This is a genomic window from Lentzea sokolovensis (genome assembly GCF_033949975.1).
In the GTDB taxonomy this organism is placed as follows: domain Bacteria; phylum Actinomycetota; class Actinomycetes; order Mycobacteriales; family Pseudonocardiaceae; genus Lentzea; species Lentzea sokolovensis.
In genome coordinates this window covers 113303-170973 of sequence record NZ_JAXAVU010000001.1, presented here as the reverse complement: position 1 = coordinate 170973, position 57671 = coordinate 113303, and the positions used below count along the sequence as shown (strand labels likewise).

Sequence of the window (57671 nt, the reverse complement as noted above, 5' to 3'; positions counted from 1 at the left end):
TACGTCACCGTGCGGGACCGGCGCGCCCGGCGCCGCACCAGAGTCGAGCAAGGAGCGCTCGCATGACTTCACCGCAGGCCCGGCACAGCTGGGCGGTCACCTCGGACACGCTGCCCCCGGCGCCCGCGCCGCACGTCGAGGCGATGTGCCACCGCCGGTCGCGGGGGCCGTACACCGGGGCGGGGGCGCTGCTGCGGCAGATCGTGCCAGAGCTGTTGGCGCACAACGCTGATCTGGTGCTCCCACGCACCACGAACATCGTGGCGATCGCACCGGAACTCGCCGCCGTGCTGCCGTTGCCGGAGAAGACGCTCACCGAGGCGGCCGAACCGCGGGAACGCACCCGGTTCTACTCCGCCGGCCGCACCGAACGCCTGGTGCACGGCGTCGCGGAACTGCTGATGGACTGGGCGAGAGTGCTGCACCCGGACGGCGTGGTCGTCTCGTTCACCGACGTCGCGCACGCCGACGACACCGACCGCGAACTGCTGCGAGTCCTGTTGCGCCGCTGCGATCCCCGGCATCTGACCGTCGTCGTCGAGCTCGACGATCCCGGTGACGACACGGCGCTCGCCGACGCGTTGGCCGAGTACGCCCGAACCGGCGCCCGCCGCGCCCGCACACCCGTGCAGGGAGACGACCTGGCGCAGCTGTACATCGACTCGGAGGGCGTCCTCGACGACGAGGCCGTCCTCCGGGCGTACGACGAACTTGCGCCGGACGAGCGCGCCCGCCGGCACACCGAACGGGCGGAAGCGCTTGCGGCGTGGGGAGAACCGAGCTTCGAGCTGGGCGCACTCCCGTTCCACCTGGAGCGCGGGACGGACCCGGCCGTCGCGGGCGGCGAGGCACTGCTGAAGGCCACGACCCGCTGTCTGGAACTGGGGTACTACCACGCCTCGATGGACCTGGCGCTGCGCGGACGGGAGCTGGTCTCGGCCGAGAAGCAGCCCAACCTGTACTGGAACCTCACCACCAAGGTCGCGGCGTGCCTGTCCTACCTCGGACCGGGGGAGGAGGCCGCGCGGTATCTCGGGGAACTGCGGCACACCACCGACGCCGAGATGCACATGCGGTCCAGCTACATGACCGCGATGCTGCACACCCGCTACCTGCCGAAGGACACCCTGGACCACGACCTCGCGCTGGAGTGGTCCAACATCTCGATCGTCCTCGCCGACAACTACCCGAAGCCCGAACGGCGCACCTTCAACGGCGCGTTCATGCGCAACGGCAAGGCGTTGGTCGAACTGCACCGGGGCGACCTCCAGGCCGCGCTGAACCTGGTGAACGAGGCGATCGGGATGACCGACTCCCACCTCGGGCACGAGGAGCAACTGCTGCACCGCTCGGTGCTCACGCACAACCGGGCCCAGGTGCTCGCGGCGATGGGCGAGCACGCCGCGGCGCTGCTCGACTACGACGACGTGATCGGGCGGGATCCGAACTACGGCGAGTACTACTTCGACCGGGCCACCGTCCGGCGCGCGGCGGGCCGTGCCGCGGAGGCGCTGGAGGACTACGCCGCAGCGATCCGGCTGAGCCCGCCGTTCCACGAGGCGCACTACAACCGCGCTGACCTGCTGCGCGAACTCGGTGACGACGAGGGCGCGTTGCGGGACCTGGACTACGCGCTGGAACTCGAACCGGACCACGTCGACTCGCTCGTCAACCGGGCAGACCTGTTGCTGTCGAACGGGGACATGGCACGGGCGTCCGCCGACGTCGACCACGGCCTGGCGTTGGATCCGCACAACGCGCGGCTGCTCTCGGCACGCGGCAGCGTGCTCGCCGACGTCGGCGAGCACGAGGCGGCCTGGGCGGACTACAGCGCCGCGCTGGCCGCGGACCCGGCGCTGGTGGCGGCGTGGGCGAACCGCGCCGTCCTGGCGTTCACGACGGGGCGGCCGCGCCAGGCGGTCGAGGACCTCACCGAGGCGATCCGCCTCGCCGACGACGGCATGCTTCGCGTGAACCGCGCGATCGCCCTGCAGGAACTGGGAAACCACCGCCAGGCCGTCCGGGACCTCGACGCCGCGCTGGCCGCCGGGGCCGACGATCCGGACGTGCTGTACTTCCGGGGCGTGAGCCGGTTGGCCGTCGGCGACGACGCTGGAGCCCGTGCGGACTGGGAGGCGCACCTCGCGGCGTACGGCGAGGAGACCTCGCCTCACGCGGTGCAGATCGCGGAGCGTGTGGCGTGACGACCACGGTCCCGGAAGGGCTTTCCGTGGCGCTGCACCAGCACGCCAAAGGCGTCGCCGTCGTCACCGCCGGGCTGGTCGCGCCGGTGGGGTTCTGCGCCACGTCGCTCGCGCCCGTGTCCATCGACCCGCCCGTGCTGTCGTTCGCCATCAGCACGCGGTCGGCGTCGTGGGCGGTCATCGAGACCGCCGAGCACGTCTCGGTGAACCTGCTGGCGGACGACCAGGAGGACGTCGCCCGCGCGTTCAGCAGGCCGGGTGCGGAGAAGTTCGGCCCGGGGACGCGCTGGTACCGCGACAGCGTCGGGTTGCCCGCGCTGCACGGGGTTCTCTCGCGCTGGCGGATCGCGCCGGTGGAACGGGTCCGGGTGGGCGGCAGCGCTCTCGTCGTCGGCCTGGTGGTGGACGTCGAACGCGGATCGCCAGGCCGGCTGCCGCTGGTGCATTACGACGGCGGATATGGTCGTTTGGCCAGCGCGTGACGGTATCCCGGCAGGTGCGACCAACTCCTTGTCTTGAGTGGGAGCGGACTCCGTCGCACTGCAGCCGCAGTTCCAGGTGCTGGGGCCGTTCGAGGTGCGCGTGCACGACGAGGTGCTCGACCTGGGTGGTCCGCGGATCCGGACGCTGCTCGCGTTGCTGACGGCGAACGCGGGCAGGGTGACGACCGTCGGCACGATGGTGGAAGCGTTGTGGGGACCGGAATCCCCGCCGGACGCACACCGCACCGTGCGCAGCTACGTCTCGCGGTTGCGCCGCGCGCTCGCCGTCGACCGGCTGATCGTCACGCATCCGGCGGGGTACGTGCTGCGGCTCGAACCGCACGTCGTCGACGCCCGCCGGTTCGAACGGCTCGTCGAGACGGGACGGGACGCTCTGGCCGCAGGTAGGCCCGCGGATGCCGCCGAACAGCTCTCGCTCGCGTTGAGGCTCTGGCGGGGTGAGGCGTACGGCGAGTTCACCGTGACGCCGGTGCTGCGCGCCGAGGCCGCACGGCTGGAAGGCCTGCGCCTCGGCGCCGTCGAGGACCGCGTCGACGCCGACCTCGCGACCGGCGCGGGGGTGACGCTGGTCGAGGAGCTCACGGCGCTGACCGGCCAGCACCCCGGCCGGGAACGCCTGTGGGGGCAGCTGATGACCGCGTTGTACCGGGCGGGCAGGCAGGCCGAGGCCCTCGACGCGTACCTGCGGGCCCGCACCGCGCTCATCGAGAGGTTCGGTCTCGACCCCTCACCACGACTCTCCGAGATCCACCAGCAGGTGCTGGACAACGACGCGCGGCTGTTCGGCGTGCCCGCCGTCGCGCCGAGCGAACCAGCCAGGGACGACCTTCCCGGCGACATCGCGGACTTCGCGGGCCGTGACGCCGAACTCGCCGTGCTGGCGACCGCTCGCGCCGCCGGCCGCCAGGCCGTGGTGATCCAGGCGATCGACGGCATGGCCGGTGTCGGCAAGACGACGCTGGTCGTCCACGCGGCACACCGGTTCGCGGAGCACTACCGCGACCGTCTGTTCATCGACCTGCACGGCCACGCGTCCAGTCATCGCCCCGTAACCGCGATGACGGCGCTGGACGCGTTGCTGCGTGCACTGGGCGTGCCACCCGACCGGATTCCGCAGGACCCGGACGCGCGGGCGGCGTTGTGGCGTGCCGAACTGGCCACCCGTTCGGTGCTCGTCGTGCTGGACAACGCCGCCGACGCCGCACAGGTGCGCCCGCTGCTGCCCGGCACGTCCCGCAGCCTGACGCTGATCACGAGCCGTCGCCGCCTGGTCGACCTCGACGCCACCCAGGTCGTGTCGCTGGACGTGCTGCCGGAACCCGACGCCGTCGCCCTGTTCGTCAGCGTCGCGGGTGGCCGCACCGAAGGCTCGGTGCACGAGGTCGTCGCGTTGTGCGGTCACCTGCCGCTGGCGATCCGCATCGCCGCCGCACGGCTGCGCGCCCGTCCCGCGTGGACGGTGGCCTATCTGGCGAACCGGTTGCGCCAAGCGCACTCCCCGCTCACCGAGTTCGAGGCGGGGGACCGCAGCGTCGCCGCCGCGTTCGCCCTGTCCTACGAGCACCTCCACGCACCGCAGCAGCGCCTGTTCCGGCTGCTCGGCATCCACCCCGGCCCGGACTTCGACGCCTACGCCGCCGCGGCGCTCGCGGCCGTCGACCTTCCCGAAGCCGAGCGACTCCTGGAGAGCCTCGTCGACGACCACCTGTTGCAGGAACCCGCGCCCGGCCGGTACCGCTTCCACGACCTGGTTCGCCAGCACGCCCGCGCCGTCGTGGTGACGGATGAGCCGGAACCGTTGCGGGACAGGGCATTACGTCGAGTCGTCGACTACTACCTGCACACCGCGCACAACGGCAGCAGGGTGCTGGACCGGCAACACCCGCCGATCGCCGTCGAGAAGGCCGACTGCGTCCCGCACCCGATGCCCGGCAGCGCGGCCGCGATGGCGTGGTTCGACGCCAACCACCTCTGCGTCCTGGCCGCGCGGACCGCGGCCGAGGACGCGGGCTGGGACACGGTGGTGTGGCAGCTCGCCTGGTCGCTGGACAACTTCCACTACCGCCGCGGGCACCTGCACGACAACATCGCCTCCTGGCAGGTGGGACTCGTCGCCGCGGAACGGCTGGGAGACCTCGCCGTGCAGGCCCGCGCCCACCGGCGGCTCGGCCTGGTCTACGCGCCGCTGGGCAGGGACGAGGAGGCGTCGCTCCACTTGAGACGGTCGCTGGCGCTGTCCGGTCAGGTCGGCGACACGGTCGGCCAAGCGGGCGCGCACGTCGTGCTCGCGCTGGCGCTGACGTGGAAGAAGGACGACCACGGCGTGCTGGCACACCTCACCGAGGCGAGAAACCTGTACCGGCGCAGCGGCAACACCCAGTGGGAGATCCGCGTCCTGAGCATGATGGGCGCCGCGTACACCCGGCTGGGCCATCACGTCCGGGCGCGCGCCTTCTGCGAGTCCGCGCTGGCGTTGTGCGTGCGGCACAACGACTCGTACGGCCAGGCGGACACCCTGGACAGCCTCGGCGCGATCACGGGTAACACTGGCGACCACCGCCAGGCCCTGCACCACCACGAGCGCGCGCTGGTGCTGTGGCGAGACCTCGACAACACGTACCGGCAGGCGGGAACCCTTGCCGCGCTGGGCGACACGCACCGCGAACTCGGTGAGGGCGATCAGGCGAAGCGGTGCTGGCAGGAGGCCATCGACCTCTACCGCGGGCAGAACCTGCACCACGCGGCCGACCGCATCGCCCAGCGTTCGGGGTGACGGTGGCCGCTCTCGCGGCCACCGCCGGTGGTCAGCGGGCCCAGAAGCGGGTGGAGTTGGGGCCGTTGAGCACGAGGTTGCCGTCGTTCTGCACGATCAGCCGGTCGGCCGCGGTGGCCCAGGTGCCAGTGCTCCACTTGGGCACGTTGTTGGCGGCGTAGACGACGAAGTTGCCGTCGTGCTGCAGGGTCGCGCGGATGGCGCCGGAGTTGTAGGTGTTGCTGGCCCACAACGCCTGGTTGGTCGCCACGACGTAGAGCACCAGGTTGCCGTCGCCCTGCATGAGCAGCTTGTGCCTGCCGTCCGGCGAGATCCTGGACTGGCCGGCGGTGAGGGTCTCCCCGCGCACCACCCGGTCGGGACCGGGCTCGCCCCCGGTGGTGGCGTCGAAGACCGTGACGTAGTAACCCTGGAGCGCCCAGGCCTCCAGGCCGTTCGGCGTGACGGCCACCGAGTTCGGGTACCGGCCGATCGGCCTGGTCTGGACGATCACGTTGTTCTCCACGTTCACCGTCACGAGAGTGTGTCCCTCATAGCCGGTGACGAAGATCCGGCTGCCGTTCGGTGCGGCGGCCACACCCACAGGACGGCCGGGCACGTCCAGGGTGGCGTGGACCGCGTTGGCGGCCGTGGAGATCATGTAGACCTTGTTCGCCTGGGCGCTGGTGACGTACACGCGCAGGCCGTCCGGCGTGATGGCGAGTCTGGTCGGCGCGGTGGGCAGCTGCACCGCGGCGATCGTCTGTTCGGTCGCGGTGCTGACCACCCAGATCTTCGAGGTGTAGAAGTCCGCGATGTAGACGCGGGAGCCGTCCGGGGAGATCGTGATGTCCGCCCCGTAGCTGTTGCCGACGCTGATCGCGCGGGAGACGCCGGTCGCCGTGTCGATCACCGCCATGTAGTTGTACCCGGAGACGTACGCCTTCTTGCCGTCCGGTGATACGACGACCGCCTCCGCCGGTCCCATCGGGGCGACCGAAATGGTCCTGACCACGGTGCGGGTCGCGGTGTCGATCACCGAGACCTTGCCGGTGGTGGCGGTGAGGTCGCCGTGCGCCACGTAGGCGGTGCGGCTGTCCGGGCTGAAGCCGATGCCCTCCGGCTGCGGGTCGACGCCGATCGTGCCGGTGACCGTCCTGGTGGCGGTGTCGATGGCGGACACCGTGCGGTCGGCCGCGTTGCTGACGTATGCGAGAGCCCCGTTGGGGCTGATCTCGACCGAGATCGCGTTGGACCCGACGCTGATGTTGGTCGGCAGCTCGGCGGCCGCGGTGGCCGTCGGCGCGATCAGGCCCGCGGCGAGCAGGACGCCGAGCGCGGCGGTTCCGGTTCTTCGTGTTCGACTGTGCATGGCGCAATTCCCCCTGGAGGTTCCGCGTGGTGCGGCGGATTTTGCCAGACGGGTGCGTTGGTCAGCGGTGTGTTCGCGGATGTTCTGCCGCGGCCCTGCCGTCACCGGACGAGGTCGTCACCCGGCCGGCGCGCTGAGATTCGCCGTCCGGAACCTCGTCAGTGCGTCCAGTGACATCCGTGGGCTCATCGCGATGGTCTGCCGTGCGTTCGCGAGGTCGGCCAACGACTGCGGGCTGTTCTCGTCCTTGAGACGTTGCGCGATCTCGGCGGGATCGAAGTAGTCCAGCACGGTGTTGACGAACAGCATGAACGCGGCAAGCTCCAAGGCGAGCCGCCTGACGCCCTTGGCGTCAGAATCGGTGATCTTCTCCGCCCACTCGCGAAGCTCTTTCTGCCAGGCCTGGAACGTCTCGACGGTTGCCCTGTCGGTCGAGTACCCGGCGATGTGGTTGAGCAACACCGCACCCAGCGGCGCCTCGGCGTCCTTCATCAGCTCGTGCCGCACGGCCCTGATCCTCGCCGCGGCCTCACGCCGGCACATGCCCAGCGCCGCCCCGGCCAACTCGACGTGATCGTCGTTGTCGCGGTGCCCGACGAGTTCCCAGGTGCTTCGCACGAGGTCACGTGCCAGGCCGCCGGACAGGACGTAGCAGAGCGCGACGAACGGCTGGGTCCATCCGATGATCAACCCGTAGAGCACTTCGCGTGCGGTTGTGAAGTCCAGGTAGGGCACGGAGATCACGTCGTCGAACGTGCTGTCGAACACGTCGCGGAACGGCACACCTCTGCGTTCGAAACCCGCTGCCGCGTCCTCGGACACGGAGACCAGGAAGAAACAACCCTTGACGTTGAAGATCCCTTTGATGTCGTTGAGGAAGTCCTCGACCTTCTCGGCCTTGGCCATCTTGTCGAGTTCGTCGATGGCGACGATCAGCTCGTAGTGGTCCCGCACCGTGGTCATGAACGTCCGCAGTTCGCCGACCAGTTCCGGAAAGCCCTTGGGGCGGTGCTGCCAAGTCGTGCCGCTCTTGCTTCCAGCGTCGAGGCTGAGCGGCAGTGGCGCGCCACTGACCTTCACCATGGCCGATCGCTCGGTGGTGTTGCTCTGCTGGATTCGAATGTCCCGCAGGCGTTCCAGGGCGGTCTCCACTGCTGGATCCCTGTCCGGTGCTCTCAGTGCCACCACGCGGCTCCAGCCGCTGGCGCGGTAAAGGGGCGTATAGGCGCCTAGAAGGGCCACACCTCCCAGCAGGTACGGCGACGCGGTTCCCCACGCGCCGTTGCTGAGGAAGAGGACCAGTCCGACGGCGGGAAGGGCTGCGGAGAGGGCGATGGCCACCATCGGGACACCCGTTCCACGGCCGGCATAGGTGACGGCCATCGTCAGAGCGAACACACCTACCACCAGCCCGCCGGCCCCGATGTCCGCCAGGACCTTCACGTCGGCCGACCAACGCTGGCTCACGGCCAAGAAGAGCAGCCCGTAGGCGAAGACCAGGTCGGCGACGCACACCGCCCACAGCCAGAGCGCGCGTGTCCGAGAGGGGAGTCGACGCAATGCCTGGTCGGCCTCCACAGCTCGGTCACCCGCGACTTTCCGGCAGATCTCCGCGTACAGGTGGAGCACGAACTCGCGGGCGTCGTACACGACCGGCGCGGACACCAGAACACCCAACCGCGGTCGTTCAGCAGGACGTCGTTCGTCCCGCGGAACCCGTGGCGAAGCGAAAAACTCGATCATCGTGGTCTTGCCGACGCCGCGTGGGCCGGCGATGCCGAAGTTGCCTCCTGGCCGGTCCTCGATCATCTTCTCCAGGCGTTCGAAGGTCTTCGTGACCACACGCTGCTCGCTGGAGAGGGATGTGCGCAGGTGCTCGATCGAGGGGACCGACATGGTGGGCTCGTGGTCGGCCTCGCGCGCGTTGTTGATCTCCCGATAGGCCGCCTCCACGAGCAGTGCTTCGAACTGCGAGACGAGGTCTCGCCGCGAAGATGCGAGTTCTTCTTCCTTGACGCGAAACGCCCTGTCTCTCCGAGCTTGCTCCTGGGCGGGTGTGAGCAGTTCCGTCTGCCGCCGCTTGAGTGCGGACAGTTGTTGATCGGCGCGGTGAACGGCGCCCTCAGGTGAGCCCGGGGGCGTCTCCAGCGCCAGGGGAGGCTTCGTACTCGGCTTCTTCAGCCACGTCTCCACCAGACTCACGTACCCGGCGAGCTCCGGGAGCAGGTCGGGTTCGGTTCGCGCCCTGCGCAGCTTCTCCAGGAGAACATCGGTGACCTTGACCGCGTTGTCCAGGTGTTTGAGCTGACGTCGCTTGAGCGCGAGTACCGCGACCAGGTCGTCGTGCAGTTCATCGACGAGACCGTCGATCTGCTCGATTTGTGTCGCCTCCGCGGCAACGGAGATGGCTTTGCGCTCCAGTTCGACACGTATCTTGTCCAGCGGAACTTGCACGTCATGCGGGTTCTGCACGTCCGGCAGGGCGAGCACCTGCTGCAACGCAAGGGAATACCGCACCGTCCAGGATTCGGTGTAGGGGCCGAACTGGGGTCTGGGCAGGGCTTCCTCGGCAACTGAACTCAGCGATGACTGTTCCATCTCGCCTCCCGGCCTGATGCAGGTGACGTCGGAGCGTGTCGGCCGAACGTTTCAGTCGGTAACCCGATTGGACCAGGGAGCGGGCAGGTGTGCCTGCGCGGTGGTCGCCAGATCGAGCCGCGTCAGCGTGAGCGGCTTCGTGGGTTGCGTCGAGGGCGGCGATCAAGCTTGACCATCGCGATGGCGAACACCTTGGTGCGCAAGGCCTCCGCATCAACATCACGTCCCGACGTCATCGGCGACGTCGAGGAACCTGACGCGTCCGTCCGGCGCGGCCAAATGATCTATGTTCCACTCTGCCGCGTGGACGGACGAACGCGGCTGGGCGCGGTGCTGTGGGTGTTGGTCGCGCAGTACTTCGTGCTGCTGTTCGTGGTGGAGTCGCGCTGGGAGGTCCCGTACAGCTGGGCGCGCAACGCGATCAGCGACCTGGGCGCGGCCACCTGCTTCCAGTCGGACCAGGTCGACCGCTGGGTGTGTTCGCCGTGGCACGTCGTCTCCGGCGTGTCCTGGACGCTCGCGGGTCTGTGCCTGGCTGCGGGAGCCCTGCTGGTCCGGCCGCTGTTCCCGGACGCGCGGACGGCCCGCGCAGGCCTTCTGCTCCTCGTCGTCACCGGTCTGGCCCTGGCCGTCGTCGGCCTGAACCCCGAGGACACCAGCCGGACGCTGCACATCGCCGGTGCGGTCGTCGCCATTCCGGTGGGCGAGGTCGCGATGCTGCTGACCGGCCTCGCCCTGGCACGCACCGCCCGGTGGCGCCTCCTGGGCCGCATCGGCGCCGGTGGTGCGATCGTGGCGGCGGTGGCCCTTGTGCTGATGGCGGCGCAGGTCGGCGGTCCGGCGCTGTTCGGTCTGTGGGAACGCATCGCGGCGTTCCCGGTGCTGCTGTGGGCGGTCGTCTGCGGTGTGGCGTTGCCGGCCAAGGCCTAGGACCAGTCCCAGCCCATGCCGAGCACGCCCGGCCGCACGTCCTTCGCCGTCAGGTGCAGCACCCGCCCCGGCGTGAGCGCGAGTTCGTCGCCGTGCACCTGCGTCGCGTCCACGCCGGGCTGTGCGAGGGCGTAGCAGCGGACAGGGAGGCACGGTTCGGTGAACTGCACGCTCGCCACGTACGTGCCCACGGGGTAACGGAAGGCGCGCCGGTAGTCGTGTGACCGCGCGCCGTTCTCCGCGATGGTGAAGCGGTACTCCAGCAGGTGCGTCTGACCCGCGCGCAGGCTTTGGTCGAACAGCAGCTCCACGGCGATCACCGGCGCTCCGGGGTGCCGCCGCACGCGTCCCAGCCGGCAGTCGCGCACGGCCTCCACACCCAACGCGTCCGGTGGCGTGCCGACGTCCGCGCAGTACACGGCCAGGTAGCGGTCAGGGTTGCCGGCGACCGCGCGCAGCACCTGTCTGGTGTGGATCGTGCGGAGCGCGCCGTGCTCGTCCACTGTGGCCGCGTCGTCCTGCGACCACAGACGCAGGTCGCCGTCGGACGGACCGACCAGCGCCCGCACGATCTCCGCGAGCGACTGCGCTGGTTCCAGCATCCGTCCGTAGTCGCGGGTCTGCTGCTGCTTCGACACCCATCGGCCACGAGGGCGCGGCGGCCCGAGCAGGGCTTCGAGGGAATGCCTGGGCAGGCCCAGGATGGTCTCGATGGCCTGCACCGCGCGCAGCGAGTCGGCGCGTTCAGGACGGCTGCGACCCAGTCGCCAGTAGCTCAGCGTGGACAGGCTGACGTGGATGCCCCGGCGGTCGAGACGGTCGCGCAGGCGTTCCAGGGTGAGGCCGCTGCGCTCGACGGCGGCCCGCAACGCGGCGTGGAACGGACCGGCGCGCAGCAACACGTCGACCTCGTCGCCGACGTCGGGAGGAACGGCCACCGCACACCCCCTCGACTGTGGAGAAAACAGTTTAGAAGGCCGATCACGCCCGATATGACCGACAAAGGTAGGTATCCCTCCACAGTTTTGGAGGGCGTTCCACAGTGGTGGGTCATCTGCCGGAGGTGGCCTTGACCGCGTTGGACCACCGGTATGTCATCGGCGCTGCGGCCCCTGCAAGAGCCGCCGAATCCCTGCCCTGTGCCGATTTCCCCCTGGAGGGCACATGTCCCGTCCGTTGTCCGCGCGGCGATTCGCCGCGCTGCTGTCCGCACTCGTCGCCGGTGCCGCGGTGCTGGCCGCGCCGTCCGCGACGGCCGCCGCACCCGACCTCGCCACGACTGTTCGCGCCACCATGCTCCAGCAGCACGGCGACGCGGTGAAACGTCAGTGGGACACGCAGACGTTGCGTGAACCGCTGTTCGAGCCGACCCGCACGTCTGGTGCGTGGGTGTTCGGCAGCACCACCATCCCGATGGCTCACGGTCAGGAGCACGGGGCGCCGCACATGGCGTTGTTCCTGGCACGCAAGGAACGGTCCGCGTGGCGGGTCGAGCTCGACGGCACCGCCGGGTTCGCCGCTCTGGCCGCGCAGGCGCCGTCCGGCGTGCTCAGCGACGGTGAGAAGCGGACCTTCGCGGCCAACCAGAGCAACCGCGCGCAAGCGCTCGCGCCCACCGGACTCGGCCTGCCGTGGCCGGTGAACGTGGCGTGGTGGATGGGCGGCGGTCCGCACGGCAACAGCGGCAACAGCAGGCCGTTCAGCTCCATCGACTTCAACGGCGGTGACGGCCGCGTCCTGTCCGCGGGCAACGGCCGTGTCTACAAGAGCTGCGTCGTGGGCCGCAGCGCACTGGTGAAGGTCGTGCACGACAACGGTTACAGCACCACCTACTACCACATGTACAACCTGACGACGCTCGCCGACGGCAGCGCCGTGCGCACCGGCACGTACCTCGGCAACATCGGCAACGAGCTGCCGTGCGGCGGTTCGAGCACAGGGGCGCACGTGCACTTCTCGTTGCTGCGCGGCAACACCCACGTGAGCGTCAACGGGATGACGATCGGCGGCTGGACCTTCTACGAGGGCTCGCGGGCGTACGACGGCTACGCGCAGCGCGGCAGCACGCGCGTGTCCGTCGGCGGCAAGGTCACGAACTACGGCGGTGGCGGTACGACCCTGCCCACCGGCACGGTCGACGCGGGTCCGAACACCACGGTGAACCTGCGGTCCGGCCCCGGCCTGAGCTACTCGGTCGCGGGCACGGTCGCGGACGGCGCGGTGGTGTCCATCGCGTGCACCAGCCGCGGCGAGGCCGTCGAGGGTGTCTGGGGTCGCACGGATCTGTGGGACCGGCTCGAGGACGGCAAGTGGATCAGCGACGGTTTCGTCGACACCGGCTCGAACGAACCGGTGGCCTCGGCCTGCTGACCTGACGGGTGCCGGTCCTGCCCTGGGCGGGATCGGCACTCATCGCAGCGCTGCCACCAGTTTCGTCGCCGTGACGCGTACCGCGGGTGTGTCGTAGCGGTCGCACTCGGTCCTCGAACCCGCAGCTTTACGTGCAGCGCCTGAGTCAGGGCCCCATGTGTACGTACGGGGCCCACAACCAGGGACTGCGTGGGTAACACGCTCTCAGATCACGCGTCACCCGGTGGATTGCCTCGTGCGGCGGCATGCCCATCGCCAGCAGGCCGTACAGGGTCGCGGTGAACTGGGTCGCGTCGCCGTCGGCGATCTCCCAGAGCGTGGCGATCACGTGGGTGAAACCGGCCAGCTGGAACGAGGACGCGACGTGGTGAGCCTCGTCCGCGAGGTAGAAGGCGCCTGCGGCCGATCCGCACGAGGCCAGGAACACCAACTCGGCGTCGAGCGACAATGCCGAGATGTCCGGCAGCGACAACGTCCCGTCCTGGAGCACGAGTTCGCTGGCCGTCCTTCCGAACGGATCGGATCTCGTGTGGCATGCGAAGTGCGCCCAATCGTGTGCGGCGAGTTCCCTGAGCACGCCTGCCTTGGTGGCTGCCTCACCGGCCAGGACCTTGGTGCGGGGAAACAGGTCGGTCAGCGCCCTCGCGTCTGCCGTCGAATGCCGCAGCGGCAAGGTTCCCGGTGCCTGCGGAGTGGCGACGACGAGCAGACGCGGATCAGGACTGGCTCGGTGAGAACTGGGAGCAGGGATGTCCGTCGCGCTGAGGGTGTTCAGCGTGGTGGTGTACGACGACATCACGTGGTCTCCCACTCCCTGCGCGGGAACCGCGGTGTAGTCCCCAGCCGCGTGCAGCGGCAGGAAACTCAGCAGACCCGTTGGGCACCACCACAGCCGGGGCGGGGTGTCGCCGCCGAGTTCGGCACCCAGCGATGCCAAGACGGGTTGTGCAATGGCGGTCCAGAGCCATCCGAGCGTGTCGAGGATGACGGTGCCCGCCTCCCATCGCGTCTCCGCGGACCCGTACGGATCGTGCAACCTGCCGACAGCGGAGGTGAAGTCCTTGAACCGCCTCGCCACGGACAGGTAGTCGGCCTCTGGCAAAGGCAGACAGGTGGTCCTGCCATCGGCCAGGATGACCGCGTCGCTCTGTCTCGTCGCGACGTTCACGACGACCACCAGCCGGTTCTCGGTCAACCGGTCGAGGTCTGGCACTCGTGGCCGCAGGAAGCTCTCAAAGCCCGGCATCGCCCGGACCTCGTCACGCACGCGCTCCCATTCCCGGACGATCCGCCGATGCTCGTCCCCGGCGCTACCGCGGGCCTCGGCCGAGACCGGGCCCACGCTTGCCCCGAGCACCGTCATCTTCTCGCCCAACTGGGCGAACTCCTCTCCCAGGTCCGGCCGCTGCGACAGCAGGTCCGACAGGTCGCGGCGAGTCTCGGTGAGCTGTCCCAACAGGATTCCCCGTCCGCGTTCGAGCAGTTCCAGCGCCTTGTGGGGATCGCCGAGCCGCAGCGCGCAGGCTGCGGCCTCCGACGCGAACGGGATCTGCTCGGCGAGCAGGAACTCCTTGTCCGACCGGCCGAGACGATGGCCCACGAGCTGGGGCAGCAGGTCCACCGCTGCCTCGTAGTGCTCGAGCGCGCCGGTCCAATCATCCTCGGAGGCGGCCAGTTCCCCTGCCGCGGTGGCCGCCCGAATGCGTTGCGCGAGATCCACGTGGGAGGCCCGGTAGATCTGTTGCTGGAGTTCGAGTGCCTCCGCGAACCCGAGTCCGTCCTCACGTCCTCGCACAACCAGGATGTGGGACAGCACGCTCATCGCCTGCATGTGCAGCGCGTCATCGGAGCTCGTCATGGCCATGGCTTTGCGTCCTGCGGCTTCCCCGTCGTCCAACGCCAACGGAGCTTTCCCGTGCTTGTGCAGATCCAGCAGCGTTGCCGCCAGGTTGATGTGCCACACCGGCCAGTCGGGGTGATCCGGCCGGCCGATGCGGATCGCTTCCCGCATCAGCTCGACGGCTTCGCCCGCATCGTCTTCCGACGAGTGGTGTTGCCCGCGGCCCTGCAACGCCATGGCGAGATAGGACATGGCGGCCGGGTGCTCCCTGCTTCCAGGAGCACAAAGTGCCAGAGATCTCCGGCCCAGGTCCACGATCTTGTCGAGTTCGCGGGCGAAGTCGGCGTAGAGACCGGAGAACTCGTCACCGTTGGCGGGAACGCTGTTCTCCAGAGTCTTGCGGGAACCGCCCAGGAGCGGCTTGAGTTGTCGGACGTGGTGCGTCCTCGCCTGCGCGAGCCTGAACATCGCTTCTGGTGTCGTGCGCCAGGTCTCCGGGTTCGACGCAGCCTCACCGAGCACGTCGATGGCCTCCAGCAGCGCCGTGCTGTCTCGCGAGACCTCGTAAAGCCAGAGCAGACAGGTGCCCATGCCCAGCTGGGTGACGGCGCGGGTGAACGATCCTGCCGCGGTGCTCTGCGCAGCCATTCGATAGACGGGCAGCACTTCGTCCAGCAGTTTTCTGTTCTGTGTTGTGGTGTAGGCGGTGACGAGAGTGTTTCCGCAAACGGTCAGAAGCCAGCCACGTGCATCTTCGTCCATCGATGCGTCGTCCATGTAGGCCCTGGCCAGCCGAAGTGCCTCGTCCAACGCTTCGTGGTGCTGGGTGAGCACGAACTCCACCCGGTAGGAGTCGATGAGGCCGGCTTTCGCCCGCCACGTGTCCTCGTGGCCGGGCGGTCCGACGGCCGCTGACTCGAGCAACTTCCTGCCCTCCGCCAGGACTTCCGTGCCTTCGCCGAGTTCGCCGCGCAACGTGAGCGAGCGGCCCAGCTCCACTTGGATCGCCGCGTGGTCCGGATGGTTCGCGCCCGCGTGTTCGGACGCGGTCCGCAGCAGGACGATCGCGTGATCGCAGTCGGCGAGGCTGGCGGTGGCTTCGGCCAATTCCTGGTAGGACAGTGCGGCGTTCATCAACGACATCACCACGACAGGAGAGGAAGAACTCATCATCCGTGCGGCCGTGTGGTTCCAGCGCGCCGATTCCCGTAGAGCCTCAACGTCGTTCTGCGCCAACGCCTTCTCTCTCAGCACGTTGCCGAGGCAGGACACGGCCGTGGCGTCGTCCGGTTTCTGCTGATGTGCGAGACGTGCCCATTGTTCGGCTTCCGAGAGGTCATCGCCCCGCGCGATGTCGATGCGGGTGTGCGCCCGTGTCTTGAGAGCGTTCGCAAGACTGACCATCCAGCTCAGGTCGTGCGGGGGCACACCGCTCAGTGCGGACCTCAGTGCCTCGACTGCCTCGTCCAACGCCGCGGAATCGTTCTCGGTCATGTGCTTGATCCGTAGACAGAGACCGAGCTCCGCCTGGCAGGCAAGGCGTTCTTCAACGCTCACCGCGGCGTGCGCGCTCAGCGCGCGCAACACGGAAGCCCGTGCCCGCAACAACGCCGGCTCTCGCCGGGCGACCTCCAGCGGCACGAGGATCTGGGAAAGCGAGTCGAGCAGATCACGGTCGCGGCTGTTGTCCGGGTTGCAGTCATCGACCAGCAAGCCGATGTACCGCGCGGCCTGTTCAGCCCGCCCGACCGCCGATGTGACCAGGCTGGACGAGATGAGAGCCCCGGCGAGTTGGAGCCGGACCTGCAACCGGATGTCAGGGGTTGGAGTTCTCTCCTGCACTCGGTCCCACGCCGCGACGGCCAGGGTCAGCAGTGGTTCCCCGTGCTCGCTCAGATGGTCTCCACTGGCGCGATAGGTCTTGACGAGGTTGCTGCCGAGCGCGGTCAGCAACGGAACAGCTTGCTCGTCGGTCGCCGAGGTCAGGGAGTCGATCGTGTGTGAGGCCCACGTGACGGCCTCACCGAGGGAGTCTGGATTTCGATCCCGTGCGCACTGCAGCAGTAGCGCGTGCACCAGGTTGACCTGGAGCATTTCGGGCATGGCCCCGATATCTCGCAGGATGGCGATACCGAGCCGGAGACGGGCGATCGCCTCGCTCAGCCGCGTGTCATCGCCGGCCTGGTAAGCGGCGACGAGCTCTCCTGCCTCACGGCCCAGGCCGATGGCTTTCTCGAACAGCTCCGGCCCCGTGAGCTTCCTGGACAGCACGGCACTGATCTTGTCCGGAACTGCGTCTGGGCGCTGCTCCCACAGAGGCCGGAAATATTCTGCAGCGAGGTGGAAATCATCTCCGTCGAAGGACAGCAGAGCGACGCAGCGAAACCAGTGGAACCATCCGAGTGCCGTGGCGGTCTCATCACTCCCGCCCGTTTGATGGGCTTCGACGAGTCGCCCCGCGGTCATCTCTGCTTCGTGGCCAAGCACGTGGCGTGGATCGGAAGTGTTCACGAACTGGCTGAGCCTGGCCAGCAGCTCGGTGAGTGGAGAGCTCGTCATCGTCCCGTTTTTCGAAGTGGCCCTTCAGACTGCGGCATCCGTAATATCATGCCGCAGAACCGGAGCTTCAGAGGTGGACAGGCGACATGCAAAATCGGGATGACCTCGGCGCATGGTGTGAGGCACTTCCCCTCCTGCGCCGCCTCGCCGCTGCGCAGGGGCGTGCGGCCGAAGTGGCGGAACTCGTGTGCGACGCGCGAACAGATGCCAGCATAGTGACGCGGCTGGACGAACTGGGCCGCCAGCTGGGTATTCCCTCGGCCGGTCCGCGATCGACGGTCGGCGTTCCCGGTGTTTCCCCCGGCACACCGATCGACGGGTTGTTCGTGTGCCCGATGGCGCGCTGCGGTCGGGACTGGGTGCGGGCTCCCGGAGTGGCCACACCTGAATGCCACCTCTTCGGTGAGACTCTGACCCAAGCGACTCCGCAGCGGCATCCCCGATGAATTCATTTCTGGGTGAGCTCGCCAAACAGCTCGCCGGCAAATGGTTGTCGCTGCTCGTGGTGCCAGGAGCGTTGTTCGTCGCCTCCGTCGTCGTCGGTTGGCGGATTCGCTTCGGAATGTGGCCCGCCGTTGACAGGTTCTTCACGGACCTGCGTGACGGCCGGGTCACAGGCTTGGTGCTCGTCGCCGTCGCGGTCGGCGTTCTGCTCGTGTCGGCGTGGGCGGGAATTCTCGCTCGGACGTTGGGGAGAGCGACGCACTGGTTGTGGCTCGGGCAGTGGCCGTTGCGCACTGGGGTCCCACTTGCCCGCATTCGTGGCTGGCGATGGAAGCGAGCGCACCGACGCTACGAAGAGGCGTTCCGGCAGGACAAGCCCGACCAGGTGCTGGCGCGCCTTGCGCATCGGCGCAATCGCGTCTCACTGGCACCTCCGGCCAGACCGACCTGGATGGGCGATCAGATCGCCGCGCTGAGCACACGCGTCCAGGTCGAGTACCACCTCGACCTGGAATTCGGCTGGCCTCGACTGTGGCTGGTCCTGCCTGAGGAAGTGCGCACCGTGTTGGAGGAAGCCAGAGAGTCGTTCAACGGAGCGGCGGCGCTGGCCGGCTGGGGCGTCCTCTACACCATCGCGGGAGTCCTCTGGTGGCCGCTTGGTCTGGTCGGGCTCGTCACGTTGGTGAGCGCAGTGGTGCGCGGCCGGTCGGCTGCCTCCAACCTGGCGCAACTGATGGAGTCCGCTGTCGATCTGCACGGCGGGAGCCTCGCCTCGACACTCGGCATCACCGTCCAGGACAACCGTCTCACGCCCGAGGTGGGCAGCCAGATCACCCGTGCGGTCCGCAAAGGAGCCTGACGACCCTGCTCGCTCTGCTCAGGAGCTCGTGCTCTTGATCGCTTTTCAACGAACGCAAACCTTGATCTTCTCGCCTTGACCTGCGTAATTGCGCGAGCACAGAGGGGATTTCGGCTGGGACCGGCAGATCGCAGCCGGGCAGAGCGGAGCTGATCATCGCAGCGCTGCCACCAGTTTCGTCGCCGTGACACGGACCGCCGGGGTGTCGTAGCGGTCGCACTCGGCCAGTGCCCGCACCCGGTACTCGCGGGCCTGCGCCGACTCTCCCGCGGCGTCAGCGAGTTCGGCGAGTCTGGCCAGGATCTCGACCCGGTGGTCGGAGAGCCGCGCCTCGCCCAGCGCCGCCAGCAGTTGTTCCCGCGCCTCGCCGTGTCGTCCCGCGTCCATCAGCACCAGGCCGCGGTTGTGTTGCACGCGAGCCGTTCCCGCGGTGTTGGAGTGCCCGCGGAACACCGACTCCGCCTCGTCGAGGAGGTCCATCGCGGCGATCACCTGGCCCGCGTCCGCCAGGGTGGTCGCCAGGCGGATCAGCAGCATCGACAGCAGTTCGTCGTCGCCGTCTGCCTTGCGGTGCTGGTCCACGCTGCGTTGCTGCACCTCGGCCGCTTCGGTGAGGTCGCCGGAGGCGTGCAGCATCAGGCCCAGCAGGGAGAGCGCGAGGTTCTCGCCGATCAAGTAGCCGGCTCGCTGGAACAGGGCGACAGATCGGCGGCCCAGCGACACCGCTTTCCCCAGTTCGCCGAGCCGCCGCCGGATCGCCGAGCCGTAGTAGCAGTTCCACGCTTCGGTGTGGGTGTCGTCGATCGGTTCCGCCGCGGCTTCCTCGTGCACGGCCAGGGCTTCGTGTGGTTGTCCGCACAACGCGTACAGCGCCCATGACAGGTAGTTCAACTGTTCGGCGGCGTTCTTGGCGTTGCCCAGTTGCCGGGCCGCGTGAGCGCCTGCGGAGAAGACCTCGCGCCACAGTTCGCCGACGCCGTGCATGTCCGAGTACCAGTGCATTGCTTGGGCCAGAGCGAGAACGCGGTCGTGCTCGCCTTCCGCCACCGCCGACCGCAGTGCCCCGCGCCAGTTCTCCAGCTCCCGTTCGAGCCACCGGGCCGCGGACTCCTTGTCGTGCACCGGTCCCGCGCGCCCGGCGGGCAGGTCGTGGTCGAAGAAGAGGGCCGCTCCGGTGGCGGTGTCGAGGAGCCAGTGCCGCAAACGTGTGCGCGCCTTCAGCACGGTGGCCGGGTCGTCGTCGAGTTCGAGCCGTTCGGCGGCGAAGACGTGCAGCAGGTCGTGGCGCGTGTAGCGGCCGGGCGTCTCGCTGATGCCCAGCAGGCTCGCGTCGGCCAGTTCCTCCAACGACTCCTCGGCGTCGTCGACCAGAACGGCGGCCAGGGCCACGCTCACCTCGGGGCTCGTGACCAGAGCCAGCCTGCGGAACAGTGTGGCGGCGGCGGGACTGAGCTGGTGGTAGGAGATCTCGAACGCCGCCCGCACCTGCAGGTCGCCCGCCCGCAGCACGGACAGCCGGCGCCGTTCGTCCTCCAGCTGCTCGGCGAGGTGGCCGATCGTCCACTGTGGTCTGCTGGTCAGCCGGTTCCCTGCGATGAGCAACGCCAGCGGCAGGCCTCCGCACAGCTCGGCGACCCGTTCGGCCGCCTCCGGTTCGGCGTCGAGCCGTTCCGGTCCGGTGACGGCGCGCAGCAGTTCGACGGAGCGGTTCAGCGGCAACAACTCCAGCGGGAGCCGGTGCCGGGCGTCCAGACCGGTCATGGTTCGGCGGCTGGTCAGCAGCACCAGCGTGCCGGGGCTGGAGGCGAGCAGCGGCCGCACCTGCGCCTCGTTCTCCGCGTTGTCGAGCACCAGCAGCACGGCCCGGTCGCGCAGCTGCGACCGGTACAGCGACAGCTTGTCGTCCGGGTCTGCGGGAATCTGGCGTTCGTCCACTCCGAACGAGCGCAGCAGCCGGTGCGCCGCTTTGTCCGGGGTCAGCGGCTCGTCGGTGCCGCGCAGGTCGAGGAACACGCAGCCGTCGGCGAACCGCGCGCCCAGGCGGTGCCCGGCGTCGACGGCGAGCGCGGTCTTGCCGGCACCGGGCGCGCCGTGGACCACGGCGATCTGCAGCCGTGACGACGACGCGGCGTCCGCGGCGAACCCGTCCAGGAGCTCCTTCTCGCTCTCCCTGCCGGTGAGCTCGATCAGCACCGGCGGCAGCGAACAGGACGTCACAGGGAACGGCGCGTCCGGGCGTTCTTCGGCTCCGGCCACCCGGCTGGCGCGGGCGAGCGCGGTGAACTCCGCTGCCTCTTCACCGACCAGCCCGAGCCCGTTCACCAGCAGTTGCACGGTGCGGAACTGCGGACTGAGCGTGCGGCCGCGTTCCATGTCGCTGATCGCGCGCGTGCTCAGGCCGGTGCGTTCTGCCAGCTCTTCCTGCGTCAACGGAACACGCGATCGATAAAAACGGAGAAAATCCCCGAACGCGGTCGTGCTCACTGCGCTACCCCCCGACGTCCTCAGCGCATGGTGCTGACTGGTAGACGCCTGACACCGGGGTAACGCTGCTTCCGAACCACATTTCTGCCGGAAGTTCTGCTGGTTGTTCAGCAAGGTGAACCTTCCCGGCCGAAATTAGCTTCGAGGTGTGTCCCTCGCGTACCCAGTGCGGCTCTGTGCTGCGCTCTGGCTGGCCGCCCTGGCGTGGCTGCTGTTCACCTGGTCCGATCACTACCCGATCGACCTCGACGTGTACCGGCTCGGCGGCCTCGCGTGGCTGGAGGGCCGCCCGCTCTACGTCGGCTTCACCGGCCCGCCGCTCGACCCCCAGCTGCCCTTCACCTATCCGCCGATCGCGGCGGTGCTGTTCAGCGGCCTGAGCCTCGTGCCGGGCGGATGGCACAACCTGCTGGTGGTCGCGGCCGGTTTCCTCGCGCTCACCGCGGTGTGCGTGGCGGTGGCGGGCAAGGTCCGTCCTGATCTCAAGTGGACGGTCGGTCCGCTGGCCGCGATCGGCGCGCTGGCGCTGGACCCGGTGTGGACGACCTACGGCTACGGGCAGATCAACCTGTTCCTGCTGGCGCTGGTCGTGATCGACGTCCTGCTGGTGACCGACAAGCGCCGCCGTGGCGTGCTGATCGGCATCGCCGCGGCGATCAAGCTGACGCCCGCGATCTTCGTGCTGTACTTCGTCGTCAAGCGCGACTGGCGGGCCGCCATCACGTCGACGGCCACGTTCGCGGGACTGGTCGTCGCGGGATTCCTGATCGCACCAAGGGATTCGCTGCGGTACTGGATGCACTCGCTGCTGGACCCCGACCGCATCGGCGACATGTCGTTGTCCACGAACCAGTCCATCCGCGGTCTGCTGCGCGGATTCGGGCTCGCGCCCGGCGTGGAGACGCTGCTGTGGGTGGTGCTCGCCGCCGCCGTGGTGGCCACCGCGGTCTTCGTGGCCCGGCGGACCCGCGATGACCTGGTCGCACTGTTCGTCATCGCGGCCGCCGGACTGCTGGCCTCGCCGGTCTCCTGGCTGCACCACTGGGTCTGGTGTGTGCCAATGCTGGTGTACCTGGCGCTGCGCGGCAACGCCTGGCCCGCCTTCGCCGCCGTGTTCCTGGTGTTCGTGACGCGGCTGCACGAGTTCGACACCTACGTGTGGCTGGCCGTCACGGCGTTGGGGTTGCTGGCTTTCAGGCAGGTGACACGAACGTCAGCACCACCGGTTCCACAACGGATCTGAGTTGCGTGGGCTGCGAGGATTCAGTCCGTGGAGGAAGAACCCTGGTCGAGGGCCACGCTCCGGGTGTGGGCGGGTGAGATGACCGTCGCACAGATCGGCGCCGCGCTGAAGATCGGTGCCGAGCGGAGCGACAGGCTCTGGTGCGTCGATGCCGGTGGCGGCGACCTGCATCTGGACGACCTGCTGAAGCGCGTCGAGGCGTTGCTCACCGAGCACCGGGAAGCGCTGGTCCAGGTCGCGGCCAGATGTGACGTGGACCTGTTCGTCTCGTGGTCGCCGAAGCCGGGACAGGATTCCGTCTGCCTCGGCCCGGGCCTGATCGAACTCCTCGGGGAACTCGGTGCCCACGTCGTGATGGACACACTCACCGACTAGCGGAACCACCCGAAGAACCCGATCTTCCAGCCCTTCTTCGTGGCTAGTGCCTCGCCCTTGCGATTACCTCGTGTCAAGAGACGTCAAGAGGGTGGATTCGGCTGTGACCGCTGTTGCGGAGCTGTTCCGGCGAGTTCCGCGCAACGTGCTGTGGCCCGGTGTGTCCGGTGCCGTCATGCTCGCCATCGGCGGGCTGGGAGCGGGCGCGATCGTCCGCAGGGACCCGTTGCTGAGCGGGACGGTCCTGAACGCGATGAGGTACGGCCATGGCCACGACCTCGCGTTCATCGTCCTGTTCGCGGGCCTGGCGCTCATGGTGCTGTCCTGGGTCCGGCTCGGCCGTCTGGTGCTCGCACGTGAAGTGGGTGGCCGGACGGTGGCGGTGACGGCTGCGGCGTGGACCGCGCCGTTGATCATCGCGCCGCCGCTCTACAGCCGTGACGTCTACAGCTACCTGGCGCAGGGCGCGGTGGCGCTGCGCGGCTTCGACCCCTACTCGCGTGGCGCCGCCGTGCTCGACCTGCCGTTGCGGGGCAACGTCGCGGGCCTGTGGCAGGAGACGCCGTCGCCGTACGGGCCGCTGTTCCTCCTGCTGGGCAAGGGGACGGTGTGGCTGACCGGCGACAACGTCATTCTCGGGGCGATCGTCATGCGCATCGCCGTGCTCGCCGGGCTGGTGCTGCTGGCGTGGGCGATTCCGGGTCTGACGAGGCACCTGGGTGGACGTTCCTCGACGGCGTTGTGGCTGACCGTCGCGAACCCGCTGGTCGTGGCGCTGGGCGTCGGTGGCGCGCACAACGACGTGCTGATGGTCGGGTTGATGGCGGCGGGCGTGCTGATGGTGCTGGACCGCAAGCACCTGAGGGGGTTCGCGCTGATCGCGTTGGCGACCGCGGTGAAGGCTACCGCGCTGCTCGTCGCGCCGTTCCTCGTGTGGGTGTGGGCGGCACGGCTGGAAGGTGCGGCACGGCAACGCTTTCTGACCGCCGCCGCAGCCGGGGGAGCGGTGTTCGTCGTGGTCTTCGCGGCGGCGACGGTGGTGGCGGGCGTCGATCTCGGCTGGATCAGCGTGCTGCGATCGCAGGGGCCGTTGCTCACCTGGATGTCGTTGCCGTGTGCCGCGGCGGAGCTCCTCTACTTCTCGATCGGCCGGTACGTGCCGGGCTTCACGCATCTCGGCTTCCTCACCTTCTTCCGCGCCGCCGGTGTGGTCGTGCTCGCCGGAGTGCTCGTGCGGCAGTGGTGGCTGGCACGAGCGGGCGGGGTGGAAGCGATGAGACGCGCCACGATCGCGTTGCTCGCCGCGTCACTGCTCGCGCCTTCGGTGCTGCCGTGGTACTTCACGTGGGCGCTCGCGTTGGGAGCGACGTTCGCGTGGAAGGACCGCCGGATCGCCGTGCTGGCGGGTGTTTCGGTGTGGATGGTGCTGGTCACCCTGCCGGACGGCACGATCGTCGCGCGCTGGACGTACGACTCCATGAACCCCTGGGTGTGGTGGCCGTACCTGGCTGCCACTGTTGTGGCAGGGATGTGGGTCGGGCGGGCGCTGCTGCACCCGGTGCGTCAGCCTGCCCCGGTGGCTGGAGGAACCGGTGAGTGAGCAGCGTGTGCTGAGGTTCGCGCCGTTGGTGTTGTGCCTGTCGTTGGGCATCTACGCCGCGACGGCGAACTGGGGGATGATCGACCTCAAGGTGTACTGGAGCCTCGCTCCGAACGTGCTCACCGACGAGCTCTACTCGATCACCATGCCGTTCACGGCGGACTTCCCGCTGCCGTTCACGTATCCGCCCTTCGCGGCGCTGGTGTTCCTCCCGCTGTCGGCGTTGCCGTGGATCGCGGCGAAGGTCGTCTGGCAGGTGCTGTCACTGGTCTGCCTGTGGTGGCTGGTCCGCACTGCGCTGAAGCTGCTGGCGGACAAGGCCGAACAGCCGTACGACGGCACGTGGCGGCGCCGCGCTCTGTTGTGGACGGCGATCGCGCTGTGGTTCGAGCCGGTGCGCAAGACCCTCGACTTCGGACAGATCAACCTCGTCCTGATCGCCGGGACGTTCGCGGCGATGGTCGCGACCCGGCAGGCCGTCGCGGGACTGGGCGTCGGTGTCGCCGCCGGGATGAAGCTGACGCCGGCGATCTCGGGGCTGTACTTCCTGGTCACGCGCCGGTGGAAGGCCGCGCTGTGGTCGGTGGCGGGCTTCGCGATCACGGTCGCGCTGGGCTTCCTGGTGTCGGCCGGGGACTCGTGGCGCTACTGGTTCGAGCTGCTCGGTGCGGCCGACCGAGTCGGGCCGGTGGGCTCGGTGATCAACCAGTCGTTGCGCGGCGCGTTGTCGCGTTCGCTCGGCTACGACGTCGAGATGTCGTGGCCGTGGCTGCTCGCGGCGGCGGTGTCTGTCGCGCTCACCTGGTTCGCGTTGCGGGCCGCGGTGAAGGCCGGGGACACGTTGGCGGCCGTGATCATCGTGCAGCTCTTCGGGCTGTTGGTCTCGCCGATCTCGTGGAGCCACCATTGGTTGTGGGTGATCCCGCTGGTCCTCTGGCTCGTGCACGGGCGACGGAATTTGGTGCTCGCCGGGGTGTGGGTGGTCGCGGTGGCCTCGGACGTCATCACGATCCTGATCAACCTGCAGCCGTCCATCTGGGAGATTCCGAGACCCTGGCCACTCGCGGCGCTCGGCTGGGTCTATCCGGCGCTCGCACTGCTCACCCTGGCGTTGACGCCGAAGCTGCTCGACCCGATCCCGAAGGCAGAACGTGTTGCGACCTAAGCCCCTCGCGAAGCTGGAACGGCGGCTGCTCGCCGTCGCCCCGTGGCTGCTGGCGATCTCGATGCTCGCACGCACGTGGATCATCGTCACCGGTTTCGGCAACGAGTCGATCGACCTGTACGTGTACTGGTCGCTGGCCCCGCACGTGCTCGAAGGCGACCTCTACCAGATGGTGTCGCCGCACTCGCCGCCCGACTTCCCGCTGCCGTTCACCTACCCGCCGTTCGGCGCGCTGGTGTTCCTGCCGATGACGTGGCTGTTCTGGGGTGCCGCGCAGTGGAGCTTCCGCCTGCTGACCGTGCTGTGCCTGTACTGGCTGGTGCGCGTGGCGCTGCGGCTCGTCGCGGGGGAGTCGTGGACGGCCGACACTCGAGTGTGGCGGCAGCGGGCGCTCCTGTGGACCGCCGTGCTGCTGTGGATGATGCCGGTCTTCCACACCTTCGAGTTCGGCCAGATCAACCTGCTGCTGGCCGCGGTCGTGCTGGCCGCGCTGGTGGCCCGCGACCCCCGCGTCGCCGGAGCGGGGATCGGCCTGACCGCCGGGGTGAAGCTCGTGCCCGCGATCTCCGGCCTGTACTTCCTCGCGACCCGCCGGTGGAAGGCCGCGGTGTGGTCGGTGGCGGCGTTCGCGGCGAGCGTCGGCCTCGGGTTCCTGGTGAACTTCGAGCAGGCCCGGCAGTACTGGTTCGTGCTGTTCGGCGACCCGGACCGGGTCGGGCCGATCGCGACCGCGCACAACCAGTCGTTGCGCGGCGCGCTGTCCCGCAGCCTCGGTCACGACGTCGGCATGTCCTGGCCGTGGATCATCGCCGCACTGGTGTCGACCGTGATCGCGTTGTTCGCGCTGAGGGCTTCGGTCCGGGCTAGCGACGCGTTGATCGGCGTGCTGTCGGTGCAGTTCCTGGGATTGCTGCTCTCGCCGATCTCCTGGGACCACCACTGGGTGTGGGTGGCGCCGCTGCTGATCTGGCTGGTGCATCAGAAGATCGCGCCGTGGGTGCGCACCACCCTGCTGGTGTTGTGGGTCCCGGTGATGTTCCTGGACGTGATCGCGTTCCAGCTGGACCGGCAGCCGACGATCTGGACGATCAGCCGGCCCGGCTGGTTGTCGCTGGCCGGGTGGGCCTATCCGGCGTTCGCGCTGGTGACGCTGGTCGTCATCGCGTGGTCGTGCAGGTCGCTGAAGTCCCACTCCGGCAACGGATCGGCGAACGTCCGCCACACCTCGGGCCCTGCCGCGAGCTCGGAGTCGGTGAGCAGCGCGGGATCCAGGCGCTGAGCGGGCTCCGTCACGTCGAGGTCCACGCCGATGAACACGAGTTCCTGGCGGGCGTCAGGCGCGTCGAGCAGCTGACCGGGTTCGATGACGAGGTTGGGACCGGCCTGCGACCACACGGCCAGCACGTCCGGCCGGGACGCGATGTGGCAGAAACCCTTGCTGCGCAACACACCTTCCCAGTCCGCCAGTGCCTCCACGAGCCGGGCGGGGTGGAACGGCCGTGACGCGCGGTAGGTGACGGACCGGATCCCGTACTCCTCGGTCTCCGGGGTGTGCCCGCCGGCCAGCTCCTGGGCCCAGCCGGGCGCCTGCGCGGCGGTGATCGGGTCGTACGAGCCGGTGTCGAGCACGTCGGCCAGCTCTACGACGCCATTGCGCGTGTGCAGCAGTCGGGCGGACGGGTTCAGGCGTCGCAGCACGGCGTCGAGCGTCGCGAGCTGATCCGCGGTGACGAGGTCGGTCTTGTTCACCACCAGCACGTTCGCGAACTCCACCTGGTCCACCAGCAGGTCCGAGACCTCACCGCCGGCCAGTCCGCGCAGGAACCCCTCCGCGTCCACCAGCGACACCATCGTGTCGAGCCGCGCGTGATCGGACAGGCTCGTGCCGTCCTCGAACGTCCAGTCGAACGTCGCCGCCACCGGCATCGGCTCGGAGACACCCGTCGACTCGACCAGGATCGTGTCGAACCGGCCCGAGCGCGCCAGCTCACCGACGCTGTCGAGCAGGTCCTCCCGCAACGTGCAGCAGATGCAGCCGTTGGTGAGCTCCACGAGGCGTTCGACGGTGCGGTCGACCAGCGCCGCGTCGATGTTGACCTCACTCATGTCGTTCACGATCACCGCCACCCGCCTGCCCTCGCGGTTGGTCAGCACGTGGTTGAGCAGCGTCGTCTTGCCGGAGCCCAGGAAACCGGACAGCACGGTCACGGGGGTGCGCATCAGAGTTCCATCTCTTCTTCGTGCCAGTCGGCGAACGGGTCGGCGAAGTCGAGTTCGGTGATCAGCCCCAGCTCCTCGTCGGTGACCAGGGCCGATCGGAGCGCCGCGGCGATCTCGGCGGCGTCGGCGGACCGGGTGATCACGACGAGCTCCTGGTCGCGGTCTCCCTCCCACGGCCCCAGGTTGCCCACGCGCAACCCGCCGCCCGCGGACTCCAGCCACAGCGCCGCGTCGGGCTGGCTCGCGACCCACACCCGGCCGCGCACCCGCACCACGCCGTCGAGCAGCACGTCGATGCAGTTGTGCAGCCGCATCGGGTGGAACGGGCGCCGGTCGGTGAAGTGGACGACGGACACGCCGTGCGCCGGTTCCAGTGACGGCCGCCCGTACAGCAGCGACCCGAAGCCGTCGTCGATCTCACCGCGCCGCGCGTCGGCGGGAATCGCGGCGAGCAACGCGTGGACGTCGAGTTCGGAAAGCTGCTGACGCGGCGCGTCGGGGGAGAGCCGGTCGAGCACGGCGGTGAGCACCGGGTCGCCCGGACCGGTCAGCACCAGCGCGTCCGCGAACTCCGTCTGCCCGACCACGACCTGCGCGACCATCCGCTCGTCGCCCTCGGCCGCGCGCATGCCCCGGTCGGCGAGCGAGTCGGCGCTGGTCGCGTCGTCGAGCCAGGTGGCGGTGTCGACGACCGTCACCACGGCCTCGATCTCCACCTCGGTCTCACTCAGCGCGAAGCAGACGGCCTCCGGTTCGAGCATCGGGTCCAGCTGCACGATCACGCGCCCGTCCAGCCCCTCGAGCAACGGGACGAGGTCCAGCCGCAACGTGCACGAGACGCACCCGTGCGCGAGCTCCAGGACGGTGAGCCTGCCGTCCGCCCACCGCCGCACCACCCCCTCGGCCAGGCTGCTCAGATCGTGCCTGACCAGCGACGACTCCGGTGACGCCCGCCAGAGTTCGTCGGCCACGTCGTGGTGGGTGAACCCCGCTACCAATACGACTCGTGCTGCCATGGTCCGCAGCCTACATGACAACGATTATCGTTTCTGAAGGGACGGCGCGGGCGTGGCATGACATGATCGAACGATGCAGGTCGAGTTCTGGGCTGACGTCATTTGTCCGTGGTGCTACATCGGCAAGGCGCGCTTCGAGAAGGCGCTGGCCGGTTTCGAGCACCGTGCGGAGATCACCGTGGTGCACCGCGCGTTCGAGCTGGATCCCACCAGGACCGGCGTCGAGTCCGTGCAGGACATGCTCGCCACCAAGTTCGGCCCGCGCGCCGCCGAGATGGAGGAGTCCGTCGCCCAGCTCGCGCGCGACGAGGGCCTCGAGTACCGGCTCGACCGCGAGGTCGGCAACACGTTCGACGTGCACCGGCTGCTGCACCTGGCGGGGAAGAAGGGCATCCAGCACGAGGTCCTCGACGCCGTGCTGCGCGCCAACTTCGCGCAGGCGCGTTCGCTGTTCACGCCGGAGTCGCTGACCGAGATCGCCACCGAGGCCGGCCTCGACGCCGCGGACGTCAAGACCGTCCTCGAAGACCCTGCCGCCTATGCCGACGAGGTGCGCGCCGACGAGCAGCGCGCTCGCGACATCGGCGTCTCGGGCGTGCCGTTCGTGGTCGTCGGCGAACGCGTGGCCGTGTCCGGCGCCCAGCCCGTCGAGCTGTTCGGGCGCGCACTGGCGCAGGCTTGGGAGGCGTGAGATGGACGAGGCACTGTTGAAGGTCGAGTCGGAGCGGCTCCCGAACGCCGTCGTGCTGCGCGCCGAGGGCGAGGTCGACTCGTACACCGCGGATCTGTTGCGCGCCAAGCTGTCCGAGGCGTTCGGCGTGGGTCTCCCCGTCGTGCTGGACCTCAGCCACGTGGAGTTCTTCGCGTCCATCGGACTCTCCGCGCTCGTGGAGTTCCATCAGCGCGGTGAGGACAGCGGCATCCCGTTGCGCCTGGTCTCGCCGCGAGGAAGCGTGCTGCGCGCGCTCAAGGCCACCACCCTGAACGAGACGCTGGACCTCTACCTGGATCTGGACGCGGCCTTGCATGGCTGACCTGCCGTCCCGCCCGATACCGGACGGTTTCGTGCTGGACCGCACCAAGGTCGTGGTCGCGGTGGCGGCAGGCCTCGTCAGCGGCCTCGCCGTCACGGCCACCGGCCACGGCGAGTTCGGCCTGCTGGTCGGCTGGGACGTCGCGACCCTCGTGTACCTCGTGCGGGCGTGGATGGTCATCTGGCCGATGGACGCCGAGAAGACCGCCCAGCACGCCGTCCGCAACGACCCGACCCGCCGCGTCGCCGAGGTGCTGCTGCTCGTAGCGGCGCTGGCGAGCCTCGTGTCCGTGGGCTTCGTACTGGCCCGTGCGGCACATACGACCGGCGCGTCCGAACTGCTGCGCGTCGGCCTCGGCGTGCTGTCCGTGGTGCTGTCATGGGCGGTCGTGCACACGATCTTCACGCTGCGCTACGCCCGGCTCTACTACTACGGCGCGGACGGCGGCATCGACTTCAACCAGTCCGAACCGCCGGACTACGGCGACTTCGCGTACGTCGCGTTCAGCATCGGTATGACGTTCCAGGTGTCCGACACGAGTCTGTCCGGTCGCGAGATGCGCCGCACGGCCCTGAAGCACGCCTTGCTGTCGTACCTGTTCGGCACCGGTGTGCTGGCCACGACGATCAACCTGGTGGCGAGCATCAGCAGCCAGTGATCCGGGGGTAGCGGTGCTCGAAGCACTCAAGATCAGGGACTTCCGGTTGCTGTGGACCGGGCGAGCGGTGAGCCTGCTGGGCTCGTGGCTGCTGGTGATCGCCATCCCGGCGCACGTCTACGCGCTCACCGGCTCGCTGCTCGCGACCGGCCTCACCCTCGTCGCCGAGTACCTGCCGCCGTTGCTGCTCGGCCCGATCGTGGGCGTGCTGACCGACCGCTGGGACCGCAGGCGGGTGATGATCGCCGCGGACCTGTTCCGCGCGCTGGCGGTCACGCTGATGTTGTTCGCCACGGCCGGGCACTCGCTCTGGCTCGTCTACGCCGCGCTGATCGCCGAGAGCACGGGCGCCGTGCTGTTCCGTCCGGCCGCGCAGGCCCACATCCCGGTCGTCGTCGGCACGGGCAGTGGGCTGAGCAGCGCGAACTCGCTCAACGCCTTCACCGACGGCACGGTCCGCCTCGTCGCGCCACCGCTCGGCGCCGCGATCATGACGCTCACGAGCTTCCAGACGCTCATCTGGATCGACATCGCGAGCTACCTCGTCTCGGCGGCCGCGATCGCGCTGACGACCCGCCGCCAGGGTTCGGTGGGGAAGCGGGCTCCGGTCGATCTCGCCGGCGGGTGGAGGGTGTTGCGGGGCCTGCCGATCGCGGTGGTGCTGCTGCCGTTGACCGCGATCTTCCTGGCGGCCAACGCCTCGCTGAGCGCGCTGCTCGTGCCGTTCGGGATCCAGCGACTCGGTGGCACCGAACAGATCGGGCTCGTCGTGTCCGCGCTCGGCGTCGGGTTTCTCCTCGGCGCCGTGGCGATCCGCAGGCTCGTCGACCGGGTTCAGCCCCGGTACCTGCTCGCGGCGACCCAGCTGGCGACCGCCGTGGCGTTCTTCGTGCTCTTCAGCTCGACCTCGTTGGTCGTCGCCCTGCCCGCCGCCGTCGCGATCGGCGTGTTCGGGTCGATGACCCTGGTGACCCCGCAGACGGTGTTGCAGCGGGTGGTGCCGAACGAGGCGCTCGGCCGGATCAGCGCGGTCTTCCTGTCAGCGGAGGCGTTGGCGACGTTGATCGGCGCGCTGGCCGGACCTCTGCTCGCGCAAACGTTGTCGCTGCACACCGCCGTGGTGGTCGCCTGTGTCGTCACGGCGGGCGGGGCGCTGGCGGGACTGGTGTTGTGGGACCGGTCCCACAACACCGTGTCTAGTGTCCCGTCTCGTGACGGATCTGGTTGCCGTGCTTGAGCGGCGCGAGCAACCGCCGTCGCCCGGTGACGGGAGCGCTGGCGGTGACGGCCGGCACTCCCGTCCTCGTGCTCGGGCAGAATGAACGGCGTGCCGGACAAGCTGACCGTCGACCTGCACCCGATCTTCCGCAGCGACCAGGACATCGCCCAGACCGTCCGCGCCGCGCTGTTCCGGGCGGCCGGGCAGAAGGTGCCGCTGGTCGAGATCATCACGGGCAAGGGGTCGGGCAAGCTCAAGGCCCGCGTGCTCGCCATGCTGAAGCAACCGCACGTCAAGAAGCTCTACCGGCGGGTCGAGGTCGCTCCCGGCAACGACGGAATGGTGCTCGTGCACCTCAGGTAGCTCAGCGTTCGCTGGTCCGGCGCATGACGCGGGCGAGCAGCTCGGCCTCCTCGCTGCCTTCTTCGTCGTTGGACGTGAGGGCGAGCAGGAAGATGATGATCACGCTGACGCCGGCGCCGCCGATGATCAGCGACGTGATCAGCTCCTGCGAGTTGCCGACGACGATCGACGCGCTGTGGTCGTGCGCCATGCTCATCGCGTACATGCCGGTGTAGTGCATGCCCGTGACGGCCACGCCCATGACCAGGGCGGCGCCGATGACGGCGGCGAAGCCACTGACCTTCCGCGTGAACCACAGCGCGACGGTCGAGGCGACCACGGCGATCACGATGGAGACCGCCACGAGACCGATGTTGTAGGAGACGTCGGCGTTGATCACGATCGCGGCCATGCCGGTGTAGTGCATCGCGGCGACGCCGAGGCCGGTGACGAGTCCGCCGGCGGCGAGCGGCCAGAAGCGCGTGTCGCCGTTCACGCCGTAGCGCCGCACCAGGAACAGGCCGGCGGCCACCACCACGATGGCGACGACCATGCTCAGCAACGTGATCGGGATGTCGTAGGAGACGTTCGCGCCCATCCACGTGCCGAGCATCGCGGTGAAGTGCATGCCCCAGATGCCGAGCCCGCCGATCGACACCGCGGCCACAGCGATCCACCAGTTCCGTGTCGTCCTGTTCGCGTTTCGCGCGCGTTCAGCGGACAGGAGACCGAGCACCGAGCCGAGGACCGCGACGACGTAGGCAGCGATCGGTGTGAGCGTCCCCATGTCCATGGCGGAGATGAAAACATTTCGAATCTATGTGACACAAGACCACTGGGAACACTGGTACCAGGGAAAACGTTGTGCGATCAGGCGAACACGCCGAGTGTGCGCTGTCCGTCCACAAAGGAATCACACGGGCAGTGACCGATCGGGTGCGGCGAGCATTCGCTGGGCGCGCGGAAAGTCCCGAAGTTGTACTGAGAGTAGGTCCAGGGCGGGTTCCAGCACCTGCGCCGGCACCCCACGCGCGTTGAGGACCTCGCCGGTCCAGGAGAGGAAGTCGCGGAACAACGAGTCGTCGTCCACGTACAGCGCGGTTGCCAGATGCTCCACGATGTGCGCGAGATCCTCGGCCGTGTGCTGCCGCTGTTCGTCGGTGTAGGACCCCATGGCGGGCACGCGTTCCTCAAGGCCGCGGTATACCGACCGCACGAGGTCGCGGGCGCTGCGGGTCACCAGCGTGTACTCCTGGTCCGCGAGATGCGGCAGGTCGTCGACGGGCTGGTGCGGTGCGCTCGGCGGCCGAATCGTCTGGGACAGCAGCATGTCCGCGGCGGACCGGGCGTCGGCGGCCCACGCGTTCGCGCCGAACCGCCGCGCGTACACGCCGTCCACGCCGAACGCGGCGCCGCCCACCATCACCGGCACGCCCGTCGCCTGGCACGCCGTCATCGTCGCGTGCGCCACCGGCAGCCGGGTCGCGATCGAACTGGACAGCGCCACCACGTCCGGACTGGTGCGGTGCAGGTACGTGATGAGGTGCGGGGCCGGCACCTGCGCGCCCAGGTAGTCGACGGCGAAACCGCGCAACGACAACACTTCCGCCAGCAACCGCGCGGGCAACGCGTGCCACTCGCCGTCCACGCACGCCACCGTCACGCGCCCGTGGATCGCTTCCCGCCGGGGCTTGGTGATCGACAACGCGGAGACCGCGCGGTCGTTGATCGCGGTGATCGCGTGCTCCTGCGCCACGCTGATCCGATTCGCGGCCCACTCCCGGCCGACCCGGTGCTGCACCGCGCCGACCACGTCGAGCAGCACGACCTCGTGGCCGAGCTCGGCGGCCGCTTCGAGCACCACGTCGGTCGCGCGGTGCTCGTCGCCGTCGAGCGCGGCCTCCCACAGGGCGTCGACCGCCTTCACGAGGACCTCCTGCGGGGCGCGGTGATCGCGAGAACCGCCATGTCGTCGTGCGTGCCGACGCCGACCCATTGCGCGGCGAGCATGTGCACGTGTTCGACCAGGGCCTCGGCCGGCATGCCGCCGCAGGCCGTGAGAGCGCGGCGCAGGCGGTCCTCGCCGAACTCCTCGTCGCCCAGCGGGCCGCCGTTGGCCTCGGTGATGCCGTCGGTGTAGAGCAGGCACGAGTCGCCGGGCGCCAGCAGCACCTCGTCGGTCGCCGTCACGATCCGCGGCAGGATGCCGACGAGCGTGCCCTTGGTCCGCGCCGCCTCGACCGTGCCGTTCGCGCGCACGATCAACGGCGGCAGGTGCCCGCCCGAGGTCAGCGTCACGCGCAGACCTTCGTCCACGGGCCGCACGGTGCCCACGACCGTCGTGATGAAGCGGGACTGGTCCGTCGTGAGCAGCGCCTGGTTGAGGGCCTGCAGCACCTGGTCGTGATCGGTCACCACCTGCAGAAGCGCGTGCACGGCCGTGCGGACCTTGCCGGTCTGCGCCGCTGCGTCGAGTCCCTTGCCGCACACGTCGCCGAGTACGACGAACAGCTCGTCGTCCGGCAGTTCGTGCACGTCGTAGAAGTCGCCACCGACGCGTTCGGTGTCGCCGGCCGCACGGTAGCGCCCGGCCAGTTCGACCTTCTCGTAGCGGCGCAGCACGGGTGGCAGCAGGTCACGCGTGAGCCGATCGGTGATCACGGCCTGCTGGGTGAACAGGCTCGCCGCCGAGATGGCCACACCCGCCCGCGAGGCGAACAGCCGCGCGAACGCCTCTTCGTCCTCGGTGAAGTGCTTGTCCCGCCGGATGAGGATCAACGCGCCGGCCGGCACGCCGTGACCCGGCAGGGGAGTGACGACGATCGAGACCACGTCCTGCGCCAGCCAGCCGGGCGCCGCGGCCGGGTCGATCCAGCGCGACGGCACCGGCGGGAAGCCGCGCAGCGCCTCGCTGAGCCCGACGACCTCCTCGACGTCGACGTGCTGCAGCTCGTACGTCGGCGACTCGCCGCGCAGGCACCGCGTGACGGGGTGACCGTGGTCGGACTGGGGAGCGATCACCAGCGCCTCGTCCGCGAGGTGCGCGGCGGCGAGTTCGGCGACGACGGTCATGCACCGCTCGGGGTTGAGCGACGTCATCAGGGCGCTGGACATCCGCGCCAGCAGCGCGGCCCGCTCCCGTTCCAGCAGCAGGTCGGTCTCGTCGAGCAACCACCAGGTGACCGAGCCGTCCTCGTTGTCGACCCGGTGCGCGGCATAGCTGCGTTCTGCGACGTGCACAGACTCGCCGTGCCGCCACTGAGGCGGTACGACCTGTTCCGGAAAGAGCGACTTGGCTGCGTCGTTCATGCCGTGCACCGCACCGACGGCGTCAACGACCAGCGCGGGACACGGCGAACGCAACCAGCTGGAAACCGTGGCCACGTCCCGAGTGTCTCACCAGAAGCCGATCAAGAACAACGTTTGACACGCCCGCGGAGTGGGTAAGGCGTCCTCAAAGGACGATCACAGCGCCACCTCTCCCGTGACGCCGACCACGGTGTTCCCACCAACCCAGATCTCGCCGCCTGCCTGCGAGAGGTGGACTCGCCCGCGCCGGCCGAGCGCGGTGCCCTGGGCCGCGACATAAGTCTGCGGTGCGATCCCCGCGGGAATCAACCACTGGGCGATCGAGGCGTTGAGGCTGCCCGTCACCGGATCCTCCTCGAACCGGCCACCCTCGTTGATGAACGCCCGCACCTCGAACGCCGCGTCGGCACCATCGGGGTGCGGCCCGACCACCCCGATGCCCCTGAACGCACCGAACCGCTGGTAGTCGGGCCGCACCGCCAGCACGGCGTCAGCGGAACGCAGCAGCACCGCGACCCAGCCCGGCCCGTTGTCGGCCCACTGCGCGTCAGCGATCTCCTCCGGCTCGATCGCCAGCGCCGCCGCCAGATCGCCCACGTTCTCCACCGGACCGCCGCGCAGGAGCGGGGGAGCGGCGAACGCCAGCCGGGCACCGTCGCGGCGCACCTCGACCAGTCCGGCGCCGCACTCCTGCACCAGCCGATCCGGGTCGCGCGGGGTGTTCCCGGCGGTCAGCCACGCGTGGGCGGATCCGAGCGTCGGATGGCCGGCGAACGGCAGCTCGCGGCTCACCGTGAAGATCCGCACCCGGTAGTCGGCGGCGGGGTCCGTCGCAGGCAGCAGGAACGTGGTCTCGGCGAGGTTCGTCCAGTTCGCGAACGCCGCCATCTCCTCCGTGGACAGGCCCTTCGCGTCGTGCACGACCGCGAGTGCGTTGCCCTTCATGAACTCGTCGGTGAACACGTCGACCTGACTGAACGTCCGCATGAGGCCAACCTACTGTCAATGGTGCGGTTCGACGTCTGGCCGCTCCGCGAGGTGGCGACCTCACACGTGGTGCGGTCCAGTTATCGGCTCTTAACCTCAAACCCATGTCCTGCCTGCAATGACGGAGGCGAACACATGCGATTGAGGAACGCTCTCGTGGCACTCGCGGCGGCCACCGGCCTGGCCGCGGCTTCCCTGTCGATCTCGCTCGCGGCGGTCCCGCCACCGCAGCCCGGCACGCTCACCAAGTACGACATCACCGGCACCTACGTCAGCGGTGTGTCCTCCGGCGGTTACCTGGCCAACCAGCTGCACGTCGCGTACTCCAGCGTGTTCCACGGCGCGGGCATCTTCTCCGCCGGCGCCTACGACTGCGCGCAGAACAACGTGAACACCGCGCTTCTCGCGTGCATGGACACCTTCCAGCCGCGCAAAACGCCCGCCGAGCTGGAACAGCTGACCCGCACCCGTGCGGCGGCGGGCACGGTCGACCCTCCGGGGAATCTTTCCGGCGACCCGGTGTGGCTGTTCCACGGCAGCGCCGACGACACGGTCGACCGAGTGGTGAACGACGATCTCGCCACCTACTACCGCGACTTCGGCGCGCGGGTCGCCTACAACAACACCAGCGCGGCCGGGCACGCGTGGGTCAGCCCGATCGGCCCGAACGCCTGCGGTGTCACGACTTCGCCGTACGTCAACAAGTGCGGGACGACCGACCCGGTCAAGGAGATGCTGGGACACCTGTTCGGCCCGGTGAACGCGGCCGCCTCGACGTTGTCCGGCAAGCTCGTCCAGTTCGACCAGAACGCCTACGCGCCCGGCGGCAATGCGGCGTCGATCAGCATGGGACGCGAGGGTTTCGCTTACGTGCCAAGGGCGTGCGACACCGGCCCGTGCAAGCTGATGGTGACGCTGCACGGCTGCTACCAGTACTACGGTCTGGTCGGCAACGCGTTGATGGACAAGGCTTATCTCAACGAGTACGCCGACACCAACAACATGATCGTGCTCTACCCGCAGGCCACCACGATGACCGGGAACCCGCGCGGCTGCTGGGACTGGTGGGGCTACCAGTCGGCGCAGTACGCGCTCAAGACCGGCCCCCAGATGACCGCCGTGGTGAACATGGTCAAGGCGCTGAGCACCAGCGGACCACCGCCCACGACGACCACGACCACCACGCCGCCGACCTCGCAGTGCGTCACCGCGAGCAACTACGCCCACACCGTCGCCGGCCGCGCCTACGTCAACCTGGGCCAGACCTACGCGCTGGGCTCCAACCAGCCTCTCGGGCTGTGGAACACCTTCACCACCAGCACGATCCGGCAGTCCGCGCCGGCTTACTGGGTGAAGTGCTGACCGGATGAACTCCGGGGTGGCGGCGCGCACCGCCACCCCGGTCCCGTCAGCAGTGGTCGAACGCGTACCCGGACTGGCCGGGCCCGACGAGGTAGCGGTCGCGCAACGTCGTGGTGGCAGGGGTGTCCGGGTCGTTGCACACGTCCTCGAACGTGCCGCGCAGGTCATCGGTGTACTCGATGTCCATCACGTGCTCGTTGTACACGTCGGAGTAGGACGAGCACTCTTCCCAGCGGTGGCATTCCTCGGAGACCGCGAAGTCGAAACCGACCTCGGAGCGTCCGCGCGCGGCCTGTTCCGCCGAGTTCTTCTGACCGATGGCGAGGCCGCGGTTGTGCGAGCGGTCGGCGAGCAGCTTCGCGTAGGCGAGGTTGTTGTTCACGCTCAGCTTGCCCTTGGACCGCAGGTAGGAGTCGAGGTTGTCCACCTCGACGGCCTTGAAGCCCTTGGTCGCGCACTGGTCGATGGTGCCGCCGATGATGCCGGCGAGCTCGGTGCGCTTGGCCGACGTCGACGTGTCGAGCAGGAACTCGTCCGGCCAGTTCGGGTCGATGATCGGCTTGCCCGACGAGTCCTTGAGGATCAGGTGACCGCGCTGGTTCAGCCAGACGTTGCGGTCCCCGGGTTGTGTCTGGAAACCGTTGACGTAACAGATGTTGTAGATGCCGGGCGCGGTCGTGGCCGTGCTGTCGCGGGTCACGAGGTTCACACCACGGGGTGGCGTGTACGCGGCACCGAGCTGGTAGTCGAGCACCGCGTTGACAGGGGGTAGCTCGACCGCGGCGGCCGCCTGGCTGGACGAGGTCAGAGGTCCGGCCACGCAGGCCGCCAGTGCGACTGCTGCTAACGCGGAACCGGCGAGGGCGCGGGCAGGGGAGGTCATAGGCGCCAAACTCCTTCATCGCTCACAAGTGGTGATTGAGTGTGAGCGACTCTAGCGAGATCAGTCGTGACAGGCCAGTAACCAATCTCAATCGGTCACAACTCTTGCTTGTTTGAGCGATTCGCGCTTAGTGTTCGCGACCACACAGCCGCATCCACGAAGCGAGGGAGTCGACATGGCGGACGGCAGAGGGCTCAGTCGCCGCGCGGTGCTCACGATGGGTGCCGCGCTCGTCATGACGGCCGCGTGCGGAACGGGCTCCGGCGGGAACGGCAAGGTGAAGGTGTGGCACGGCTACACCGACAAGGAGGCCGCCGCGTTCGACAAGCTCGCGGCGCGCTGGAACACCACGCACCCCGACCGGCAGGTCGAGCTGGTGTTCAACGGCGGCAACGACAACGCGCTGCAGAAGACGCTGGCGTCGTTCGCCTCGGGCAACCCGCCGGAGGTCGCCTACCAGTACGGCTCCTCGATCACCGGGCTCACCGGCCGTCCGCAGACCCAGGACCTGACCGAGGACCTGCGGCGCGACGCCGGGTTCGGCTGGGACGACCTGTTCCCGGCCGGGCGGGAGGCCGCGACGGTGGACGGGAAGATCTACGGCGTCCCCGCGCTCGTCGACAACCTCTCGCTCGTCTACAACAAGAAGCTGTTCGACGAAGCAAAGATCGAGCACCCGACCGAGTCCTGGACGTGGGACGACTTCCGGTCCGCCGCGCAGAAGCTCACCTCCGACGGCAAGTTCGGCTGGGCGTACGTCAACGACGGCACCGAGGACACCGTCTGGCGGTTCCTCGCCCTGCTCTGGCAGGCGGGCGGCGACCTGCTCTCCCCGGACGGCAAGAAGGCCGCGTTCGCCTCCGACGCCGGCAAGCAGGCCATGCAGTTGTTGCGGGACATGGCCGTCACGGACAAGTCGGTGTACCTGGACGCGGGCGACCAGCAGTACCTCAACCTCTTCAACTCCGGCCGCATCGGCATGCTGTGGACGGGCCCGTGGGACCTCGGCTCCATCAACGAGGACGTCTCCTACGGCGTGCAGATCCTGCCCGGCAAGGTCACCCACGCGACGATCGCGGGACCGGACACGTTCGTCGTGTTCGGTGAGAACGGCCGCACCAACGCGTTGCCGTTCCTGAAGTGGCTGCTCTCGGCGGAGGTCCACCTGGAGTTCGCCCTGGAGACCGGTCACCTGCCGATCCGGCAGTCCGAAGTGGACCTCGCGGGCTACGCCGAGTTCGAGGCCAAGTACCCCGGCACCAAGGTCTTCGTCGACAACCTCGCGAAGAACGTGACGAAGTCGCGGCCGAACATCCCGCAGTACCCGAAGATCTCGCAGGTCCTCGGCACCGCCGTGCAGTCGGTCCTGCTCGGCCAGGCCGAACCCCAGGCCGCGCTCGACCAGGCGCGGACCGAGGTCGACCAGGTGCTGGCGGGCTCATGACGCTCGACCGACGCCGGCTGGCGGACCACACCGCCGGGTGGGGGTTCGCCGCGCCCGCGGTGATCCTGATCGGCGTGTTCGGCCTCGTCCCGGTGGTGTGGTCGATCGTGCTGTCCTTCCAGCACACCGACCTCACCTCGCCGGGAACGTTCGCGGGCGGCGACAACTACGCCAAGCTCGTCGCCGACCCGCTGTTCTGGGACGCGGCCCGCCGCACGCTCGTCTACGTCGTGCTGTTCGTGCCGATCACGCTCGCGCTCGCGTTGCCGATCGCGGTGATGCTCAACCAGAAGATCCGCGGCGTCGTGTTCTACCGGCTCGCGGTGTCCGTGCCGCTGGTGACCTCGACGGTCGCGACCGGCATCATGTTCAGCTGGCTGGCGAACCCGCAGTTCGGCCTGGTCAACGCCGCGCTGGACGCGGTAGGACTGCCGAAGCAGGGGTTCTTCTCCGATCCCGGCCAGGCGCTGTTCGCCGTCGTGGCGATGACGGTGTGGGGCTGGCTCGGGTTCGCGGTCATCATCTACCTGGCGGCACTGCAGAACGTGCCGAAGGATCTCCTCGAAGCGTCCTCCTTGGACGGCTGCGGCCGGGCCCGGTCGTTCTGGCACGTCGAACTGCCGCTGGTGGCGCCCGCCACGGGTTTCCTCCTGGTGTGGCTCACGATCAACGGTCTGCAGCTCTTCGACGCGGTGTACGTGACGACCAAGGGCGGGCCGCTGCGCGCGACCACCGTGCTCGTCTACCACCTCTACAACGAGGCGTTCGTCAGCTTCGACGGCGGGTACGCGGCGGCGATCGGCTGCGCGGTGTTCCTGATCATCGGCGTGTTCACCCTGGCCCAGCTGCGGTTCAACCGCCGCACGTCGCACTACGAGGTTCGATGAGAAGGCCCAGCGCACTGCACCTGATCCTGTTCCCGCTCTCCGTCGTCATGGTGACGCCGCTGGTGTGGATGCTGCTGGTGTCGGTGTCCACCCAGGCGGAGGCGCGGCGCTTCCCGCCCGGCCTGCCGAGCGGGATCGAGTGGGAGAACTACCTCGCGGCGATGCGGGACGCGCCGCTGGGATCGTGGCTGGTCAACAGCTTCGTCGTGTCCGTCGTCTGCGTGGCCGGCAACCTGCTGCTCTGCTCGCTGGCGGGCTACGCGTTCGCACGCATCCCGTTCTTCGGCAACAAGGTCGCCTTCGTCCTCATGCTCGCGACGCTGATGGTGCCGTTCCAGATCGTCATGCTGCCGCTGCTGATCATGATGCGGTCACTCGGGCTGATCGACACCCTCGGCGCGCTGATCGCGCCGAACCTGGCCACCGCGTTCGGGGTGTTCCTGATGCGGCAGTTCTTCACGACCCTGCCCAGGGAACTGGAGGAGGCCGCGCGGATCGACGGCGCGAGCAGGCTGCGGACGTTGCTGCAGGTGCTGCTCCCGCTGATGCGACCCACCCTCGCGACCCTCGCCGTGCTCACGTTCCTGCAGACCTGGAACGACTTCCTGTGGCCGCTCATCGCGGTGCAGAGCCCGGAGGTCATGACCGTCCAACTGGGACTGCAGAGCTTCCAGGGCGCGCACACCACCAACTGGCCGAAGCTCATGGCCGGCACGGTGCTGAGCCAGCTGCCCGTCCTGCTCGTCTTCTTCTTCGCCCAGCGGTTCTTCGTGCGGTCGGTGGCCGCAGCGGGCATCAAGTGACTGAACAACCAAAGGAATCCGCCATGCACACCAGTTCCGCCGCGCAGCTGCACACCACCGCCGAGATCGCCTCCCAACCCGCCTGCTGGCGCCGGGCCGTCGCGCTCGCCACCGACCCCGCCGTCGTCGCCGCGCTGCCCGCACCCGGTGAACGCGTCGCGGTGGTCGGCTGCGGCACGTCGTTCTTCATGGCCCAGGCCTACGCCCGGCTGCGGGAGGACGAGGGACTGGGCGAGACCGACGCGTTCGCCGCCTCGGAGTTCCCGTTCAGCCGCACCTACGACCGCGTCGTGGCGCTGTCCAGGTCCGGCACCACCACGGAGGTGATCGACGTGCTGCGGCGGCTGCGGGTGCCCACGACGGCCATCGTCGGCACCCCCGGCACACCCGTGACCGAACTGGCCGACCAGGTGGTCGCGCTGGAGTTCGCCGACGAACGCTCCGTCGTCCAGACGCGGTTCGCGACGACCGCGCTCGTGCTGCTGCGCGCCCACCTCGGCGAACACCTGGAGCGCGCGATCCTCGACGCGGAACAGGCCCTCGCCGACCCGCTGACCCCGGACCTGGTGGAACGCAACCAGTTCACCTTCCTCGGCGGCGCGCCCTGGACCACCGGCCTGGCCGCCGAGGCCGCGCTGAAGATGCGCGAGGCGTCGCTGAGCTGGGCCGAGTCCTACCCGGCCGCCGAGTACCGGCACGGGCCGATCGCGATCACCGACGAGAGCTCGCTGGTCTGGGTGTTCGGCACCGCGCCGGAAGGCCTCGAACTCGCCGTCGCCGGCGTCGGCGGCCGGTGGATCGCCCGCGACCGCGACCCGCTCGCCGAACTCGTCGCGGTGCACCGGCTCGCCGTGGAGGTGGCGCTGATGCGGGGACTGCACCCCGACACCCCGCGCAACCTGACCCGGTCGGTGATCCTCGACGGCACGCCATGAGGGCGTTGACCGTCACGCTCAACGCGGCACTCGACGTCACTTATCGGGTCGGCGCGCTGCGGCCGGGCGCGACTCATCGCGTCACCGACGTCGCCGTCCGGGCGGGTGGCAAGGGTGTCAACGTGGCACGAGTGCTGCACGCGCTCGGCGTGCCCGTGCTCGCCACGGGGCTGGCCGGTGGCGGCGCGGGTGCGGCACTGCGCGACGACCTCGTGCTTTCCGGGGTGCCGCAAGCCATGTTCCCGATCGCGGGGGAGACCCGGCGCACGGTCACCGTGGTCGCCGAGTCCGGGCAGGCGACGCTCTTCGCCGAACCTGGCCCATCGGTCACCTCCGGGGAGTGGTCGGATTTCCTCGGCCACTACCGGGAACTCGCCGCCGTCGCCGACGTCGTGGTGCTGTCCGGGTCACTGCCGAAAGGACTGCCGGTCGACGCCTACGCGACGCTCGTGCGCACGGCGTCCGTGCCGGTGGTGCTGGACGCGGACGGTTCCGCGCTGGCGGCGGGAGCCTCCGCCGGACCCGCCGTCATCACCCCGAACCGCGGTGAGCTCACGGCAGCGTCCGAAGTGGACGATCCGCTGGCTCTCGGTGCGGCCGCCGCACTCGTGTCCGACGGTGCACAAGGGATGACCGCGTACACCTGCGAGGGCGTGTGGACGGCGGCTCCGCCCGAGGTGATCACCGGCAACCCGACCGGCGCCGGTGACGCCGCCGTCGCCGCGCTGGTCGCCGCCTGGCACCTGCCGTGGCCGCGGCGCCTCGCCGAAGCGGTCGCGTTGTCCGCGGCGGCCGTGCGCGCCCCACTCGCCGGCGACTTCGACCGCGCCTTCTACGACCAGCACCGGGCGGACATCACGCCCAGAGAAGTTCACGAGGACTAGAAAATGCCGTTGGTCCAGCTTCGAGAGATGATCGGCGGGCCCGCACCGGTGCCCGCGTTCAACGTGATCCAGGTCGAGCACGCCGAGGCGATCGCCGCCGCGGCGCAGGAGACAGGCGCTTCCGTGGTGCTGCAGATCAGCGAGAACGCCGTGCGCTACCACGGTTCTCTGCGTCCGATCGGTGCCGCCGCGCTGTCGGTCGCCGCCTCCGCGTCCACCCCGATCGCGGTGCACCTCGACCACGCGACGTCCGAGGACCTCGTGCACGAGGCCGTGCGGATCGGGTTCGGGTCGGTGATGTTCGACGCCTCCGCGTGTCCGCACGACGAGAACGTCGCCCGCACCGCCGAAGTCGTGCGCCGCTGCCACGAGGCCGATGTCGGCGTCGAGGCGGAACTCGGTGAGATCGGCGGCAAGGACGGCGTGCACGCACCGGGCGTGCGCACCGACCCGGACGACGCCGCCGCGTACGTGGCCGCGACCGGAGTGGACTTCCTCGCCGTCGCGGTCGGTTCGTCGCACGCCATGCTGACCCGTGACGCCGAGCTCGACTTCGAGCTGATCGCGTTGCTGCACAGGGCCGTCCCGGTGCCGCTGGTGCTGCACGGGTCCTCCGGTGTCGCCGACGAGAGCCTCGCGGCCGCCGTGCGCTCCGGGATGTGGAAGATCAACATCGCCACGCAGCTCAACAAGCACTTCACCGCGAGCGTGCGGACCGTGCTCGACGACCACCCGACGCTCGTCGACCCCCGGCGCTACCTCGGCGCCGGACGTGAGGCCATGTCCGCCGAGGTCGCTCGGCTCATCCGGGTACTGGAAGGCTGATCAATGTTCACCATCGCGTTCGTGGGCGCGGGTTCCGTCGAGTTCACCCGCCAGCTCCTCCGCGACCTCCTGACGTTCCCGGAACTCGCCGACTGTTCGATCTCGCTGCACGACATCGACCCGGAACGGCTGGAGGTCGCGGCGGCACTGGCCCGGCTGGCCGGCGGAGCGCACATCCGCACCTCGCTGTCGCGCCGAGAAGCGTTGGAGGGCGCGGACGTCGTCGTCAACATGGTCGCGATCGGCGGCCACGCGGCGACGTTGCGGGACTTCGACGTGCCGGAGTCGTTCGGCCTGCGGCAGACCATCGGGGACACGCTCGGCATCGGCGGGATCTTCCGCGGCCTGCGCACCTTCCCGTTCCTCGACGGGCTCGCCGCCGACATGCTCGCGGTGTGCCCGGACGCGTGGTTGCTGAACTACACCAACCCGATGGCGATGAACATCCAGTACCTCGCGACCGTCGCCCCGCGGTTGAAGGCGGTCGGCCTGTGCCACTCGGTGTACTGGACGATCCACGACCTGAGCGCACTGGTCGGGGTTCCGCACCAGGAGGTCGACTTCCTGTCCGCGGGCGTGAACCACCAGGCGTGGATCCTGCGGTGGCAGCACGAGGGCCGCGACCTCTACCCGGCGCTCGACGCCGCCATCGAGGCCGACCCGGAACTGGCCCGCAGGGTGCGCGTCGACCTGTACCGCAGACTCGGCCGCTACCCGACCGAGACCAGCGAGCACTCCTCCGAGTACGTGCCGTGGTACCTGAAGCATCAGTCCGAAGTGGAGCGACTGCGCATCCCGATCCGCAACTACGCGACCATCAGCGCCGAGAACGTCGCCACGTACGAGAAGACCAGGGACGCACTGGCCGCGGGGGAGTCGTTGCCTCCGCTGGCCGACGACGCCGTCGAGTATGCGCCGCAGGTGATTCACAGCCTGGTCACCGGTCGGCAGCGCACGATCCAGGTGAACGTCGCGAACCGCGGCCTGATCTCCAACCTGCCGCAGGGCGCCGCCGTGGAGGTGCCCGCCACCCTCGACCGCCTCGGCGTGCACCCGCACCGCGTCGGCGATCTGCCCCGCCAGCTGGCCGCCGTGAACCGGAGCTTCCTCAACGTGGTCGACCTGACCGTGGCCGCGGCCGTTGAGGGCAATCCGGACCACGTCCGGCACGCCGCGTTGTGCGATCCGGCGACCGCCGCGGCCCTCACCGTCGACCAGATCAGCGACCTCGTCACCGCGATGACGGCCGCGCACGGAGACCTGCTGCCCACTGCCCTGCGAGGTGCCTGATGCTGGACCTGCTGGTCGTGGGTGACGCGAACCCGGACGTGCTGGTCTTCGGTGCTCCGGGCACTCCCGCGTACGGTCAGGCGGAGACCCTGGTGGAGCAAGGGGTTCTCGCGCTCGGAGGCTCGGCGGCCATCGTCGCGCACGGCGCCGCCCGGCTCGGACTGGCCGTCGGTCTCGCGGCGATGGTCGGCCGGGACGCGGCGGGTGATTTCGTGCTGGACGAGCTGAAGTCCGCGGGCGTCGACATCAGCGCGTGCGTCCGCCACCCGGACCTGCCGACGGCGTTGACCGTCTGCCTCAACCGGGCGGGCGGGGACCGCGCGATCCTGACGGCGCAGGGATGCCTGGCGGCGTTCGGGCCCGAGCACCTCCCCGAGGTCGCGGCCCGGCACGTGCACTCGGCGTCGTACTTCCTGCAGCCTCGTCTCGCGGCTGGTCTGCCCGAGGTGTTCCGGGCAGCTCGCGGTTCCGGTGCCACGACCTCGCTCGACACGAACGACGACCCGTCGGGCGGCTGGGCGTTGCACCCGGATCTGTTGGCGCAGTGCACCTTCGTGCTGCCCAACCGGGCCGAGGCGGTCGCGCTGACCGGTGCCTCCGACCCGCTACCGGTGCTCGCGGACGCCGGACCCGTACCGGTCGTCAAGGCGGGCGCGGACGGTTGTGTCGCTTTGCAAGGGCCGGAACGGATCAGCGTGCGTCTGGCCGCCGTGGAGCCGGTGGACACGGTCGGCGCCGGTGACTCGTTCGACGCGGGTTTCCTCGCGGGCTGGCTGACCGAGCGGGATCTCCGCGCCGCCATGGCACTCGGCGCCGCCGCCGGAGCGTTGTCGACGCGCGGGGCCGGGGGAGTGGCTGCGCAACCCACCCTCGTCGAAGCAGCGGCACTCGCGCGGAACGTCGAGATAACGAGCACGCAAAGTGCGTGAATAAGCCGCAATAGGTGCCAAATCGAGCACGATTCATGCGTTATAGTGATCGGATGCGTCAAGAGCAGCGTCTTGCTGCGATCCTGGGCAAGCTCGCGGACGCGGGCTCGGTGAGCGTGACCGGGCTCGCGGAAGACCTGGACACGTCCGTCGCCTCGATCCGCCGCGACCTCCAGTCGCTGGAAGAGCAGAAGCTGCTCAAACGCACCCACGGCGGCGCGGTCGCGGTCGAGGTCATCTACGAGCTGCCGCTGCGCTACCGGGTCGGCCGTCGCGAGGAGAAGCGCCAGATCGCCGAGGCGGCCGCGCGGTTCGTGACCGAGTCCGTCCACTCGGTCGGCCTCAACGGCGGCACGACGACCACCGAACTCGCGCGCCTGCTCGCGGTCTCCAGGCCGTTGAAGGTCGTGACGAACGCGCTCAACATCGCCTCGGACCTGTGCCCGCGCCCGTTGATCGACCTGGTGGTCACCGGCGGCGGCGTGCGCCCGGAGAGCTACGAGCTGGTGGGCCCGCTCGCTGACCGCGCCCTCGCCGGCATCAGCCTGGACCTGGTCTTCCTCGGCGTCGACGGCATCGACGCCCGCACCGGCATCGCCACCCACGACGAGGTCGAGGCGCAGACGGACAACTGCCTGCTGCGCACCGCCGGCAAGGTGGTCGTGCTCGCGGACGGGTCGAAGGTCGGCAAGCGCGCGTTCTCCCGCATCGCCGCCATCTCCGACGTGCACGTGCTGATCACCGACTCCTCCGCGCCCGCGGAGGAGCTGGACCGGTTGCGGGCGGCGGGAGTCGAGGTCGTCGTCGCTTAGGAGCTCGAACCCGTGAAGTCCTGTGCTCCCAGCACGTTCAGCAACGCCAGCGCCTCGGCGTCACGAGATCCGGGCGGCGCGCTGTAGAGCACGAGGTGCTGGTCGCTGTCCGTGAGCGCGAGCGAGTCGCAGTCGACGGTGATCTCTCCGACGAGCGGGTGCCGGAAGGTCTTCGTGAGCACCGTTTCCCCTTGCACGTCGTGCCGCTCCCACAGCCGCGCGAACTCCGGACTGCCCTCGCGCAGTTCGTCCACGAGCCCGGACACCACGGGATCGGTCGGATAGCGCGCGAGAGTCGTCCGCAGCTGCATGACGACGTGATGCCGGAACTCGGCGGCGTCCGAAACCCCGTACAGCCCTTGCGGCCCCAGGAACGCGCGGCGCGCGAGGTTGCGGTCCTGCGGCGCGAGTTCGCGGAAGTCCTCCATCAACGCGGCCATCAGGTCGTTGCACGCGAGCACCTCGAACGCCGCCGACACGACGAACCCGGCAGTCTGCGGAAGCCGGTCCAGCAGCGCGAGAATGCTGGGCCGGACATCACGCCGATGCCTCCCGGTACGACTCGGCGCCGTGCCCGCGAGCACGTGGAGGTGGTCGGACTCGGTGTCCGTGAGCCGCAGCGCGCTCGCCAGCCCGGCGAGCACCTCGGCCGACGGACGCGGCGCCCGGCCCTGTTCGAGACGGACGTAGTACTCGGTCGAGATGTGCGCGAGAACGGCCACTTCCTCGCGGCGCAGACCGGAAGTCCGGCGGCGTGGCCCCGCGGGCAGGCCGACGTCCTCCGGCCGGAGACGCTCACGCCGGCTTCGCAGGAACGCGCCGAGCTGCTGCTTGTCCATACTCCGAGTATCCGCGCCGGGTGGTGGCTCAGCCTGGTACAGCCTGTGCCTGTCTCCGCCTCCTGGCGGGGCCGAAGCTGGTGTCATGAACAACAACGGACTTCTCACCGGCAAGGTCGTGCTCGTCACCGGCGCCAGCCGAGGCATCGGCGAGGCCGCCGCCAGGCTCTTCTCCCGGGAAGGCGCGGCCGTCGTGCTGGCCGCCCGCGGCACCGACGCCCTGACCCGCGTCGTCACCGAGATCCGCGCGGAAGGCGGCACCGCCGACGCGATCACGATGGACCTCGCCGACCGCGCGAGCATCCGTTCCGCCGTCGACGAGATCGAGAAGCTGCACGGACGACTCGACGGCGCCTTCAACAACGGCGCGGTCGTCCAGCAGCCCGGCCCGCTCGACACGACCACCGACGACGAGATCGACGAGCAGTTCGCGGTGAACTTCCGCGGCCACTGGACCGCCATGACCGCCGAAGCAGCTCTCATGCGGCGCAGCGGCGGAGGCGCGATCGTGAACACCTCCAGCATCGGCAGCCGCCGCGCGAACCCGGTGCTGCCCGCCTACGGCGCCATGAAGCGCGCACTCAACAGCCTCACCGAGAGCGCCGCCGTGACGTGGGGCAAGGAGGGCATCCGGGTCAACGGCATCACCCCCGGCGGCACCGCGACGGCGATGATCGACGAGTGGGAGGCGGCCACCCCCGGTGTCACCGCGCACATCACCGCGACGAGCCCCGCCGGTCGCATGGCCGAACCGCACGAGGTCGCCGAGGTGGCGGCCTGGCTGCTCAGCGACAGGGCGTCGATGGTGAACGGCGCGATCGTGCCGGTCGACGGCGGCGCGGGCGCCTGACCGTCACGAAATCGGGCGGCACCGGTTCTGCCGGTGCCGCCCGATTTCGCTCTGCAGGGTCGATCAGGTGCTTGCGTCGATGACGAACCACTGCTCGGCGTGCACTTCCGCGTGGCCGTCGGCCTCGGCGTACACGTCGATCGTCTCCTGCGTCCAGGTGCTGAATGCCCTGGTCTCGACCGTCAGCTTCGGCCAGGCCCGCCGGTCAGCGATCGCCTGGTCCTGAGTTGACCTTCGAGGGCGCCTTCCACACACGTCGCTGCCCTCCCCTCCATCCTCCGATCGGAGGATGGAGGGTCCTACCGCGTCCGCGGTGATCCCCGCCCGCGTGGTCGATCCGGCGCGCCGCCGCGGGCAGCAGGCTTTCGCACATGGTCATCATCGAGTTCGCCAGGGGAGCCGTTGCCCTGTGACTCCACACCTCGACGTCATCAGCACTTCACGTCCGGCACGCATCTCCTACATCGACAACCTTCGCGTCTTCCTGACCCTCCTGGTGGTCGCGCACCACTCCGCGGTTCCCCACAGCAGTCTCGACGCCTGGCCGAAGTGGCAACCGTCCGCCTCGTCGCCCGGGTCGGGACCGCTGGACCTGCTGCTCGTGGTCAACCAGACGTTCTTCATGGGGTTCTTCTTCCTGCTGTCCGGATATTTCGCACCCGGCGCGGTCGACCGAAGAGGGCCGCGCGACTTCGCGGTCGAACGTCTGAAGCGGCTCGGGATTCCCTTCCTCGGGTTCGTCGTGCTGCTGCGTCCGCTCTTCGTTCTGCCGGACTACGTCAACCTTCCGGCCGCGACCCGGCCGTCCTTCGCGGTCCACTACTTCACAACCTGGGAGGTGGGGCCCGCCTGGTTCCTCGAACTGCTGCTGATCTTCTCTCTCGCATACGCACTGTCGCGGTACCTGCGCGCGGCCGCGGAGCCGGCGCGGTCACGACCGTTGCGGCGGCGGGACGTGCTCGCCTTCGTGCTGGTTCTCAGCGCGGTCACCTACGCCTGGCGGATCTTCGTCCCTCACGGCACCAAGGAGCAGGTGCTCGGACTGCCCACCCCCGCCTACATGCCGCAGTACGTGCTGCTCTTCGCCGTCGGCATCGCGGCGTACCGCCACCACTGGCTCGCGACGCCGCCGCGGAGGTCCGGCTGGTTCGGCGTGCTCCTGGTGGTGGTGTCACTCGTGCCGCTGGCGCTGGGCGGCTACCGCGGCTTCGGGACGTCCGGTGCCCTCGCCGGCCACGACCTCGTCCACCTGGCTCTGGCCCTGTCGGAGTCGCTGTTCGCGGTCGGCGTCATCCTGGTCCTGCTCCGCGCGTTCGCACGCTTCGCCGCCGGCACGTCGCGGTTCCGCCGCTACCTCGCCGACAACGCCTTCGCCGTCTACCTCGTGCACGCGCCGCTCATCGTCGGCGTCGAGGCGGCGTTGCTGCGACTCGACGCCGCACCCGTGCCGAAGTTCCTGCTGACGCTGGTGATCGCCGCGGTCGGGAGCTGGGCGATCTCGGGCGCTCTGCGCCGCGTGCCTGCCGTACGGGCAACGCTGTAGCCGGGCGCGGGCGTGCGATCATGCAGGTCGTGGGTGTAGAGGCCGAGTTGCGCGAGGAGTTCGACCGCTGGGAGCGCAAGGAGTCCGCGGTCCTGAAGGTCCTCCCGTACCCGTTGCTGGCGATCAGCGTCGTGTTCGCTCTGCTGCAGCCGCTCTGGGACGCGCCGGTGCACCTTCCAGGGGTGCTCGGGCTCGCGGCCGTGCTCACGGCGTGGGTCATGTGGTTCCACACGTTCCACCCGGAGCTGCACGGCAACATCCTGCTGATGGGCCTCTACTACGCGGGGCTCGTGGCGTTGACCGCCTGCCTGGTGCTGCTCACGCCCTGGTTCGGCTTTTTCGCCTTCATCGGCTACGTGCACGCCTTCCAGTACCTGAAGGGCCGGTGGCGCTACGTCGGCGTGGCCGTCACGTCCGCGGTCTCGGCGGTCTCCTACGTGGGCGGATCGGACAACATCACGGCTGACGAGTGGTGGACCTGGCCTGCCGTCAGCGCGCTCACCACGGTGATGGCCACGGTGGCCTTCTACGCCGACGTGATGTCCGACCGGCGCAACCACGGGCAGAAGCGGGCGCTGGCCGAGCTGCACAAGGCCAACGCCGAGCTGGAGACCGCACTGGCGGAGAACGCGGGCCTGCACGCTCAGTTGCTGGTGCGTGCCCGCGAGGCCGGCGTGCTCGACGAGCGGCAGCGGATGGCGCGGGAGATCCACGACACCCTCGCCCAGGGCCTGGCCGGCATCCTGACCCAGCTCCAGGCCGCCGAGCAGGCCCTGGACGAACCGGCGGTGTCGCGCCGGCACGTGGCGAACGCGATGGACCTGGCCCGCGACAGCCTCACCGAGGCCCGCCGGACGGTGCTCGCGGTGGGACCGTCCGCGCTGGCGGACGCCCGCCTCCCGGACGCGATCGGCGACGTGGCCAAGCGCTGGTCGGAGGTGCACCACGTCGAGGCGGTGCTGACCACGACCGGCGACGCCCGGCCCATGCACACCGACGTCGAGGTGGCACTCCTGCGGACCGCGCAGGAGGCTCTCGCCAACGTCGCCAAGCACGCACGAGCCGGTCGGGTCGCCCTGACCCTGTCGTACATGGAGGACCTGGTGACGCTCGACGTGCTGGACGACGGAGTGGGTTTCCTGCCCGACGCCAAGCGCCCCGGCAGCTCCGCGGACGGGGGCTTCGGCCTCGCCGGCATGCGGCAGCGGGTGCAGCGTCTCGCGGGGCGGCTGGACGTCGAGTCCGAGCCGGGTGAAGGCACCGCGATCACGGTGACGGTGCCCGCGATCCCCGTCGGGAGCGAGAGTTGATCTCACTGCTGATCGTCGACGACCACCCCGTGGTGCGCGACGGACTGAGAGGCATGTTCGGTGCCGATCCGCGCTTCGAGGTGGTCGGCGAAGCCGGTGACGGCGCGGAGGCGGTCACGGTCGCGGAGCGCCTCCGCCCCGACGTGATCCTCATGGACCTGCGGATGCCCGGAACCGACGGCGTCGCCGCCATCAGGGAGCTGGCGAAGCGCGGGGTGCCGTCACGGGTGCTGGTGCTCACCACGTACGACACGGACAGCCACGTGCTGCCGGCCATCGAAGCCGGCGCCACCGGCTACCTGCTCAAGGAGGCACCGAGGGAGGAGCTCGTCCGCGCGGTGGAGGCCGCGGCACGCGGACAGGCGGTGCTCTCACCCGCCGTCGCGACCAGACTCCTGGGACAGGTGCGCAAACCAGCCCCGGCGCCGCTGTCCCAGCGCGAGCTGGAGGTGCTGACGCTGATCGCCCAGGGCTCGACGAACCGCGAGGCGGCGAAGCGGCTCTACATCAGCGAGACGACGGTCAAGACGCACCTGCTGCACGTCTACGCGAAGCTGGGCGTCAACGACCGGGCAGCCGCCGTGGCCGCCGCGTTCTCCCGCGGCTACCTGAAGTCTCAGGACTGACGACCGATCATGGGCAATGCTGAGCAGGGGGTCACATGAGTGCGGGAATGATCTCGTTGGCCGTGCTCAACGGCGTCGTCTCCCTGGTGTCCACCGGGTTCGCGATCGTGGCGGTTGTCCGGCCGTCGGCCCTGAGTCACGAGAGCACACCGACCACGGGCGAGCGCTTCTACGCGTGGATGTACGCGGTCAGGGGAGTGCCGCTGGGACTCCTCGTCTGCGTGGTGCCGTTCCTCGCGTCCGGAACGGTCAGCGCACTGGTGCTGATCACCGCCGCGGTCGTCCAGGCCGGGGACGCCGCCATCGGCGCAAGTCGGCGCGAGGCCCGCATGACCGTGGCTCCTGCTCTTGCCAGTGTCATCCACGTGATCACTGCGATCGCGGTCGCGGCGCCGTAGGCGAAGTGCCGTGAGAGGACGACACGAGCAGCCAACCGTGCCGTCGCGGGTACGACCGTCGCCGAACGCAGGGCGGTTCAGGCGGTCGCACCGAAGAGCGCTGACAACCGGTTCAGCGAGCGCTCCATCGCCGCCTTGTTGCGCCGGGGAACGGGCGACAGGTCGAGCAGCAGCGGAAGACGCGCGGTGGACCAGTCGAACGTCTCCGTCACCTCGGTGGTGCCGTCGCTCAGCGGCGTGAGCCGCCAGCGCCAGCGGTGGCCGTTGAAGTGGCGCCACGCGATCAGCCGGTTCTCCTCGAACTCGACCACGACGTTCTCGATGCGATACGCGAGACCGATCTTCATGTCCATGCCGAACGTGCTGCCGAGCGCGAGTCGGTCCGGGGCGTCTGGTCGCGGAGCACGGACCGAGCCGGACCCGTCGATCATCGGATGCCTCGACGGGTCGGCCAGCACGTCGAAGATCTGTTCGGCGGGCGCGGGCACGGTTGCGACAACGGAAATGCTTCTCTTCGGCACCTTCCCAGCCAATCACCGGAAGCAGAGCCGTGCATGACGACCGGATCGACGGGCGTCCGTAATGAGCAGGCGGCGCACCACCTGGGTGGCGTCGCGGCCGACGCCTCGCAGGGTCGCCGACGAGAGACTGCGTTGCCATTCCACTCCCACGAAGCCAAGGCCTGGATGGTGGCGGGACACGCCGCGGTCGTGCTCGGTGCCGAGTGCGCGAAGGTACGGCAGGTCGGGGCGGTATCCGGTGGCGAGGATGAGAGCGTCGACGTGGTCGCGCTGCTCATCTGGCCAGATGACCTTCGAGTCCTCCAGGGCGGTGAACATCTGCCGTCGCTCTGGGCGGTTCTGGTCGAGGGCGGCGCGGTAGATGCCGGTGTCCAGGACTGGAGTGGTGAAGCCGTCGGGCAGCCAAGGGCCGATCGGGAGGTGGTCGAGGCGGGTGCGGTCGAGCCAGAAGTGCAGGTCGCGTCCGAACGGGCGTTGGGCGGAGAACTTCACCGGCTTGCGGGTCGCGAGGGTGACGTGGGTGTGCTCGGCGAGCTCTGCCGCGATCTGGACCGCGGAGTTGCCGGCACCGACCACGACGACCCGCTGGTCGTGGAACGGCTCGGGTGAGCGGTACTGCGCGGCGTGCAGGACGGTGCCGGGGAAGTCGTCGAGGCCGGGCACGGCTGGTCGGTGCGGGTTGCCGAAGCCGCCGGTGGCGGCGATGACGATCGGTGTGGTGAAGCTGGTGCCGTCAGTCGTGGTGACTCGGAAGCCGTTGTCGCGCACCACCTCTGCGACGCGCTGTCCGGTGCGGATGCCAGTGTCGAGTTGTGCGGCGTAGGCGCGGAGATAGTCGACGACTTCGTCGCGATGCGGGTAGCGCTCAGGATCTCCGCCGAACGGCATCCCCGGCAGGGCGCTGTACCTGGCTGGAGAGAACAAGGTCAGGCTGTCGTAGTAGTGCGGCCACGAGCCGACGGGCTCGTCGCCGGCTTCTAGTACGAGCGGTCGCAGGCCTTGTGCGACGAGGGCGTGGGCGGCAGCGAGGCCGGACTGGCCGGCGCCGATCACGATGGCGTCGTGGCTGTTCATGGGCACCTCGAAGTAGCCGTCGCCGAGCACGGCGACGGATGAGTGGTCGGTTGGGTGTTAGTTGGCTGTGCGGCGTTCGAGGAAGACGGTGTCGCGCCACACGCCGTGGTGCTGCGCGATGCGTTCGCGGACGCCGAGGGTGCGGAAACCCGCGGAGTGGTGCAAGGCGAGGCTCGCGCGGTTCTCGGGGAAGATCGAGGTCTGCAACGTCCACAGGCCAGCGTCGTCTGCGGCGTTGACCTGCTTGTGCACCAAGGCCTTGCCGACACCTCGGCCACGGAAGTCCGCGCCGACGTAGACGGACGTCTCGGCGACGCCGGAGTAGCAGTCCCGTGTGGACACCGCGGTGGCGGCGGCCCAGCCCGCGACCTGGCCGTCGACCTCGGCGACCCAGCGGTGGTCCGGGAGCCACTTGGCGTCGAGTGCTCTGCGCAGGGGCACTTCGGTTTCGAAGGTCGCGTCGCCGGTGGCGATGCCTTCTCCGTAGATGCGGCGCACGGCGGTCCAGTCCGTGATCTCCAGCGGGCGCACCAGGACGTCTGCCGGGAGGTTGTCCGGGCAGCACGGGCGTGGTGCGAGCACGCCCATGACGACGTCGGCGGCGTGGGGGAGACCGGTGCAGCACGACGGGTTGACGCTGATGTGTGTGGCGGTGCCTTCCTTGTGCTGGCGCAGGAAACCGACCTCGACCAGTTTGCGCACGTGGTGCGAGCAGGTGGACTGGCTGATGCCGAGCAGCTCCGTCAGCTCGCCGACGGTCATCGAGCGGCCCGCGGTGGCGACGGCGTGCAGCAGGCGCACGCGGGTCGGTTCGGCGAGGCACGCGAACCAGTCCGCGTAGGTCGCGGCGGTGTCGGCAGGCAGCACGGCCGGGGCGGCCGCTGTGGTCGTCATGGCTGAAGTATCGACGCAAATCGATGGTTGCGTCAATCGATCCGGGTCGATAGAGTCCGCCGTGTTGATTTGAAGTTCGTCGATACAAGGGGTGTGCGGTGAGCGAGTTGCCAGTCGTCGTGGTGGGTGCCGGACCTGCGGGTTTGTCCGCGGCGGCGAACTTGGTCGAACGGGGCGAGCGGGTGCTCGTGCTGGAGGCGGGCGATCGTGCCGGTGCGGCTGTGTCGCAGTGGAACTACGTGCGGCTGTTCTCGCAGTGGAGCGAACTGGTCGACCCGGCGGCCGAGCGGCTGCTGAAGGAGACCGGCTGGGTGCGGCCGGACGGTGACGCCTACCCCAGCGGAGGGGAGTGGGCGGAGCAGTACCTGCGACCGCTGGCCGAGGTGCTGGGTCGCCGGGTGCGGTTCGGTGCGCGCGTCGTGGGTGTGGCGCGGCGTGGGCGGGACCGGATCGTGGACGCCGGGCGCGAGGACGAGCCGCTGACGGTGCACGTGGAGACGGCGACGGGGGAGGAGCGGATCTCGGCTCGCGCGGTGATCGACGCCTCCGGCACTTACGGCTCGCCGAACCCGCTGGGTGGAGACGGCCTTCCGGCGGTGGGGGAGAAGGCAGCGGCCGCGCAGATCACCTATCGGGTGCCGGACCTCGTGGCCGAGCGTGCTCGCTACGCGGGCAAGCGGATCGCGGTCGCCGGTAGCGGGCACTCGGCGCTGACCGCGTTGGTGGTGCTGGCGGAACTCGCCGAGCAGGAGCCCGATACGAAGATCGTGTGGCTGTTGCGCCGTGGAGCCGTCGGCAACGCGTTCGGTGGCGGGGAGGCCGACCAGTTGCCGGCGCGCGGTGCGTTGGGGTTGCGTGCCAGGAAGGCTGTGGAAGCCGGCCGCATCGAGACCGCCACCGGGTTCCGCACGGCGGCGATCGACCGTGCGGCGGACGGCAGCCTCACGCTGGAGTCGTTCGACGGTCACAAGGTCGAGGGCATCGACGAGATCGTGGTGCTGACCGGGTTCCGGCCGGATCTGTCGTGGCTGTCGGAGGTTCGGCTCGACCTGGATCCGGTGCTGCAGGCGCCGACGAAGCTCGCGCCGCTGATCGACCCGAACGTCCACTCGTGCGGCACCGTGTACCCGCATGGTGAGAACGAGCTGCGCCACCCCGAGCCGGGTGTTTACCTGGTGGGCATGAAGAGCTACGGCCGTGCGCCGACCTTCCTGTCGCTGACGGGCTACGAGCAGGCGCGGTCCGTTGTGGCCGCGATCTCCGGTGACCACGAGGCGGCCGGTCGCGTCGAGCTCGTGCTGCCCGAGACCGGGGTGTGCGGCGGAGCCGGTGTGTTCGACGCGCCTGAGGAGCAGAAGAGCGAGGGTGGCTGCTGCGGCTCGCCGGAGGACAGCGAGTTGACGATCGGACTCACTGCCGGTGCACGCTGAAACAACGACGCGGCCCGGCGTTGACGGCGGGCTGCGTCGTGTGCTGATCGTGTTGTGCAGCACCGAGATCATCAGCTGGGGGATTCTGTACTACGCGTTCCCCGTGCTGCTGCCGACGATCGGCGCGCGGACGGGGTGGTCGTTGGCCGCGATCACCGCGGGTTTCTCGGCGAGTCAGATCGTGGCAGGGCTTGTCGGCGTGCCGGTGGGCAAGCTGCTCGATCGTCGTGGTCCTCGCGCCATCATGACCACCGGTTCGATCATCGCGGTCCCCGCGCTCGTCATGGTGGCCACCGCGCAGTCGTTGGCGTGGTTCACGGCGGCATGGTTGCTGATCGGTGTCGCGATGGCCGGGGTGTTCTACGCTCCCGCTTTTGCCGCGCTCACCCGCTGGTTCGGGGCGAGGCGGGTGTCGGCGCTGACCGCGCTCACGTTGGTGGCGGGGCTGGCCAGCACGGTGTTCGCGCCGCTGACGGCCGTGCTGAACACGCATCTGGACTGGCGCGGAACGTACCTGGTGCTGGCCGGAATCCTGGCTGTCACCACGGTTCCGCTGCATCTGTTCGGCTTGCGACTGCCGTGGCCGGAGATCGAGCACGAGGCGGAGCATCAACCGTCCGCGGTCGCGCGGAGCAGGCCCTTCGTCGTGCTGACGGTGGCGATGAGCCTGGCGGCGTTCAGCGTCTACGCGGTCGTGGTCAACCTCGTGCCGCTGCTGACCGAACGCGGAATGTCGACGTCGGCCGCCGCGGTGGCCCTGGGCCTCGGTGGGGTGGGCCAGGTCCTCGGGCGGCTGGGGTACGCCAGGTTGACCGCGAAGACTTCGGTGCGCACAAGAACAGCGCTGATCTTGCTGGCGAGCGCCGTCATCACCGCGTTGCTGGGCGTGGTGCCCGGTCCGGCCTTGTTGCTGATCGCCGGTTCGGTGCTCGCAGGCGTCACACGCGGGATCTTCACACTGGTGCAGGCGACGGCGATCACCGACCGCTGGGGAACGGTCCACTACGGACAGTTGAGCGGACTGCTTGCGGTGCCGGTGATGCTGACCG

Annotated in this window: 50 protein-coding genes and 1 pseudogene (2 of these 51 running past the window's edge); 34 read left to right on the top strand and 17 right to left on the bottom strand. The window is 69.3% G+C overall.

What is annotated here, in order from left to right; translation table 11 throughout:
- The 4 genes in view from SK854_RS00840 to SK854_RS00825 are tightly spaced (at most 37 nt apart) and all read left to right on the top strand, a layout consistent with a single transcriptional unit that may run on beyond the window.
- A protein-coding gene (locus SK854_RS00840) for a hypothetical protein (protein ID WP_319972996.1) crosses the window boundary here: on the top strand, positions 1-66 show its final stretch. Its footprint begins 1119 nt before the window's first position; only the last 66 of its 1185 coding nucleotides appear in the window; its start codon lies beyond the left edge, outside the window; the stop codon is at positions 64-66.
- Positions 63-2204 carry a tetratricopeptide repeat protein gene (locus tag SK854_RS00835; protein ID WP_319972995.1) on the top strand — a complete coding sequence of 714 codons (2142 nt, stop codon included), beginning with the start codon at positions 63-65 and terminating at the stop codon, positions 2202-2204. Before SK854_RS00840 ends, SK854_RS00835 begins: the two co-directional genes overlap by 4 nt.
- The gene (locus SK854_RS00830; protein WP_319972994.1) at positions 2201-2686 is read left to right on the top strand and encodes a flavin reductase family protein; all 486 of its coding nucleotides are present in this window, start codon (positions 2201-2203) and stop codon (positions 2684-2686) included. The genes SK854_RS00835 and SK854_RS00830 overlap by 4 nt, the downstream gene beginning before the upstream one ends.
- 37 nt (positions 2687-2723) lie before the next feature.
- Positions 2724-5480, top strand: coding sequence for an AfsR/SARP family transcriptional regulator (locus SK854_RS00825; protein WP_319972993.1), 2757 nt, complete (start codon positions 2724-2726; stop codon positions 5478-5480).
- 31 nt (positions 5481-5511) lie between these two features.
- Here SK854_RS00825 and SK854_RS00820 read toward each other — a convergent pair whose 3' ends face one another.
- Both SK854_RS00820 and SK854_RS00815 read right to left on the bottom strand, forming a co-directional pair.
- Positions 5512-6831 carry a hypothetical protein gene (locus SK854_RS00820; protein ID WP_319972992.1) on the bottom strand — a complete coding sequence of 440 codons (1320 nt, stop codon included), beginning with the start codon at positions 6829-6831 and terminating at the stop codon, positions 5512-5514.
- A gap of 117 nt (positions 6832-6948) precedes the next feature.
- A complete protein-coding gene (locus SK854_RS00815; RefSeq protein ID WP_319972991.1) occupies positions 6949-9429 on the bottom strand; it encodes a hypothetical protein in 2481 nt (826 codons plus the stop codon).
- A gap of 303 nt (positions 9430-9732) precedes the next feature.
- On the opposite strand from SK854_RS00815, the gene SK854_RS00810 reads away from it, so the two are divergent.
- Complete coding sequence (locus SK854_RS00810) at positions 9733-10359, top strand: DUF998 domain-containing protein (RefSeq protein ID WP_319972990.1); 627 nt, start codon at positions 9733-9735, stop codon at positions 10357-10359.
- On the opposite strand, the gene SK854_RS00805 is transcribed toward SK854_RS00810, so the two are convergent.
- Complete coding sequence (locus SK854_RS00805) at positions 10356-11297, bottom strand: hypothetical protein (RefSeq protein ID WP_319972989.1); 942 nt, start codon at positions 11295-11297, stop codon at positions 10356-10358. The two genes, SK854_RS00810 and SK854_RS00805, sit on opposite strands and share 4 nt — an antisense overlap.
- A 226-nt stretch (positions 11298-11523) precedes the next feature.
- On the opposite strand from SK854_RS00805, the gene SK854_RS00800 reads away from it, so the two are divergent.
- Complete coding sequence (locus tag SK854_RS00800; RefSeq protein WP_319972988.1) at positions 11524-12729, top strand: peptidoglycan DD-metalloendopeptidase family protein; 1206 nt, start codon at positions 11524-11526, stop codon at positions 12727-12729.
- 145 nt (positions 12730-12874) lie between these two features.
- On the opposite strand, the gene SK854_RS00795 is transcribed toward SK854_RS00800, so the two are convergent.
- Positions 12875-17128 (bottom strand): CHAT domain-containing protein, encoded by a 4254-nt coding sequence (locus tag SK854_RS00795; protein ID WP_319972987.1) that lies wholly within the window; start codon positions 17126-17128, stop codon positions 12875-12877.
- Between the two features lie 442 nt (positions 17129-17570).
- Between SK854_RS00795 and SK854_RS00790 the strand changes: the two genes are divergently transcribed.
- Entirely contained in the window at positions 17571-18431 is an 861-nt protein-coding gene (locus tag SK854_RS00790) for a hypothetical protein (protein WP_319972986.1), read from the top strand.
- A 153-nt stretch (positions 18432-18584) separates the two neighbouring features.
- Here SK854_RS00790 and SK854_RS00785 read toward each other — a convergent pair whose 3' ends face one another.
- Complete coding sequence (locus tag SK854_RS00785) at positions 18585-20915, bottom strand: ATP-binding protein (protein ID WP_319972985.1); 2331 nt, start codon at positions 20913-20915, stop codon at positions 18585-18587.
- A gap of 148 nt (positions 20916-21063) precedes the next feature.
- On the opposite strand from SK854_RS00785, the gene SK854_RS00780 reads away from it, so the two are divergent.
- The 5 genes and pseudogenes from SK854_RS00780 to SK854_RS00760 form a co-directional block, all read left to right on the top strand.
- Complete coding sequence (locus SK854_RS00780) at positions 21064-22158, top strand: glycosyltransferase 87 family protein (protein ID WP_319972984.1); 1095 nt, start codon at positions 21064-21066, stop codon at positions 22156-22158.
- Between the two features lie 27 nt (positions 22159-22185).
- Positions 22186-22533 (top strand): hypothetical protein, encoded by a 348-nt coding sequence (locus tag SK854_RS00775; RefSeq protein ID WP_319972983.1) that lies wholly within the window; start codon positions 22186-22188, stop codon positions 22531-22533.
- A gap of 103 nt (positions 22534-22636) precedes the next feature.
- Positions 22637-24133 (top strand): polyprenol phosphomannose-dependent alpha 1,6 mannosyltransferase MptB, encoded by a 1497-nt coding sequence (gene mptB / locus SK854_RS00770; RefSeq protein WP_319972982.1) that lies wholly within the window; start codon positions 22637-22639, stop codon positions 24131-24133.
- Positions 24126-25298, top strand: coding sequence for a mannosyltransferase (locus SK854_RS00765; RefSeq protein ID WP_319972981.1), 1173 nt, complete (start codon positions 24126-24128; stop codon positions 25296-25298). The genes mptB and SK854_RS00765 overlap by 8 nt, the downstream gene beginning before the upstream one ends.
- A gap of 61 nt (positions 25299-25359) precedes the next feature.
- Positions 25360-26208 (top strand): annotated as a pseudogene (locus SK854_RS00760) (glycosyltransferase 87 family protein); the annotation flags it as partial.
- A 215-nt stretch (positions 26209-26423) separates the two neighbouring features.
- Here the strand turns inward: SK854_RS00760 and SK854_RS00755 are convergent.
- Positions 26424-27518, bottom strand: coding sequence for a GTP-binding protein (locus SK854_RS00755; RefSeq protein WP_319972980.1), 1095 nt, complete (start codon positions 27516-27518; stop codon positions 26424-26426).
- Positions 27518-28534: a GTP-binding protein gene (locus SK854_RS00750; protein WP_319972979.1), complete on the bottom strand. Its 1017-nt coding sequence runs from the start codon at positions 28532-28534 to the stop codon at positions 27518-27520. Before SK854_RS00750 ends, SK854_RS00755 begins: the two co-directional genes overlap by 1 nt.
- Positions 28535-28607: 73 nt before the next feature.
- Between SK854_RS00750 and SK854_RS00745 the strand changes: the two genes are divergently transcribed.
- The 5 genes from SK854_RS00745 (at position 28608) to SK854_RS00725 (ending at position 31808) form a co-directional block, all read left to right on the top strand.
- Positions 28608-29225 carry a DsbA family oxidoreductase gene (locus SK854_RS00745; RefSeq protein ID WP_319972978.1) on the top strand — a complete coding sequence of 206 codons (618 nt, stop codon included), beginning with the start codon at positions 28608-28610 and terminating at the stop codon, positions 29223-29225.
- Position 29226: 1 nt separating this feature from the next.
- Complete coding sequence (locus SK854_RS00740; RefSeq protein ID WP_319972977.1) at positions 29227-29568, top strand: STAS domain-containing protein; 342 nt, start codon at positions 29227-29229, stop codon at positions 29566-29568.
- Positions 29561-30226: a DUF1345 domain-containing protein gene (locus SK854_RS00735; protein WP_319972976.1), complete on the top strand. Its 666-nt coding sequence runs from the start codon at positions 29561-29563 to the stop codon at positions 30224-30226. Before SK854_RS00740 ends, SK854_RS00735 begins: the two co-directional genes overlap by 8 nt.
- Before the next feature lie 13 nt (positions 30227-30239).
- Positions 30240-31463 (top strand): MFS transporter, encoded by a 1224-nt coding sequence (locus SK854_RS00730; RefSeq protein ID WP_319972975.1) that lies wholly within the window; start codon positions 30240-30242, stop codon positions 31461-31463.
- An 81-nt stretch (positions 31464-31544) separates the two neighbouring features.
- Positions 31545-31808, top strand: coding sequence for a Smr/MutS family protein (locus tag SK854_RS00725; protein WP_319972974.1), 264 nt, complete (start codon positions 31545-31547; stop codon positions 31806-31808).
- Position 31809: 1 nt separating this feature from the next.
- Here SK854_RS00725 and SK854_RS00720 read toward each other — a convergent pair whose 3' ends face one another.
- From SK854_RS00720 to SK854_RS00705, 4 genes are all read right to left on the bottom strand, one after another.
- Positions 31810-32580: an MHYT domain-containing protein gene (locus SK854_RS00720; RefSeq protein WP_319972973.1), complete on the bottom strand. Its 771-nt coding sequence runs from the start codon at positions 32578-32580 to the stop codon at positions 31810-31812.
- 120 nt (positions 32581-32700) lie between these two features.
- Entirely contained in the window at positions 32701-33714 is a 1014-nt protein-coding gene (locus tag SK854_RS00715) for a cobalamin B12-binding domain-containing protein (protein WP_319972972.1), read from the bottom strand.
- The gene (locus tag SK854_RS00710) at positions 33711-35171 is read right to left on the bottom strand and encodes a PP2C family protein-serine/threonine phosphatase (RefSeq protein ID WP_319972971.1); all 1461 of its coding nucleotides are present in this window, start codon (positions 35169-35171) and stop codon (positions 33711-33713) included. The genes SK854_RS00715 and SK854_RS00710 overlap by 4 nt, the downstream gene beginning before the upstream one ends.
- An 81-nt stretch (positions 35172-35252) precedes the next feature.
- The gene (locus tag SK854_RS00705; protein WP_319972970.1) at positions 35253-36083 is read right to left on the bottom strand and encodes a PhzF family phenazine biosynthesis protein; all 831 of its coding nucleotides are present in this window, start codon (positions 36081-36083) and stop codon (positions 35253-35255) included.
- 135 nt (positions 36084-36218) lie between these two features.
- Between SK854_RS00705 and SK854_RS00700 the strand changes: the two genes are divergently transcribed.
- Positions 36219-37445, top strand: a complete 1227-nt coding sequence (locus tag SK854_RS00700) for an extracellular catalytic domain type 2 short-chain-length polyhydroxyalkanoate depolymerase (protein ID WP_319972969.1) — start codon at positions 36219-36221, stop codon at positions 37443-37445.
- A 46-nt stretch (positions 37446-37491) separates the two neighbouring features.
- Here SK854_RS00700 and SK854_RS00695 read toward each other — a convergent pair whose 3' ends face one another.
- On the bottom strand, positions 37492-38328 hold the full coding sequence (locus tag SK854_RS00695) for an endo alpha-1,4 polygalactosaminidase (RefSeq protein ID WP_319972968.1): 837 nt from the start codon (positions 38326-38328) through the stop codon (positions 37492-37494).
- A gap of 175 nt (positions 38329-38503) precedes the next feature.
- Here SK854_RS00695 and SK854_RS00690 point away from each other — a divergent pair, with 175 nt between their 5' ends.
- From SK854_RS00690 to SK854_RS00650, 9 genes are read left to right on the top strand one after another with little or no spacing between them, the layout of a single operon-like run.
- Positions 38504-39772 carry an ABC transporter substrate-binding protein gene (locus SK854_RS00690; RefSeq protein ID WP_319972967.1) on the top strand — a complete coding sequence of 423 codons (1269 nt, stop codon included), beginning with the start codon at positions 38504-38506 and terminating at the stop codon, positions 39770-39772.
- A complete protein-coding gene (locus SK854_RS00685) occupies positions 39769-40659 on the top strand; it encodes a carbohydrate ABC transporter permease (protein ID WP_319972966.1) in 891 nt (296 codons plus the stop codon). Before SK854_RS00690 ends, SK854_RS00685 begins: the two co-directional genes overlap by 4 nt.
- Positions 40656-41462, top strand: a complete 807-nt coding sequence (locus tag SK854_RS00680; RefSeq protein ID WP_319972965.1) for a carbohydrate ABC transporter permease — start codon at positions 40656-40658, stop codon at positions 41460-41462. The genes SK854_RS00685 and SK854_RS00680 overlap by 4 nt, the downstream gene beginning before the upstream one ends.
- 23 nt (positions 41463-41485) lie before the next feature.
- Positions 41486-42397 carry an SIS domain-containing protein gene (locus tag SK854_RS00675; RefSeq protein ID WP_319972964.1) on the top strand — a complete coding sequence of 304 codons (912 nt, stop codon included), beginning with the start codon at positions 41486-41488 and terminating at the stop codon, positions 42395-42397.
- A complete protein-coding gene (locus SK854_RS00670) occupies positions 42394-43281 on the top strand; it encodes a 1-phosphofructokinase family hexose kinase (RefSeq protein ID WP_319972963.1) in 888 nt (295 codons plus the stop codon). The genes SK854_RS00675 and SK854_RS00670 overlap by 4 nt, the downstream gene beginning before the upstream one ends.
- 3 nt (positions 43282-43284) lie before the next feature.
- Positions 43285-44106 (top strand): class II fructose-bisphosphate aldolase, encoded by an 822-nt coding sequence (locus SK854_RS00665; protein ID WP_319972962.1) that lies wholly within the window; start codon positions 43285-43287, stop codon positions 44104-44106.
- Positions 44107-44109: 3 nt separating this feature from the next.
- Positions 44110-45396 (top strand): alpha-glucosidase/alpha-galactosidase, encoded by a 1287-nt coding sequence (melA, locus tag SK854_RS00660; RefSeq protein ID WP_319972961.1) that lies wholly within the window; start codon positions 44110-44112, stop codon positions 45394-45396.
- Complete coding sequence (locus SK854_RS00655) at positions 45396-46325, top strand: carbohydrate kinase family protein (protein ID WP_319972960.1); 930 nt, start codon at positions 45396-45398, stop codon at positions 46323-46325. Before melA ends, SK854_RS00655 begins: the two co-directional genes overlap by 1 nt.
- Positions 46326-46378: 53 nt before the next feature.
- Positions 46379-47137 carry a DeoR/GlpR family DNA-binding transcription regulator gene (locus SK854_RS00650; RefSeq protein WP_319972959.1) on the top strand — a complete coding sequence of 253 codons (759 nt, stop codon included), beginning with the start codon at positions 46379-46381 and terminating at the stop codon, positions 47135-47137.
- On the opposite strand, the gene SK854_RS00645 is transcribed toward SK854_RS00650, so the two are convergent.
- A complete protein-coding gene (locus SK854_RS00645) occupies positions 47134-47976 on the bottom strand; it encodes a helix-turn-helix transcriptional regulator (RefSeq protein ID WP_319972958.1) in 843 nt (280 codons plus the stop codon). The genes SK854_RS00650 and SK854_RS00645 overlap by 4 nt on opposite strands.
- A gap of 85 nt (positions 47977-48061) precedes the next feature.
- Between SK854_RS00645 and SK854_RS00640 the strand changes: the two genes are divergently transcribed.
- A complete protein-coding gene (locus tag SK854_RS00640; protein WP_319972957.1) occupies positions 48062-48826 on the top strand; it encodes an SDR family NAD(P)-dependent oxidoreductase in 765 nt (254 codons plus the stop codon).
- 63 nt (positions 48827-48889) lie between these two features.
- Here the strand turns inward: SK854_RS00640 and SK854_RS00635 are convergent, their stop codons facing one another.
- A complete protein-coding gene (locus tag SK854_RS00635) occupies positions 48890-49081 on the bottom strand; it encodes a hypothetical protein (RefSeq protein WP_319972956.1) in 192 nt (63 codons plus the stop codon).
- Between the two features lie 154 nt (positions 49082-49235).
- Here SK854_RS00635 and SK854_RS00630 point away from each other — a divergent pair, with 154 nt between their 5' ends.
- The 4 genes from SK854_RS00630 to SK854_RS00615 are packed head-to-tail and all read left to right on the top strand — an operon-like array spanning position 49236 to position 52703.
- On the top strand, positions 49236-50369 hold the full coding sequence (locus SK854_RS00630) for an acyltransferase family protein (RefSeq protein ID WP_319972955.1): 1134 nt from the start codon (positions 49236-49238) through the stop codon (positions 50367-50369).
- A gap of 29 nt (positions 50370-50398) precedes the next feature.
- Positions 50399-51679 carry a sensor histidine kinase gene (locus tag SK854_RS00625; RefSeq protein ID WP_319972954.1) on the top strand — a complete coding sequence of 427 codons (1281 nt, stop codon included), beginning with the start codon at positions 50399-50401 and terminating at the stop codon, positions 51677-51679.
- Positions 51676-52305, top strand: a complete 630-nt coding sequence (locus tag SK854_RS00620; RefSeq protein ID WP_319972953.1) for a response regulator transcription factor — start codon at positions 51676-51678, stop codon at positions 52303-52305. Before SK854_RS00625 ends, SK854_RS00620 begins: the two co-directional genes overlap by 4 nt.
- 35 nt (positions 52306-52340) lie before the next feature.
- Entirely contained in the window at positions 52341-52703 is a 363-nt protein-coding gene (locus SK854_RS00615) for a hypothetical protein (protein WP_319972952.1), read from the top strand.
- A 77-nt stretch (positions 52704-52780) separates the two neighbouring features.
- Here the strand turns inward: SK854_RS00615 and SK854_RS00610 are convergent, their stop codons facing one another.
- From SK854_RS00610 to SK854_RS00600, 3 genes are read right to left on the bottom strand one after another with little or no spacing between them, the layout of a single operon-like run.
- Positions 52781-53224, bottom strand: coding sequence for an SRPBCC family protein (locus SK854_RS00610; protein WP_319972951.1), 444 nt, complete (start codon positions 53222-53224; stop codon positions 52781-52783).
- Between the two features lie 12 nt (positions 53225-53236).
- Entirely contained in the window at positions 53237-54298 is a 1062-nt protein-coding gene (locus tag SK854_RS00605) for a flavin-containing monooxygenase (protein WP_319972950.1), read from the bottom strand.
- A gap of 57 nt (positions 54299-54355) precedes the next feature.
- Positions 54356-55192, bottom strand: a complete 837-nt coding sequence (locus tag SK854_RS00600) for a helix-turn-helix domain-containing GNAT family N-acetyltransferase (protein WP_319972949.1) — start codon at positions 55190-55192, stop codon at positions 54356-54358.
- Between the two features lie 98 nt (positions 55193-55290).
- Here SK854_RS00600 and SK854_RS00595 point away from each other — a divergent pair, with 98 nt between their 5' ends.
- Positions 55291-56622, top strand: a complete 1332-nt coding sequence (locus tag SK854_RS00595) for an FAD-dependent oxidoreductase (protein ID WP_319972948.1) — start codon at positions 55291-55293, stop codon at positions 56620-56622.
- A protein-coding gene (locus tag SK854_RS00590) for an MFS transporter (RefSeq protein ID WP_319972947.1) crosses the window boundary here: on the top strand, positions 56612-57671 show its 5' portion. Its footprint extends 128 nt past the window's final position; the window shows 1060 of its 1188 coding nt (coding positions 1-1060); the start codon lies at positions 56612-56614; its stop codon lies off the right edge, out of view. Before SK854_RS00595 ends, SK854_RS00590 begins: the two co-directional genes overlap by 11 nt.

Coding starts and splice junctions, on each gene's coding strand:
- SK854_RS00795 (WP_319972987.1), bottom strand. CDS start 17,128: ATGACGAGCTCTCCACTCACCGAGCTGCTGGCCAGGCTCAGCCAGTTC.
- SK854_RS00685 (WP_319972966.1), top strand. CDS start 39,769: ATGACGCTCGACCGACGCCGGCTGGCGGACCACACCGCCGGGTGGGGG.
- SK854_RS00675 (WP_319972964.1), top strand. CDS start 41,486: ATGCACACCAGTTCCGCCGCGCAGCTGCACACCACCGCCGAGATCGCC.
- SK854_RS00655 (WP_319972960.1), top strand. CDS start 45,396: ATGCTGGACCTGCTGGTCGTGGGTGACGCGAACCCGGACGTGCTGGTC.
- SK854_RS00650 (WP_319972959.1), top strand. CDS start 46,379: ATGCGTCAAGAGCAGCGTCTTGCTGCGATCCTGGGCAAGCTCGCGGAC.
- SK854_RS00835 (WP_319972995.1), top strand. CDS start 63: ATGACTTCACCGCAGGCCCGGCACAGCTGGGCGGTCACCTCGGACACG.
- SK854_RS00690 (WP_319972967.1), top strand. CDS start 38,504: ATGGCGGACGGCAGAGGGCTCAGTCGCCGCGCGGTGCTCACGATGGGT.
- SK854_RS00820 (WP_319972992.1), bottom strand. CDS start 6,831: ATGCACAGTCGAACACGAAGAACCGGAACCGCCGCGCTCGGCGTCCTG.
- SK854_RS00725 (WP_319972974.1), top strand. CDS start 31,545: ATGAACGGCGTGCCGGACAAGCTGACCGTCGACCTGCACCCGATCTTC.
- SK854_RS00745 (WP_319972978.1), top strand. CDS start 28,608: ATGCAGGTCGAGTTCTGGGCTGACGTCATTTGTCCGTGGTGCTACATC.
- SK854_RS00665 (WP_319972962.1), top strand. CDS start 43,285: ATGCCGTTGGTCCAGCTTCGAGAGATGATCGGCGGGCCCGCACCGGTG.
- SK854_RS00815 (WP_319972991.1), bottom strand. CDS start 9,429: ATGGAACAGTCATCGCTGAGTTCAGTTGCCGAGGAAGCCCTGCCCAGA.
- SK854_RS00615 (WP_319972952.1), top strand. CDS start 52,341: ATGAGTGCGGGAATGATCTCGTTGGCCGTGCTCAACGGCGTCGTCTCC.
- SK854_RS00790 (WP_319972986.1), top strand. CDS start 17,571: ATGAATTCATTTCTGGGTGAGCTCGCCAAACAGCTCGCCGGCAAATGG.
- SK854_RS00735 (WP_319972976.1), top strand. CDS start 29,561: ATGGCTGACCTGCCGTCCCGCCCGATACCGGACGGTTTCGTGCTGGAC.
- SK854_RS00740 (WP_319972977.1), top strand. CDS start 29,227: ATGGACGAGGCACTGTTGAAGGTCGAGTCGGAGCGGCTCCCGAACGCC.
- SK854_RS00605 (WP_319972950.1), bottom strand. CDS start 54,298: ATGAACAGCCACGACGCCATCGTGATCGGCGCCGGCCAGTCCGGCCTC.
- SK854_RS00720 (WP_319972973.1), bottom strand. CDS start 32,580: ATGGACATGGGGACGCTCACACCGATCGCTGCCTACGTCGTCGCGGTC.
- SK854_RS00700 (WP_319972969.1), top strand. CDS start 36,219: ATGCGATTGAGGAACGCTCTCGTGGCACTCGCGGCGGCCACCGGCCTG.
- SK854_RS00755 (WP_319972980.1), bottom strand. CDS start 27,518: ATGCGCACCCCCGTGACCGTGCTGTCCGGTTTCCTGGGCTCCGGCAAG.
- SK854_RS00680 (WP_319972965.1), top strand. CDS start 40,656: ATGAGAAGGCCCAGCGCACTGCACCTGATCCTGTTCCCGCTCTCCGTC.
- SK854_RS00640 (WP_319972957.1), top strand. CDS start 48,062: ATGAACAACAACGGACTTCTCACCGGCAAGGTCGTGCTCGTCACCGGC.
- SK854_RS00695 (WP_319972968.1), bottom strand. CDS start 38,328: ATGACCTCCCCTGCCCGCGCCCTCGCCGGTTCCGCGTTAGCAGCAGTC.
- SK854_RS00600 (WP_319972949.1), bottom strand. CDS start 55,192: ATGACGACCACAGCGGCCGCCCCGGCCGTGCTGCCTGCCGACACCGCC.
- SK854_RS00705 (WP_319972970.1), bottom strand. CDS start 36,083: ATGCGGACGTTCAGTCAGGTCGACGTGTTCACCGACGAGTTCATGAAG.
- SK854_RS00750 (WP_319972979.1), bottom strand. CDS start 28,534: ATGGCAGCACGAGTCGTATTGGTAGCGGGGTTCACCCACCACGACGTG.
- melA (WP_319972961.1), top strand. CDS start 44,110: ATGTTCACCATCGCGTTCGTGGGCGCGGGTTCCGTCGAGTTCACCCGC.
- SK854_RS00670 (WP_319972963.1), top strand. CDS start 42,394: ATGAGGGCGTTGACCGTCACGCTCAACGCGGCACTCGACGTCACTTAT.
- SK854_RS00645 (WP_319972958.1), bottom strand. CDS start 47,976: ATGGACAAGCAGCAGCTCGGCGCGTTCCTGCGAAGCCGGCGTGAGCGT.
- SK854_RS00800 (WP_319972988.1), top strand. CDS start 11,524: ATGTCCCGTCCGTTGTCCGCGCGGCGATTCGCCGCGCTGCTGTCCGCA.